Origin of the sequence: Sulfitobacter sp. CW3 (assembly GCF_019392245.1) — a bacterium.
Taxonomy (GTDB): domain Bacteria; phylum Pseudomonadota; class Alphaproteobacteria; order Rhodobacterales; family Rhodobacteraceae; genus Sulfitobacter.
On the sequence record NZ_JAHXRL010000003.1, the window covers coordinates 389,190 to 445,232 of the forward strand.

Annotated in this window: 59 protein-coding genes and 1 riboswitch (2 of these 60 running past the window's edge); of the genes, 34 read left to right on the plus strand and 25 right to left on the minus strand. The window is 58.6% G+C overall.

Annotation, left to right across the window (positions count from 1 at the left end; translation table 11 throughout):
* On the plus strand, positions 1-1,058 hold the final stretch of the coding sequence (locus tag KZZ06_RS08840) for a thiamine pyrophosphate-dependent enzyme (RefSeq protein WP_219579665.1). It extends 1,123 nt beyond the left edge of the window; only the last 1,058 of its 2,181 coding nucleotides appear in the window; its start codon lies beyond the left edge, outside the window; its stop codon occupies positions 1,056-1,058.
* 6 nt (positions 1,059-1,064) lie between these two features.
* Here the strand turns inward: KZZ06_RS08840 and KZZ06_RS08845 are convergent, their stop codons facing one another.
* From KZZ06_RS08845 to KZZ06_RS08885, 9 genes are all read right to left on the minus strand, one after another.
* Positions 1,065-1,634, minus strand: coding sequence for a CatB-related O-acetyltransferase (locus tag KZZ06_RS08845; protein WP_219579666.1), 570 nt, complete (start codon positions 1,632-1,634; stop codon positions 1,065-1,067).
* Positions 1,635-1,637: 3 nt separating this feature from the next.
* On the minus strand, positions 1,638-2,876 hold the full coding sequence (locus KZZ06_RS08850; protein WP_219579667.1) for a mandelate racemase/muconate lactonizing enzyme family protein: 1,239 nt from the start codon (positions 2,874-2,876) through the stop codon (positions 1,638-1,640).
* Between the two features lie 146 nt (positions 2,877-3,022).
* Complete coding sequence (locus KZZ06_RS08855; protein ID WP_219579909.1) at positions 3,023-4,237, minus strand: TCR/Tet family MFS transporter; 1,215 nt, start codon at positions 4,235-4,237, stop codon at positions 3,023-3,025.
* A gap of 4 nt (positions 4,238-4,241) precedes the next feature.
* Complete coding sequence (locus KZZ06_RS08860; RefSeq protein WP_219579668.1) at positions 4,242-5,567, minus strand: lyase family protein; 1,326 nt, start codon at positions 5,565-5,567, stop codon at positions 4,242-4,244.
* A 3-nt stretch (positions 5,568-5,570) separates the two neighbouring features.
* Positions 5,571-6,281, minus strand: a complete 711-nt coding sequence (locus tag KZZ06_RS08865) for an alpha/beta fold hydrolase (RefSeq protein WP_219579669.1) — start codon at positions 6,279-6,281, stop codon at positions 5,571-5,573.
* Positions 6,274-7,062: a 3-oxoadipate enol-lactonase gene (gene pcaD, locus KZZ06_RS08870; RefSeq protein WP_219579670.1), complete on the minus strand. Its 789-nt coding sequence runs from the start codon at positions 7,060-7,062 to the stop codon at positions 6,274-6,276. Before pcaD ends, KZZ06_RS08865 begins: the two co-directional genes overlap by 8 nt.
* A 21-nt stretch (positions 7,063-7,083) precedes the next feature.
* On the minus strand, positions 7,084-8,058 hold the full coding sequence (locus tag KZZ06_RS08875; protein WP_219579910.1) for a threonine/serine dehydratase: 975 nt from the start codon (positions 8,056-8,058) through the stop codon (positions 7,084-7,086).
* Positions 8,052-8,876, minus strand: coding sequence for an alpha/beta fold hydrolase (locus KZZ06_RS08880; RefSeq protein ID WP_219579671.1), 825 nt, complete (start codon positions 8,874-8,876; stop codon positions 8,052-8,054). The genes KZZ06_RS08875 and KZZ06_RS08880 overlap by 7 nt, the downstream gene beginning before the upstream one ends.
* Positions 8,876-9,562, minus strand: coding sequence for a haloacid dehalogenase type II (locus KZZ06_RS08885; protein ID WP_219579672.1), 687 nt, complete (start codon positions 9,560-9,562; stop codon positions 8,876-8,878). The genes KZZ06_RS08880 and KZZ06_RS08885 overlap by 1 nt, the downstream gene beginning before the upstream one ends.
* Before the next feature lie 184 nt (positions 9,563-9,746).
* Here KZZ06_RS08885 and KZZ06_RS08890 point away from each other — a divergent pair, with 184 nt between their 5' ends.
* Entirely contained in the window at positions 9,747-10,175 is a 429-nt protein-coding gene (locus KZZ06_RS08890; RefSeq protein ID WP_219579673.1) for a peptidylprolyl isomerase, read from the plus strand.
* A gap of 153 nt (positions 10,176-10,328) precedes the next feature.
* Entirely contained in the window at positions 10,329-11,441 is a 1,113-nt protein-coding gene (locus tag KZZ06_RS08895) for a class I SAM-dependent RNA methyltransferase (RefSeq protein ID WP_219579674.1), read from the plus strand.
* Between the two features lie 70 nt (positions 11,442-11,511).
* On the opposite strand, the gene KZZ06_RS08900 is transcribed toward KZZ06_RS08895, so the two are convergent.
* From KZZ06_RS08900 to fabA, 3 genes are all read right to left on the minus strand, one after another.
* Positions 11,512-12,303: an enoyl-ACP reductase gene (locus KZZ06_RS08900; RefSeq protein WP_219579675.1), complete on the minus strand. Its 792-nt coding sequence runs from the start codon at positions 12,301-12,303 to the stop codon at positions 11,512-11,514.
* 9 nt (positions 12,304-12,312) lie between these two features.
* A complete protein-coding gene (gene fabB / locus KZZ06_RS08905) occupies positions 12,313-13,542 on the minus strand; it encodes a beta-ketoacyl-ACP synthase I (protein WP_219579676.1) in 1,230 nt (409 codons plus the stop codon).
* A gap of 126 nt (positions 13,543-13,668) precedes the next feature.
* Complete coding sequence (gene fabA / locus KZZ06_RS08910; protein WP_093915627.1) at positions 13,669-14,178, minus strand: bifunctional 3-hydroxydecanoyl-ACP dehydratase/trans-2-decenoyl-ACP isomerase; 510 nt, start codon at positions 14,176-14,178, stop codon at positions 13,669-13,671.
* A 161-nt stretch (positions 14,179-14,339) separates the two neighbouring features.
* Here fabA and irr point away from each other — a divergent pair, with 161 nt between their 5' ends.
* Together irr and KZZ06_RS08920 are read left to right on the plus strand one after the other, a co-directional pair.
* Positions 14,340-14,759, plus strand: coding sequence for a Fur family transcriptional regulator Irr (irr, locus tag KZZ06_RS08915; protein ID WP_219579677.1), 420 nt, complete (start codon positions 14,340-14,342; stop codon positions 14,757-14,759).
* 61 nt (positions 14,760-14,820) lie between these two features.
* Positions 14,821-15,609 (plus strand): phytanoyl-CoA dioxygenase family protein, encoded by a 789-nt coding sequence (locus KZZ06_RS08920; protein ID WP_219579678.1) that lies wholly within the window; start codon positions 14,821-14,823, stop codon positions 15,607-15,609.
* 129 nt (positions 15,610-15,738) lie between these two features.
* On the opposite strand, the gene KZZ06_RS08925 is transcribed toward KZZ06_RS08920, so the two are convergent.
* Positions 15,739-16,680 carry a hypothetical protein gene (locus KZZ06_RS08925; RefSeq protein ID WP_219579679.1) on the minus strand — a complete coding sequence of 314 codons (942 nt, stop codon included), beginning with the start codon at positions 16,678-16,680 and terminating at the stop codon, positions 15,739-15,741.
* A gap of 277 nt (positions 16,681-16,957) precedes the next feature.
* A complete protein-coding gene (locus KZZ06_RS08930; protein WP_219579680.1) occupies positions 16,958-17,827 on the minus strand; it encodes a hypothetical protein in 870 nt (289 codons plus the stop codon).
* A 114-nt stretch (positions 17,828-17,941) separates the two neighbouring features.
* Here KZZ06_RS08930 and miaB point away from each other — a divergent pair, with 114 nt between their 5' ends.
* From miaB to KZZ06_RS09010, 16 genes are all read left to right on the plus strand, one after another.
* A complete protein-coding gene (gene miaB / locus KZZ06_RS08935) occupies positions 17,942-19,261 on the plus strand; it encodes a tRNA (N6-isopentenyl adenosine(37)-C2)-methylthiotransferase MiaB (RefSeq protein WP_219579681.1) in 1,320 nt (439 codons plus the stop codon).
* Between the two features lie 239 nt (positions 19,262-19,500).
* Positions 19,501-20,076, plus strand: coding sequence for an OmpA family protein (locus tag KZZ06_RS08940; protein WP_219579682.1), 576 nt, complete (start codon positions 19,501-19,503; stop codon positions 20,074-20,076).
* A gap of 21 nt (positions 20,077-20,097) precedes the next feature.
* On the plus strand, positions 20,098-20,406 hold the full coding sequence (locus KZZ06_RS08945; protein WP_257884266.1) for a hypothetical protein: 309 nt from the start codon (positions 20,098-20,100) through the stop codon (positions 20,404-20,406).
* Between the two features lie 144 nt (positions 20,407-20,550).
* A complete protein-coding gene (locus tag KZZ06_RS08950) occupies positions 20,551-21,543 on the plus strand; it encodes a PhoH family protein (RefSeq protein WP_219579911.1) in 993 nt (330 codons plus the stop codon).
* Positions 21,544-21,613: 70 nt separating this feature from the next.
* The gene (gene ybeY / locus KZZ06_RS08955; RefSeq protein WP_219579684.1) at positions 21,614-22,129 is read left to right on the plus strand and encodes an rRNA maturation RNase YbeY; all 516 of its coding nucleotides are present in this window, start codon (positions 21,614-21,616) and stop codon (positions 22,127-22,129) included.
* 29 nt (positions 22,130-22,158) lie between these two features.
* Positions 22,159-23,064: a hemolysin family protein gene (locus tag KZZ06_RS08960; RefSeq protein ID WP_219579685.1), complete on the plus strand. Its 906-nt coding sequence runs from the start codon at positions 22,159-22,161 to the stop codon at positions 23,062-23,064.
* Positions 23,064-24,581 (plus strand): apolipoprotein N-acyltransferase, encoded by a 1,518-nt coding sequence (lnt, locus tag KZZ06_RS08965; RefSeq protein WP_219579686.1) that lies wholly within the window; start codon positions 23,064-23,066, stop codon positions 24,579-24,581. The genes KZZ06_RS08960 and lnt overlap by 1 nt, the downstream gene beginning before the upstream one ends.
* 8 nt (positions 24,582-24,589) lie before the next feature.
* A riboswitch (SAM-SAH riboswitch) is annotated at positions 24,590-24,637 on the plus strand.
* A 4-nt stretch (positions 24,638-24,641) separates the two neighbouring features.
* A complete protein-coding gene (gene metK, locus KZZ06_RS08970; protein ID WP_219579687.1) occupies positions 24,642-25,826 on the plus strand; it encodes a methionine adenosyltransferase in 1,185 nt (394 codons plus the stop codon).
* A gap of 149 nt (positions 25,827-25,975) precedes the next feature.
* Positions 25,976-26,677, plus strand: a complete 702-nt coding sequence (gene trmB / locus KZZ06_RS08975) for a tRNA (guanosine(46)-N7)-methyltransferase TrmB (protein ID WP_219579688.1) — start codon at positions 25,976-25,978, stop codon at positions 26,675-26,677.
* Between the two features lie 136 nt (positions 26,678-26,813).
* A complete protein-coding gene (aroA, locus tag KZZ06_RS08980) occupies positions 26,814-28,166 on the plus strand; it encodes a 3-phosphoshikimate 1-carboxyvinyltransferase (RefSeq protein WP_219579689.1) in 1,353 nt (450 codons plus the stop codon).
* Positions 28,163-28,780, plus strand: a complete 618-nt coding sequence (gene cmk / locus KZZ06_RS08985) for a (d)CMP kinase (RefSeq protein WP_219579690.1) — start codon at positions 28,163-28,165, stop codon at positions 28,778-28,780. Before aroA ends, cmk begins: the two co-directional genes overlap by 4 nt.
* 122 nt (positions 28,781-28,902) lie before the next feature.
* Entirely contained in the window at positions 28,903-29,280 is a 378-nt protein-coding gene (locus KZZ06_RS08990; protein ID WP_219579691.1) for a rhodanese-like domain-containing protein, read from the plus strand.
* A 453-nt stretch (positions 29,281-29,733) separates the two neighbouring features.
* Complete coding sequence (rpsA, locus tag KZZ06_RS08995; RefSeq protein WP_257884268.1) at positions 29,734-31,410, plus strand: 30S ribosomal protein S1; 1,677 nt, start codon at positions 29,734-29,736, stop codon at positions 31,408-31,410.
* 271 nt (positions 31,411-31,681) lie between these two features.
* Positions 31,682-31,966 carry an integration host factor subunit beta gene (gene ihfB, locus KZZ06_RS09000; RefSeq protein WP_176249680.1) on the plus strand — a complete coding sequence of 95 codons (285 nt, stop codon included), beginning with the start codon at positions 31,682-31,684 and terminating at the stop codon, positions 31,964-31,966.
* Positions 31,967-32,317, plus strand: a complete 351-nt coding sequence (locus KZZ06_RS09005) for a LapA family protein (protein ID WP_219579692.1) — start codon at positions 31,967-31,969, stop codon at positions 32,315-32,317. It abuts the gene before it with no gap.
* Positions 32,318-32,352: 35 nt separating this feature from the next.
* Positions 32,353-33,009 carry a phosphoribosylanthranilate isomerase gene (locus KZZ06_RS09010; protein ID WP_219579693.1) on the plus strand — a complete coding sequence of 219 codons (657 nt, stop codon included), beginning with the start codon at positions 32,353-32,355 and terminating at the stop codon, positions 33,007-33,009.
* Here KZZ06_RS09010 and kdsA read toward each other — a convergent pair.
* The 5 genes from kdsA to KZZ06_RS09035 all read right to left on the minus strand — a co-directional run bounded on the left by kdsA (position 33,006) and on the right by KZZ06_RS09035 (position 37,706).
* On the minus strand, positions 33,006-33,839 hold the full coding sequence (gene kdsA, locus KZZ06_RS09015) for a 3-deoxy-8-phosphooctulonate synthase (RefSeq protein WP_219579694.1): 834 nt from the start codon (positions 33,837-33,839) through the stop codon (positions 33,006-33,008). The two genes, KZZ06_RS09010 and kdsA, sit on opposite strands and share 4 nt — an antisense overlap.
* The gene (locus tag KZZ06_RS09020; protein WP_219579695.1) at positions 33,836-35,581 is read right to left on the minus strand and encodes a capsule biosynthesis protein; all 1,746 of its coding nucleotides are present in this window, start codon (positions 35,579-35,581) and stop codon (positions 33,836-33,838) included. Before KZZ06_RS09020 ends, kdsA begins: the two co-directional genes overlap by 4 nt.
* Complete coding sequence (locus KZZ06_RS09025; RefSeq protein ID WP_219579696.1) at positions 35,559-36,218, minus strand: ABC transporter ATP-binding protein; 660 nt, start codon at positions 36,216-36,218, stop codon at positions 35,559-35,561. Before KZZ06_RS09025 ends, KZZ06_RS09020 begins: the two co-directional genes overlap by 23 nt.
* Positions 36,219-36,448: 230 nt before the next feature.
* Positions 36,449-37,351 carry a cation diffusion facilitator family transporter gene (locus KZZ06_RS09030; RefSeq protein WP_219579697.1) on the minus strand — a complete coding sequence of 301 codons (903 nt, stop codon included), beginning with the start codon at positions 37,349-37,351 and terminating at the stop codon, positions 36,449-36,451.
* 10 nt (positions 37,352-37,361) lie between these two features.
* Entirely contained in the window at positions 37,362-37,706 is a 345-nt protein-coding gene (locus tag KZZ06_RS09035; RefSeq protein WP_219579698.1) for a helix-turn-helix transcriptional regulator, read from the minus strand.
* A 110-nt stretch (positions 37,707-37,816) separates the two neighbouring features.
* Between KZZ06_RS09035 and KZZ06_RS09040 the strand changes: the two genes are divergently transcribed.
* The 5 genes from KZZ06_RS09040 to KZZ06_RS09060 all read left to right on the plus strand — a co-directional run bounded on the left by KZZ06_RS09040 (position 37,817) and on the right by KZZ06_RS09060 (position 42,126).
* Positions 37,817-38,404 (plus strand): uracil-DNA glycosylase family protein, encoded by a 588-nt coding sequence (locus tag KZZ06_RS09040; protein ID WP_219579699.1) that lies wholly within the window; start codon positions 37,817-37,819, stop codon positions 38,402-38,404.
* Positions 38,397-39,182, plus strand: coding sequence for an SseB family protein (locus KZZ06_RS09045; protein WP_219579700.1), 786 nt, complete (start codon positions 38,397-38,399; stop codon positions 39,180-39,182). The genes KZZ06_RS09040 and KZZ06_RS09045 overlap by 8 nt, the downstream gene beginning before the upstream one ends.
* 10 nt (positions 39,183-39,192) lie before the next feature.
* Positions 39,193-39,738 (plus strand): GNAT family N-acetyltransferase, encoded by a 546-nt coding sequence (locus tag KZZ06_RS09050; RefSeq protein WP_219579701.1) that lies wholly within the window; start codon positions 39,193-39,195, stop codon positions 39,736-39,738.
* 101 nt (positions 39,739-39,839) lie between these two features.
* Positions 39,840-40,664, plus strand: a complete 825-nt coding sequence (locus KZZ06_RS09055; RefSeq protein ID WP_219579702.1) for an MBL fold metallo-hydrolase — start codon at positions 39,840-39,842, stop codon at positions 40,662-40,664.
* Between the two features lie 40 nt (positions 40,665-40,704).
* A complete protein-coding gene (locus KZZ06_RS09060; protein WP_219579703.1) occupies positions 40,705-42,126 on the plus strand; it encodes an FAD-binding oxidoreductase in 1,422 nt (473 codons plus the stop codon).
* Between the two features lie 71 nt (positions 42,127-42,197).
* Here the strand turns inward: KZZ06_RS09060 and KZZ06_RS09065 are convergent, their stop codons facing one another.
* Together KZZ06_RS09065 and KZZ06_RS09070 are read right to left on the minus strand one after the other, a co-directional pair.
* On the minus strand, positions 42,198-42,728 hold the full coding sequence (locus tag KZZ06_RS09065) for an adenine phosphoribosyltransferase (protein WP_219579704.1): 531 nt from the start codon (positions 42,726-42,728) through the stop codon (positions 42,198-42,200).
* A gap of 106 nt (positions 42,729-42,834) precedes the next feature.
* Complete coding sequence (locus KZZ06_RS09070) at positions 42,835-43,707, minus strand: S-methyl-5'-thioadenosine phosphorylase (protein WP_219579705.1); 873 nt, start codon at positions 43,705-43,707, stop codon at positions 42,835-42,837.
* Between the two features lie 182 nt (positions 43,708-43,889).
* Here KZZ06_RS09070 and KZZ06_RS09075 point away from each other — a divergent pair, with 182 nt between their 5' ends.
* Positions 43,890-45,551 carry a SulP family inorganic anion transporter gene (locus KZZ06_RS09075; protein WP_219579706.1) on the plus strand — a complete coding sequence of 554 codons (1,662 nt, stop codon included), beginning with the start codon at positions 43,890-43,892 and terminating at the stop codon, positions 45,549-45,551.
* Between the two features lie 64 nt (positions 45,552-45,615).
* On the opposite strand, the gene KZZ06_RS09080 is transcribed toward KZZ06_RS09075, so the two are convergent.
* Positions 45,616-46,221: a flavin reductase family protein gene (locus tag KZZ06_RS09080; RefSeq protein ID WP_219579707.1), complete on the minus strand. Its 606-nt coding sequence runs from the start codon at positions 46,219-46,221 to the stop codon at positions 45,616-45,618.
* Positions 46,222-46,314: 93 nt separating this feature from the next.
* Here KZZ06_RS09080 and KZZ06_RS09085 point away from each other — a divergent pair, with 93 nt between their 5' ends.
* Both KZZ06_RS09085 and KZZ06_RS09090 read left to right on the plus strand, forming a co-directional pair.
* Positions 46,315-46,794: a GNAT family N-acetyltransferase gene (locus tag KZZ06_RS09085; RefSeq protein ID WP_219579708.1), complete on the plus strand. Its 480-nt coding sequence runs from the start codon at positions 46,315-46,317 to the stop codon at positions 46,792-46,794.
* 50 nt (positions 46,795-46,844) lie between these two features.
* A complete protein-coding gene (locus tag KZZ06_RS09090; protein WP_219579709.1) occupies positions 46,845-47,624 on the plus strand; it encodes an EcsC family protein in 780 nt (259 codons plus the stop codon).
* A gap of 12 nt (positions 47,625-47,636) precedes the next feature.
* On the opposite strand, the gene modC is transcribed toward KZZ06_RS09090, so the two are convergent.
* From modC to modA, 3 genes are read right to left on the minus strand one after another with little or no spacing between them, the layout of a single operon-like run.
* Entirely contained in the window at positions 47,637-48,725 is a 1,089-nt protein-coding gene (modC, locus tag KZZ06_RS09095; protein ID WP_219579710.1) for a molybdenum ABC transporter ATP-binding protein, read from the minus strand.
* Positions 48,722-49,411 carry a molybdate ABC transporter permease subunit gene (modB, locus tag KZZ06_RS09100; protein WP_219579711.1) on the minus strand — a complete coding sequence of 230 codons (690 nt, stop codon included), beginning with the start codon at positions 49,409-49,411 and terminating at the stop codon, positions 48,722-48,724. The genes modC and modB overlap by 4 nt, the downstream gene beginning before the upstream one ends.
* Positions 49,408-50,139 (minus strand): molybdate ABC transporter substrate-binding protein, encoded by a 732-nt coding sequence (gene modA, locus KZZ06_RS09105; protein ID WP_219579712.1) that lies wholly within the window; start codon positions 50,137-50,139, stop codon positions 49,408-49,410. Before modA ends, modB begins: the two co-directional genes overlap by 4 nt.
* A 107-nt stretch (positions 50,140-50,246) precedes the next feature.
* Between modA and KZZ06_RS09110 the strand changes: the two genes are divergently transcribed.
* From KZZ06_RS09110 to KZZ06_RS09130, 5 genes are all read left to right on the plus strand, one after another.
* Positions 50,247-50,717, plus strand: coding sequence for an NUDIX hydrolase (locus KZZ06_RS09110; protein ID WP_219579713.1), 471 nt, complete (start codon positions 50,247-50,249; stop codon positions 50,715-50,717).
* Between the two features lie 74 nt (positions 50,718-50,791).
* Positions 50,792-51,247: a DUF1178 family protein gene (locus KZZ06_RS09115; protein ID WP_219579714.1), complete on the plus strand. Its 456-nt coding sequence runs from the start codon at positions 50,792-50,794 to the stop codon at positions 51,245-51,247.
* A gap of 148 nt (positions 51,248-51,395) precedes the next feature.
* Positions 51,396-52,634 (plus strand): aspartate kinase, encoded by a 1,239-nt coding sequence (locus KZZ06_RS09120; RefSeq protein WP_219579715.1) that lies wholly within the window; start codon positions 51,396-51,398, stop codon positions 52,632-52,634.
* 161 nt (positions 52,635-52,795) lie between these two features.
* Positions 52,796-55,057 carry a phosphoenolpyruvate--protein phosphotransferase gene (gene ptsP / locus KZZ06_RS09125; protein WP_219579716.1) on the plus strand — a complete coding sequence of 754 codons (2,262 nt, stop codon included), beginning with the start codon at positions 52,796-52,798 and terminating at the stop codon, positions 55,055-55,057.
* A gap of 168 nt (positions 55,058-55,225) precedes the next feature.
* Positions 55,226-56,043, plus strand: partial view of an aromatic ring-hydroxylating dioxygenase subunit alpha gene (locus KZZ06_RS09130; protein WP_219579717.1) — the 5' portion only. It continues 223 nt past the right edge of the window; only the first 818 of its 1,041 coding nucleotides appear in the window; the start codon lies at positions 55,226-55,228; its stop codon lies beyond the right edge, outside the window.

Sequence of the window (56,043 nt, forward strand, 5' to 3'; positions counted from 1 at the left end):
CCGACGCGCGCCGAGCAGAGCTGTTTGGCGGCGAGTTGAACCAGATGATGGCCCCTCAGCCGCTGTCCAAGATCATCAATTGGGCGCTGCACGATCTGATGCTGGCCCATCCCGAAACCCTGATCATGGGCGAGGACGTGGGCCGTAAGGGTGGTGTTTATGGCGTCACGCAAAAGCTGCAGTCGCGTTTTGGCCCTGCACGCGTGGTTGATACGTTATTGGACGAGCAATCTATTTTGGGCTTTGCCATTGGCGCTGCGCATAATGGCTTTGTGTCGATGCCCGAAATCCAGTTTCTGGCCTATCTGCACAACGCAGAAGACCAGTTGCGCGGCGAGGCAGCGACCTTGCCATTTTTCAGCAACGGGCAATGGACGAACCCGATGGTGCTGCGCATCGCGGGGCTAGGCTATCAAAAAGGGTTCGGCGGGCATTTCCACAACGACAACTCCTTGGCCGTGTTGCGTGACATTCCCGGCATTATCATCGCCTGTCCTTCCACCGGCGCGGATGCTGCAATGATGCTGCGCGAAGCACACCGCCTTGCGCGTGAAGAACAGCGGGTTGTTGTGTTTGTCGAACCCATTGCGCTTTACCCGATGCGGGATCTGCTTGATGCAGGCGATGGCGATTGGATGACGTCTTACCCCGCGCCCGATCAACGGATTGGATTGCAAGACATCGGCGTGCATGGCGATGGCAGTGACTTGGCGATCGTGACCTATGGCAACGGCCATTACCTTAGCCGGCAGGCCCAAGCCGATCTGGCGGCGCAAGGCGTGCAAGCGCGGGTGATCGACATGCGCTGGATCGCGCCCTTGGCCGAAGATGCCATCATCAGCGCCATCGGTGACCGCCCCGTTCTGATCGTGGACGAATGTCGCCGGACAGGTGGGCAGGCCGAAGCCGTCATGGCCCTGATGCACGAACGCTGCGTCGCTCGTTTCGCGCGCCTGACAGCCGAGGATAGCTTTATCGCCACGGGGCCGGCCTATGCCGCGACGCTGCCATCACGCGAGGGCATCGTTGCCGCATCATTGGCGTTGCTGGGCAAATAAACCTGCCTAACTGCCCAATTCTGCGATGATCTTGGCCGCGTCCTCGCGGTCACGTAGCCACCATTCGCTGTTCGTGATCTGCTCTGCCCGGTCTGCGTCAAACCGCGTTTTAATCATGCGTGCCGGGCTGCCGGCCACCACCTCAAAGGGGGCGACGTCTCGGGTTACGACGGAATTCGCGCCAACGACGGCCCCATTGCCGATGGTCACACCGCGCAGGATCAGGCTTTGCGCGCCGATCCACACGTCGTGGCCGATGATGCAGGGGTCGCGGGTCAGGCTGTCAAATGCGTTGTTTTGAAACTCGGTCGAGGTTGAAACCTGATCCATGTCATGTTCGCCGGGGCCAATAATGACGCTGTCACCGATCGAACAATACCGGCCAATTACTGCGGCGGATACCGAACAGTTCTTGCCCAGATAGCTATAGCTGCCGATGCTCGAATGTTTGTCGACAAATGTGCCGCGCTGGATCTTGGTGCCTTTGCCAATCGCAGCACGCAAGGAAACCTCGGGGCTTTTGATCCGCGTGCTGTTTCTCCGGTTAAAGAGCTTGAGAGCGAGCAGTTTGATCATCGCTCATGTTCCTTTCTGGTCCACGGGTGCACCGCCCTGAAATGCGTTTCCGTTGGCATAATCGCAGGGGGCCTCTTGCATTTGCAAGTGCAGATCCGACGCCGAATAGGGATGCGCGCGCGCCAATGCTTCATCGACATCGATTCCCAAACCGGGGGCGGTCGGGGCCTCGATAAAGCCGTCGTTGACTCGAATGCCCCCCTTGATCAGCTGATCATGGAATGGCGTATCGATGCATTCGCACATCAGGATGTTGGGGATGGAAACCGCCAGATGTATGTTCGCGGCCCATTCCACGGGGCCCGCATAAAGATGCGGTGCAACCTGTGCGTTGTAAACTTCGGCCATGGCCGCGATCTTCTTGGTTTCCCAAATGCCACCTGCGCGGCCCAATGCGGGCTGCAAAATCGCGGCGGCTCCCGACCTTAGCACAGGCGCGAATTCTGCCTTCGTGGTTAGGCGCTCTCCGGTTGCGATAGGGATGCCAACGCTGCGGGCCACGGCGGCCATTTGCTCAACCGCGTCCGGTGGGATCGGCTCTTCGTACCACAGCGGGCCATAGGGGGCGATGGCCTGGCCCAAACGGATGGCACCTGCTGTGGTGAATTGCCCGTGGGTGCCGAACAACAGATCGGCCTTGTCGCCTACGGCCTCGCGGATGGCTTTGCAAAAAGCGACCGATTGGCTGATGTCGGTCATCGCAGGCATATGGCCACCGCGCAGGGTATAAGGACCAGCAGGATCAAACTTGATCGCGGTATAGCCCCGTGCAACGCAATCAAGGGCCGATTCCGCTGCCATCTCGGGGGATGTCCAGAACGCCGTGATGTCGTGGTGTGGCAGGGGATACAGATAGGTATAGGCGCGCACGCGGTCATTCATCCGCCCGCCAATCAGCGCATAAACAGGGCGGTCTCGGTCTTTGCCCAGGATGTCCCAGCAGGCGATCTCAAGACCGGAAAATGCCCCCATCACCGTCAAATCGGGCCGCTGCGTAAAGCCCGATGAATACACCCGGCGGAACATCAGCTCGATGTCTTCGGGGTTCTGGCCTTGCATATGCCGCTCGAACACATCAGCGATCACCGCGCGCATTGCCTCGGGCCCGACCGACGACGCGTAGCATTCGCCCCAACCCACGATGCCTGTATCGGTGGTCACCTTGACCAATATCCAATACCGCCCGCCCCAACCCGGGGCAGGCGGAGCCGTCACAATAACATCCAAATCCTGAAGCTTCATCTATGCGGCCTTATCTTCCAAATGGATTAAAATCCCGGGGGCATGGGGGCTGGCCCCCATTTATACAGCGTGTGGGGGCTGACCCCCGCTTGGGCCAAAAGTGGCGGGGCTTTGCCCGGGACGCAAGTATGAACCTGCCCGCGCCCTTATGTTTTCGAGCTGTCAGCAGAAGGGCTGCGCCAGCGTATAAAGACCGATATCGCGATCAACGTCAGTAGCAACGACAGCAAAAACGGCGCGCCCGGAAAATATAGGGCAGCGCCGGGGGCGGTAAATGCCGCGAATGTACCTGTCATTGCCAATGGCGCGATCACCATCGCCAAGGCCGAAGTGGAGGTCAGCACCCCATGCAATTCGCCCTGCGCATTTTGCGCCACTGCTTGTGACATGATCCCTTGCAAGGCGACAGGGATCACACCGGCAATCGCCGCCATTGGGGTCAGGATCAAAACTGCTGTGCCGGATGTCACCGTGGCGATCAGAAAAAACGTCACTACGCTAAAGACAAATCCGACAAAGACCGTTCCGCGTTCGTGCAGATGTTTCAGTACCGGGCGGATGACCCCCGCCTGCACGATGGCCATGGACAGCCCGAACAAGGCAAGCGATCCGCCGATCATCGACGGGGACCAATCGAATTGCGCCTTGCCAAAAAAGCTCCAGACCGACGGATAGACGGCAAAGGCAAGGTGATACAGAAAATAGACCATCAACAGACGTTTGATACCCGGCAATTCGCCCAGATGTTTGACCGCACCCAAAGGATTGGCACGGCGCCATGCGAGGGGCCGCGCATTTTCAGGGGCTATGGTTTCTTTCAGCACAAACCAGCCAAAGGCGACGTTGCTGGCGGCTAACATGGCTGCTGCCCAGAATGGCGCACGGGTGCCGAATTCAGCCAAAAACCCACCGGCGACCGGCCCCAATACAAACCCGGCACCAAAGCCTGCGCCGACCAGCCCGAAATTTGCAGCGCGGTCTTTGGGGGCCGAAATATCGGCCATGTAGGCACTGGCTGTGGCCGCCGTCGCCGCTGAAATACCGCCGATCACACGGCCCAAAAGCAACAGCCAAACCGACCCGGCAAGGGCCATCAACACATAATCCAAGGCCATCACAGTCAACGATATCAGCAAGATCGGTCGGCGGCCGAACCGGTCGGACAGGCTGCCGACCAAGGGGCTGAACAGAAACTGCATCAAGGCAAAGGTGGTAGCCAGTACCCCGCCCCACAGGGCTGCTTGCGATAGATCGGCAGCGCGGACTTCCTCGATGAGGTCGGGCATGACGGGAATGATCAGACCGATGCCCATGGCGTCGATCATGACCGTCGCAAGGATGAATAGAGCCGCCGGCCGCACCGCGTTATAGCGCTTTCGCGCGGGTGATAAACGCGTGGGCATCCGCGGCGGCGTGGCCCATCTGATGGGCGGGATCGAACAGGTCGGCTGAAAGCTGCGGATAATCCGCGCGGGCCAGATCGCCCAAGGGCACCTGTTTGTCCTGCGCTTCGCGACACAACCTTTTGGTCACGGCCTGCGCTTCGGGGCGGGGCATGGTTTCGGCCAGCGCGAAACTTAGCGCCTCGGCGTGGATCAGGCCCAGCCCGCCGGTCAACGCGCTGTGCATCCGTACCGGATGCGGGGCCACGCCATCAACCAAGGTTTTTGCATGATGCAGGCCGGACGCAAGGCAAAGCCCCAGCTGCGGCACCGCCAACCATTCGGCAAACCACGCCCCGCCATCGCGTTGGTGCTGATGGGATGCGGCGGCTTGCAATGTGGCGCGTTGGCCGGTGAATTGATGACCAAGGGCGATGATCGCCGACGGGCCAACGGGGTTTTGTTTCTGTGGCATGGTGGATGACGCACCCGACGCACCAAGGGCGATTTCCTCGATCCCGGTCATGGTCAACCCGACCATGGACTGCGCCATATGCGACAGTGCCGCCATCACCCGGCCCTGCCAGTCGGCGATGCGCAGGATCGGTGCGCGGTCGACGTGCCAGCTGCGTTTGGGGTCATTCAGGCCAAGCGCTTTGGCCAGTGCTGCACGGGTTTCGGCGGCTTTGGGGCCAAGCGCAGAGCTGGTCCCCGCAGCGCCGGACAGGGATACGTACAGGGATGTTTCGCGCAGGGCTTCAAGTTCCTCCAGCGCGTCAATCAACGGCATGCCCCATTCGGCCAGCACCGCGCCCCAGCTGGTGGGGGTGGCGTGTTGGCCATAGGTGCGCGCGGGCAGGGGCAGGGTCGAATTACCATCGGCCGCTGTGGCAAGCGACGCGATGATGCCGCGCAGATCAGCCTCGGCCAGCCCTAGGGCCTGACGCAGCCGTAGCATCAGCGCGGTGTCGATGATGTCCTGGCTGGTGGCCCCCCAATGCACGTGCTGTGCAAATTCGGGGGCCTGCATTTCAGCGCGGAACTGCGCCAGCAGACCCGGTACGCTGACCCCGTTTTCGCCCGTGGCCTTGGCAATGGCGCCGGGGTCGACCTGAATTTCCAGCGATGCACGGTGGATCGCCGCCGCGCTCATCTCGGGGATCACGCCAAGCGCGCCTTGGACCTTGGCCAGCGCCCCTTCGACCAGCAACATCGCGCGGATTGCAGCGGTGTCGGAAAACAAACGTCCTGCATCCCCCGTCGGGAAAAGTTGCGCATAAAGGGGGCTGTCGAAGACGCTGGCGGCCATGTGTTACCTCTTGAGGATCGTATCAATAATCTGCGCCAAACCCTTGGGGTCGGCAAAGAACGGCGAATGTCCGGTGGACATCTCATAGACATCCGCGCTTGGCCAGTCTTTGGTCATGGTCACCTGATAGGCGGGGGGAATGGTCCGGTCGTCCATGCAGCGGATATAGCTGCGCCGTTTCGCGTCGGCGCGGGCCGTGTCGGGCAGTGCGACCGTGGTGGGGGCAACCGCCTGAGCACACAACAACGGGTTGGCGAAAGCGGCAACACCTTCGGGGCAGTCGTTATAGAACAACCCTTCGGTCATGGTCGGATCAAGGGTAAAGCTTTTGCCATCCTCGCGCAGCCGCACCGCAGGCATCAGCGGCTGGCTGGGGGCCTGTTTGCGCATGTCCGCCAGTGTCAGGCCGGCGGCGGGAACATAGGCGCAAAGATAGATCAGTTGCGCCATGGCATCGGGGTTCTTTTGCGCCGCAGCGCCGATCGCAAAGCCGCCCATAGAATGCCCCAGCACAACCGTTTCAGGCGTCGAGGCGGCCAGCACCGCATCGGCATAGCTGTCGAGTGTGACGTCATTGACCGGCGTCTGATCCGCCCCGTGGCTGGGCAGATCAATGGCGCGGGGGCTGTGGCCTAATGCGGTTAACGCGGGGATCAGATCGCGCCAACACCATGCACCGTGGCACGAGCCGTGGACCAACAAAATATCAGACATGGCCAACACTTTTCAGGAAATCGGTCAGAACTTGCGCGTATTCGACAGGGTTCTCGACGCAGGGCAGGTGGCCGGTTTTGCGGATGATGTGGAATTTCGATCCCGGTATCAGGTCAACGGTTTCGCGCACCAGATCGGGCGGGGTTGATCCGTCTTCGGACCCGGCAATGCCCAGACATGGCAGACGCAAACCGGCGGTAGGTGTATAGAAATCAGTGCCAGAAATCGCGGCAGAGCATCCGGCATAACCGTCGTCTTCTTGGCGGGTGACCATGTTGCGCCACAGCTCGAGTTCGGGTGTGGCGCGGAAATCGGCGGCGAACCAGCGTTCCATAATCGCGTCGGCAAGGCTTTCGATGCCGTTTTCCTGCACGTCCTTGATCCGGCCGGCCCACATTTCAGGCGTGCCGATCTTGGCGGCGGTGTTGGACAGAACCATGGCGCGGATCAGGTCCATCCGTTTGGTTGCCAGCCCTTGGGCGATCATGCCGCCGATGGACAGGCCCACAAAAACGCAGCCCTTCACGCCCAAAAAATCCATCAGTTTTTCAGTGTCCGTGACCAGTGACCCCATCGAATATGGTGCAGGCGGGCAGGTGGACAGACCATGCCCGCGCTTGTCAAAACGGATGATCCGCAGGCCCTTGGGCAGCAGTGGCAGGATCGGATCCCACAGGCGCATGTCAGTGCCCAGCGAATTGGCGAACACCACGGGCGCGCCATCATCGGGGCCATCGACGCGGTAATGCAGGCGGACATCGCCGGTATCAAAAAGCTTCATGGGGCAGGGTCCTTTTTGAGGTCAATTGAGGGTGGCAAGGGCGCGGGCGAACATATCAGCATCCACGTTCCCGCCGGAAATCGTAACGATCACATCATCCCCTTCGATCTGGTCGCGCCGGAACAGCGCGGCAGCAAGGGCAATCGCACCACCGGGTTCGGCGACCACCTTGAGGCGGTTGAACGCTTGGGCAACGGCCTGCAGCGCCTCGTCATCGGTGGCAACAAGGCCGGGACCGCAAAGCCGTTTCATGATCGGAAAGGTCAGATCGCCCGGTTGCGGCGTGACGATTGCATCGCAAATTGATCCTGACAATGCGGGATTGCGCGCAATGCTGCCTTGGGCCAGTGACCGCGCAACATCATCGAATCCGGCCGGTTCGGCAGGGCGCGCCCGCAGGCCGGGGGCGTCAGCCTCAAGCGCCAGCGCGATCCCCGAGGTCAGTCCGCCGCCACCGCAACACACGATCACATCGGCAGAGGTGATGCCCAGTTCGGCGGCCTGCTGGGCGATCTCAAGGCCCGTGGTGCCTTGGCCCGCAATCACCTGCGCATCGTCGTAGGGTTTGATCAGGGTCAGCCCGCGTTCCGCTGCCAGACGGGCACCGATGGCATTACGGTCTTCATTCGCACGATCATACAGCACGACCTCGGCCCCAAGGGCGCGGGTGTTCTCGATTTTCAGACGCGGGGCGTCTGCTGGCATGATGATGACCGACGGCACCCCGTGTAGCTTGGCGGCCAAGGCCACGCCTTGGGCATGGTTGCCGCTGGAAAAGGCGATCACGCCCTTGGCGCGGGTGTCGGGATCCAGTGCCGACAGCGCCGACCAGCCGCCGCGAAATTTGAAGCTGCCCGTGTGCTGCAGGCATTCGGGTTTCACCCAAACACGGCGGCCCGCGATCTCGTCCAGAAAGGGCGAGCTTAACAATGGCGTGCGGCGTACGTGGCCTTGTAGACGCGCGGCGGCCGCGCGGATCATCTCGATGTTCATGATATTTCCTTGATCCATTTATGCAGGGCTGCAACCGCTTCAGGTTCGTCCAGAAACGGAATATGCCCGCGACCGGGCACACGGCCCACAATCATATCGGGACGGCGTTTTTCCATCTCGGCCAAGGTTTCTTCGCTGAGCAGGTTGGAATTCAGCCCGCGAATACAGGCAACTGGCAGCCCCGCAAGCGCATCAAAGAACGGCCACAGATCGGGCGACGGGGCGCTGAACGCCTTGGCCACCGCGTCGCGCAGGTGTTTGTCATAGGTGATCTTTAGGCCGGTGTCGGTCTGGGTGTAGTGCTTTACCGCTTCTTCCATCCAGCGGCTGTCTGGCACGCCCTCGAAATCGGGGAATAGGCCGGGCATGGCCGCCGCCAGTTCAGCGTGGGATTTGGCGGCAGGATTGCGACCGATAAATTGCATGATGTTATCCAGCCCCATCGTTTCAATATGCGGCCCCACATCATTGAACGCGACGCCCAGCAGGCGGTCTTTGGCCCCCATGGCCAGCCCCATCGCGTTCAGCCCCCCGCGCGAGGTGCCAAGGATCGCGACCTTGTCCAACCCCAGATGCGCCAGCAGTTCCAGCGCATCGCGGCATTCAACGGGCGGCGAATAATGCGACCAGTCGGGGTCGAAATCCGATTGCCCCCGCCCGCGATAATCCATCTTGATCAGACGATTGCCCGCCAGATGCGGCGTGACATAATCAAAATCAGCCGAGGTGCGCGTCAGCCCGGCAAGACACAAGATCGGCAGGCCCGCGCCTTCGTCCGTGTAATACAGGTTCAGCCCGTCCGAGGATGTGAAATGAGGCATCAGACACCGGCCAGCGCAGGGATTTCTGTCAGCTCTTTCAGGGTATGGGCAGGCGTCCATGGCAGTCGGTCCGTGGGTTCGCCGCTGCGGTTCACCCATGCAGTGGTAAAGCCATATCCGGTCGCGGCACCCGCATCCCAACCATTGGAGGACACGAACAGAACCTCGTCTTTCGCACAGCCAAAATGCTGCCCGACCAGATCGTAAACGCCCGCGTTCGGCTTGAAGATACCAACGCTTTCCACGGATAGCAGCGCATCCAGCACATCGCCAATACCCGCAGAATCGACCGCACCCTTCAGCATTTCTGGCGACCCGTTCGACAGGATTGCGGTGTTCAGTCCCGCGTCCTTCAGGCTGCGCAGCATGGCTGGCACCTCAGGGAACGCCTGAAGCTCCCAGTACAATGCCAACAGGCGCGCGCGCAGGGCAGGGTCGCCGTCGTGCCCGGTTTTTTCAAGCGTCCAGTCCAGTGCATTTTGCGTTACCTCCCAGAAATCCGCATGTGCGCCTGTGACGGCCCGAAGCCATGAATAGCCAAGCTGCTTTTGACGCCAATGGTCCGCGACCACTGGCCAGCTGTCCTTAAGGGCTGCAAAATCCGGCTCGCTGGCTGCTTGGCGTGCGGCAGCGGCAACGTCGAATAAAGTTCCGTATGCGTCAAAGACGCAGGTGGTGATTGGCATCGTCGCCTCCCTGGGGTGTTTTGCGTGAGATTGACACGGGCGGCTGCGACAGAAAAGGGCGAAAACTGGTCCATTAGGGGGTTTACGCGACCGCACAGTCTTGAAAGACTGCGCGCCGAACCCCAGAGCACCCGCGCAGACACGCGGCCTCTTGCATTTATACCCATCCAGATCGGAGATTTTTATGACGCAGGTTAAATCCGGCGATACCGTCGCTATTCACTATACCGGCACGCTGCTGGACGGCAGCACATTTGACAGTTCCGAAGGCCGCGAGCCGTTGGAATTCGTTGTGGGGTCGGGCCAGATCATTCCGGGCCTCGATGTTGCACTGCCCGGCATGGCGGTTGGCGACAAGAAAGTTGTGAAGATCGGCAGCGAAGATGCCTATGGCCCGCTGAACCCCGAAATGCGCCAGGCCGTGCCACGCGAAGGTATCCCCGCCGATATCCCGCTTGAGGTTGGCACGCAGTTGCAGATGCAAACACCCGACGGCCAAGCAATGCCGGTGATGGTCGTCGAAGTCGACGAAGCAACCGTGACACTGGATGCAAACCATCCGCTGGCGGGCAAAGACCTCCAGTTCGATATCGAGCTGATGAAAATCGCCTGATATTTCAATGCCAGCGCGGGACATCCCGCGCTGGCAACGGAAAATTCAAAATTTTCCGGACCGGAGTTTTCGAAAACTCCGGCACCAGCCGATAGCGGCACCGTTCAAAAGAATCCGCTCGAATAGCGCGGCGTTGCACAGTAAGCAGCGTCTATGAACTCAGATAACAGCTTTGATATATTCCTCGTTGCGACACCGGGCCTAGAAGACATGCTTCTGGCCGAAGTCGTCGAAAAAGGCTTTGCCAACGCGACCTTGTCACCCGGCGGCATCACGGTGCAGGGCGGCTGGCCCGAGGTCTGGCGCGCCAATCTGGAATTGCGCGGCGCATCCCGCGTGTTGGCGCGGATCGGATCGTTCATGGCGTTCCATCTGGCGCAGCTTGATAAACGCGCACGCAAATTCCCCTGGGGGGATGTGCTGCGCGCCGATGTGCCCCTGCGCGTTCAGGTCACAACCAAAGCGTCGAAAATCTACCATGCAGGTGCGGCCACCCAGCGGATTGAAACCGCCTTGCGCGAAAGCCTTGGCGCGACGATCTCACCCGAGGCGGCACTGGTTCTCAAGGTGCGCATCGATGACAACGTGGTGACAATCAGCCTCGATACGTCGGGTGAATCCCTGCACAAACGGGGCCACAAAGAAGCCGTCGGCAAAGCACCGATGCGCGAAACCCTCGCATCCTTGCTGCTGCGGCAAGCAGGCTACTCCGGCACGGAAACGGTCGTGGACCCCATGTGCGGTTCTGGCACCTTCGCGATCGAGGCAGCAGAGATCGCCATGGGCCTGAACCCGGGCCGCTCGCGCAGCTTTGCCTTTGAAAGCCTTGCCAGTTTTGACCCGCAGGCGTGGAATGAAATGCGCGCCAAACCTTCACAGGCAACCGACCTTCGTTTTTACGGATCTGACCGCGATGCGGGTGCCATCAGGATGAGCACCGCCAACGCCGAACGGGCAGGGGTGGCCGATATCACCCAATTTGAAAATCATGCCGCGGGCGAACTGACCCCGCCCGACGGGCCACCGGGCCTCGTGATCGTGAACCCTCCCTATGGTGGGCGCATCGGGAATAAAAAACTGCTCTATCCGCTTTATGGCACGCTGGGCCAAACGCTGTTGACCCGTTTCAAGGGCTGGCGCGTCGGCCTTGTCACCTCCGAGCCGCCATTGGCCAAAGCAACCGGCCTGCCATGGAAAGCCCAAGGCCCTGCGATTGCCCATGGTGGCATGAAGGTCTGGTTCTACCAAACCCCACCCCTGCGCTAAGCGCGGCATCATATTTCCAAATGGTCTAAAATCCCGGGGTCCGGGGCAGCGCCCCGGTCCACCAGTAACGTCAAAGATGCTCGGCTTGCGGCATCCCCAGCACGTGAAACCCGCCATCGACGCGAATGATCTCGCCGGTGGTGCAGGCCCCCGCATCCGACGCCAGATACACGGCCGTGCCACCCACTGCTTCCAAGGTTGCATTCGCACGCAATGGTGCATTCTGGTCGGTGTGCTTGTAGGTCTTGCGCGCCCCGCCAATTGCGGCACCGGCAAGGGTTTTCATCGGGCCGGGGCTGATCGCGTTAACGCGGATGCCTTCGGGGCCCAGATCATTGGCCAGATACCGCGTCGCCGATTCCAGCGCGGCCTTGGCCACGCCCATGACGTTGTAATTTGGAACAACGCGGTTTGACCCCTGATAGGTCAGCGTCATCAAGGTGCCGCCATTTTCCACCATCAACGGGTGGGCGCGGCGGGCGATCTCGATGAACGAATAGGCCGAGATATCCAGCGAATGTTTGAAATTCGCACGCGACGTGTTCAGGAAACGGCCCGTCAGCTCGGATTTGTCGGAAAACGCGATGGCGTGGACGACAAAATCAATTGTGGGCCAGCGTGCGCCAAGCTGTTCGAATGCGGCATCCAAGGACGCATCATCGGTCACATCCACGTCTACCATGAAATCCGACCCGACACTTTCGGCCAGCGGTTTCAGGCGCGTGCCAAAGGCATCGCCCTGATAGGTGAACGCCAGTTCGGCACCGGCTTCGGCCATTGCTTTTGCAATACCCCAAGCGATGGAGCGTTCGTTCGCGACACCCATGATCAGGCCGCGTTTTCCCTTAAGTAGATCTGACATGTGCTGTCCTTACTCTTTGAACTTGGAAAGGATCATCGACCCGTTGGTGCCGCCAAATCCGAATGAATTGGTCATCACGGAATCCAGCCCTGCATTGTCAACCCGCTCCAGCGCGATCTCGGAGGCGTCCAGTTTGGGGTCAAGATCGACCACATTGATGGATTTCGCGATAAAGTCATGCTTGAGCATCAGCAAACAGAACACCGCTTCAAGGGCACCGGCGGCACCTTGGGCGTGGCCCGTCATGGATTTGGTTGAACTGACAGGCGGTGTGCTGCCCTGGCCAAAGACGCGGCGGACCGCTTCGATCTCGCCCACATCGCCCACCGGTGTCGATGTGCCATGCGCGTTGATATAACCGACCTTGCGGCCTTCGGGCAGGGATTGCAGTGCCAGACGCATGGCGCGTTCGCCGCCTTCGCCAGAAGGTGCCACCATGTCGTGGCCGTCGGATGTGGCCGCGTATCCGGTCACTTCGGCATAGATCGTGGCACCGCGCGCCTTGGCGTGTTCCAATTCCTCAAGTACCAGCATGCCGCCGCCGCCCGAGATGACGAACCCGTCGCGGTTGGCGTCAAAGGCGCGGCTCGCGGTTTCGGGGGCGTCGTTATATTTGCTGCTCATCGCGCCCATGGCGTCGAACAGACAGGACAATGTCCAATCCAGTTCCTCGCCGCCGCCTGCGAACATCACGTCCTGCTTGCCCATCATGATCTGCTCGGCTGCGTTGCCGATGCAGTGCAGGGATGTGGAACAGGCGCTGGTGATGGAATAGTTGATGCCTTTGATCTTGAACGCCGTGCTCAGGTTGGCACTCACGGTCGAGGACATGCATTTCGGAACCGCGAATGGCCCGATCCGTTTGGTAGCACCAGTGTCACGCACCACGTTATGCGCGGTGAACAGCGCTGATGTCGATGGCCCGCCGGAACCAGCTACAAGCCCGGTACGCGGGTTGCTGATCTGGTCTTCGCTCAGGCCTGCGTCGGCGATCGCTTGGGCCATCGCGATATAGGCATAGGCCGCACCGCCGCCCATAAAGCGCAATGCGCGTTTGTCGATGTGGTCTGCCACGTCGATCTTAAGCGTGCCTGCAACACGGCTGCGAAACCCGTGTTCGGACATCTCGGGGCTTGCAACGATCCCGCTGGTCCCTGCCTTGAGCGATGCAAGCACCTCTTCAGCGTTGTTTCCGATGGATGAGACAATCCCCAACCCTGTGACGACGACGCGGCGCATGGCACACTCCCTTGATCTTACCGGGTTTTCAACCCTGTTTCAGCGGCCGCCGTGCAGATGGTAGAGCATGGCGGCTTTGTTTCCCGTTTGCCGCTAATGGGGCGACAAATCAAGCCATCTGTCCGATCAGCTTTCGGACAGTGCGACCTTCATGTCTTTGACCATATAGATCACTTCGCCATCTGCCTCGACGATACCATCGGCCACACCCATGGTCAGGCGGCGGGTCTGGATCGCTTTGGTGAAATCAATCTTGTAGGTCAGCATCTTGCGGTCGGGACGTACCATGCCGGTCAGTTTGACCTCGCCCACGCCCAAGGCATAGCCGCGTCCCTGCCAGCCGCGCCAGCCAAGGTTAAAGCCCGTCAACTGCCACAAGCCGTCAAGACCCAGACAGCCGGGCATGATCGGGTTGCCGGGAAAGTGACAATCGAAAAACCACAGATCTGGCGTGATGTCGAATTCAGCAGTGATATGGCCCTTGCCATGCGCGCCGCCATCGGCGGACACATCCGTGATCCGGTCCATCATCAGCATCGGCGGGGCAGGAAGTTGCGCGTTCCCGGGGCCAAAAAGTTCACCGCGGGCGCATTTCAGCAATGCCTCTTTGTCGAAGCTGGTGGGGTAATCGGCCATAATTCTGCGGCTCCTGCTGGCTATAATCAAAGTCGCGTTTGGTCTAGCATTGTGCCAGCTATGCCTGCAAGGGTTGTAGCAACATGGCCATTTCGGGTTTTTGTTTGAAAAGAGGGTGGTTTGCGCATTATATACATCCTTGAACAGACAATGAGTATGTAATGAACAAAGCGATGCAAGAGACCAGTTCGAAATGGCTCGCCACGGCGGGCCTGCGTCCGACCCGGCAGCGCATGACGTTGGCACAGTTGCTTGTGGGCGACGGTCATCATCGCCATGTCACAGCAGAAAGCCTGTTTGACGCGGCCAAAGGGCAGGGCGCTGCGGTGTCGCTGGCCACGGTATACAACACGTTGCGCGCGTTTTGCGAAGCGGGTTTGCTGCAAGAAGTCACCGTTGACGGATCGAAAAGCTATTTCGACACCAACACCCACGATCACCCCCATTTCTTTTGGGAGGACGAGGCGCGGCTGACCGATGCACCGTCTGACCAGTTGGTGATCGCGCAATTGCCTGACGCACCCGAAGGTGCCGAAATTGCTTCGGTCGATGTTGTGATCCGGTTGCGCCGCAAAGGCTAAACCGCTGGACGGTCGCTGCGGCTCTGCTTAGGCTTGGGCAAAACAGCAGCGGGGCGGGCAAATGCATCCTTTAGTTTCTCAAGACGATATCGACAGCTACCAGCGTGACGGCGTGGTTCTGATCAAGGGGCTGTTCGCAGATCATGTGGACGCCTTGCGCGCGGGCATCGCACGCAACATGGAGAACCCCGGCCCCTATGCATCGAACAACGACAAGGCGGGCGAAACCGGTCGCTTTTTCGACGATTACTGCAATTGGGAACGCATTCCAGAATTCGCGCAGGTCATTCGTGGGTCTGATGTGGCACAGGTGGCTGCCGATCTGATGCAAAGCAAAACGGTGCAGCTGTTTCACGATCATGTGCTGGTCAAGGAACCGGGTACCTCCATGGCAACCCCGTGGCATCAGGACGGGCCGTATTATTTCGTCGAAGGGCGGCAGAACGTCAGCTTCTGGTCGCCGCTTGATCCCGTGACAGACGCCACGTTGCGCTGCGTCGCCGGATCGCATCTGTGGGAAAAACCGGTGCTGCCAACGCGGTGGGTCAAGGGCGACGCGTTTTTTGACCCCGCGCCCTATATGCCTGTCCCTGATCCCGATGCCGAGGCAATGGATATCCGCGAATGGCAGATGGAGCCGGGGGACGCAGTGGCGTTCAACTTTGGCATCCTGCACGGCGCGCGCGGCAACCAGTCAACAACCCGCAGACGTGCCTTTTCGCTGCGGCTGCTGGGCGACGACGCAACCTATACCGAGCGCCCCGGCCCCACGTCGCCGCCCTTTCCGGGGCATGACATGGTGCAGGGCCAGCGGCTGAGGGAAGATTGGTTTCCGATGTTGATGGGGTGAAGGGGGGCGGGCTTACCGGCTGTTCGCTTCATACGTGTCAAATGGGTCTGTAGTGTCGATATCCGACCTTCGGGGCCAAAGCAGAAGAGCAGTACCTTCCGGTTAAGAAAGAGCGCAGGGCTGGCGAAGTTATATTCCATCGCTGCCATCATCGCGTGGCTGCGCTGCTCCAATCCTGAACGGAATGCCACTTGAGGAACAGATGACTCTAAGAGTTTCTAAATCTACCTTTTCATGAGGGTACTCAGCTGAAATTTGCGGGAAACCTTCTCCGAATTCGGCTCGGCAAGCCTGAACGAATTCCTCAAACACCATAGGAAGAAGCTCTAAGGTCTCGTCGACCTGTTCAACTACATCAGTTATTATAATGTTTAAGTTGGCTGCGCGGCGATTATAGCCATCTTCGAACTCTTTAGGAATGGCATCATTGGCGACGTCACCGTCTAGCTTACCTTCATGACCGGGAAGTTGATGGATCCATTCTTCAAAGGCGGTTCTTTCGTTAGAGTGAAAGGTCATTAAATGCGTCGCATTTAATGTTCTGCGATAAAGAAGCATGATCTGCCCCATTAAATCGAATTTTTGCTGTTCGATAAGAAAAGACATTTCCGACGGGTTAACAATTTCGGGCGTGAAGTCTTTACCTTGTGTAGGTCTAATTATTTGAAAAGGCTCACTTTCAAAGCCGTCAAGGGCAGCTTGTTTGAATTGTTTGGAAAGATGTCGTTCTAACCCGGCAAGCAGTTCACCGTAATTTAAAATTTTGAAAGCTACCGTCAGCGCCTTTCCTTGAGCCTGATCCCGTCTCTCGAGCCGGAGTCGCTCCATGTCGGTCTTGGCTGATTTCGACAACGTCCACCTTGCAACCAAAAAAGACAACGCAGCTGCCAACAGAGTCACAAGAAACTGCGTTAGTGCGGCAACCCAGCTAATAGAACTTTCGGGCGGAAGCGCGACTGGAAGGATGGTAAGGCAGTCAGACGCTCCTACCCAAAATCTGTCAAAACAGTTTGAAAAAATGTAGAAACCCTTCATTCTAAAATTACTATTATTAAATTGTGCCAGCCCCATTTCACATGCTTTAGGCACTATGTTTAGCCCTACGCAAGTGGATGAACAAGGTCGGGCACGAAACCCTGTAAATCATCCCCTCTATATCAATTCGCAGCGGGCAAAGTTGGAAACAATTACAATACTCCCGCTTAGCAAACTCAATTTTGGAGCAGAGCGCAGCGTTACAGTCCTTCAAGTCATTATGTACATAGTGCAGCATTGAACATGATGAGCTCGACCCAGACATTGGGTACTCTTACGTTTGACCTTCACCACCACCCCACACACTCCCCACTCAAAACCACTGCCCCGGTTCAATCAGCCCCAAGTCCAGCAACTGACGTGAATGCCATTCAAAGGCGGCGGAGTTGTGCCATTTGAAGGTTTGGATATCGAACGTGCTGCCGGGGTTCTTTTTCAGGGCTTTGGCTGTGCGGAACGAGCAGATGGCGGCGGTGATATTGTGGTGCCACGGGCAGGAATAGGTGTTGTATTCCTCGTCGTTAAAGGTGTGATCGGCGCGGATGCGCAGGCCGGGTTTGGCGCGGAATAGCGAAATGCGGTCGATCTTGCGGCGCGCGGGGGGCACGTGTTCCTCAAAGCGCCAGCGCAATCCGCCAAAGAAATCCAGTTGGCGATCTTTGGGGTGGTTCGACGGCGTGCCATCGGGGCGGGCCTGCGCGTAATAGCCCGACCGGTCCAGATGGGCGCAATCCAGCGACACGGCGTCGGGTTGGGCCGTCAGATCATCGGCATATAGGTCGATCACATAGGACAGCATCGCATCGCGGCGTTCTTCGCTGTGAAAGGCGAGCATCTCAATGATGTTGCGGGTCTCGCAAAACGGATAGAACAGGTATTCGGCGTTGTAGCAGTAATACAGCCATTGGCCGCTGGTGGCCTCAATCATGCGGTTGATCACCGTCTCCATCGCGTGGTCTTGGGCCATGGAATAATCCACCCTGATCACCAGCTCTTCGACGTCGCGGGCCAGTTCAAAGGCCGCGGGCATGAAAGCGATAACTGTGGCAAAACCCAATTGATGGTGGTGGCGCAGGGCGGTGTCGACCTCGACATCATCTTCGACCAGAACCATCGCAATCGGCCCGAGGGCCAGCGCGTCTTTGCCATCGGTCAGAAAATGATCAAGGCTGCGATAGTGCATGGGGACCTATTCGTTTATGCGACCCTCTTTAAATCAGCCAAATCGGCACGCATTGCAAGAGAACGCTGGCGCTGCTAGACCGCGATTTTGCACATCGTAACAACGGACCTTGCCATGACCGCGCCAAAAAAGCTGTTCATCAAAACCTATGGGTGCCAGATGAACGTTTACGACAGTGAACGCATGGCCGAGGCCTTGGGCGACAGCTATGTCGAGACCAAGACGGCGGATGACGCTGATATGATCTTGCTTAATACCTGCCACATCCGTGAAAAAGCCGCCGAAAAGGTGTATTCTGAACTTGGTCGTTTGAAGCCGCTTAAGGCGTTGAACCCCGATCTGAAAATCGGTGTTGCCGGCTGCGTCGCCCAGGCCGAAGGGGCCGAGATCATGCGCCGCCAGCCCGCCGTCGATCTGGTGGTCGGGCCGCAATCCTATCATCGGCTCCCCGCGATGGAGGCCCGCGTGCGCAGTGGTCAAACCGCGCTGGACACGGATTTCCCCGAGGAAGACAAATTCGAAAAGATGAAAGGCCGCGGCAAAGCAGTTCGTGCGCCTTCGGCATTTCTGACCGTGCAGGAAGGCTGCGATAAATTCTGCGCCTTTTGCGTTGTTCCCTATACCCGTGGTGCCGAAGTATCGCGCCCCGCCACCCGCGTGCTGACCGAAGCGCGCGAGCTGGTGGAAAACGGCGTGCGCGAGATCACCCTGCTGGGCCAGAACGTCAACGCCTATCACGGTGCCGGATCCGAGGGTGCGGATTACACGCTGGCCCGCCTGATCCGCGAGCTGGCCAAAGTCGACGGGTTGGAGCGTATCCGCTATACCACCAGCCACCCCAACGACATGGATGACGCGCTGATCGCCGCCCATGGCGAGGTCGACAAGCTGATGCCCTATCTACACCTGCCCGTGCAATCGGGGTCAGACCGCATTCTGAAACGGATGAACCGCAGCCACACCGCCGACAGCTATCTGCGTCTGATCGAACGTATCCGCGACGCGCGGCCAGATATTGTGATGTCGGGTGATTTCATCGTGGGCTTCCCCGAAGAAACCGATGCCGATTTCGAGGCGACGATGGATTTGGTCCGCGAGGTCAAATACGGCTATGCCTATTCGTTTAAATATTCGACCCGTCCAGGCACCCCTGCGGCAGAGCGCGAACTGGTGGACGCCGCCGTCGCGGATGAGCGTTTGCAGCGCCTGCAAGGGCTGATCACGGAACAGCAACGCAGCATTCAAAATTCAATGGTCGGGCGCGACCTGTCGGTTCTGGTCGAAAAATCCGGGCGCGAAGCAGGGCAGATGGTCGGCAAATCAGAGTATCTGCATTCGGTTCATATCGATGATGCCACTGCCAAAGTCGGCGAAGTGGCCCGTGTAAGAATCGTCGATGCAAAAACCAATTCCCTAACGGCGGTTGAGCGGTAGCTCTTGCGTATTGTCAGCAGTTTTGTGGTAAATCCTGCATATAAGATGGCATTGTAACGCTACAGCATGAAATTTGGCCAAACATGGCCCCAATATGGCACAGCTAGCGGTTTTCAGACTTCACAGGCTCAGTTTTACCTCCTATCCTCACCATATATTGCGAGGGGCCCTGCTGTGCTGCGCAGCGATGGTATTTTCGCCAAAGTATAAGTTGAAGAATAAGATAGGGAACGAGGGCTGTGTTAAACACAATTTCCAAAGCACTTCGGCTGTTCGCGGGGGCACTTGTTGCCGCGACATTCGTATTTCAGGCATCTGCTGCTGATGCACAAACAAGATCACAAATGGGCCGTGACAAGGGCCAGTATATCCCCGGAATTTGGGTCGATCCCGATGGCTGTGAACATTGGGCTATGGATGATGGTGCCGAAGGGTACATGACGCCCCACGTGACCCGTCAGGGCATTCCGGTTTGTCGCCGCGGAAACGTTTGCGGTGTCATGAACACCGATCAGTTTTTCGCGACCGACAGCTACCGCATCAACGCCCCGGGCAAGCAACGTCTGGCGCAGTTTTTCCAATCCACTGGTGCGATTTCCTATATCATCACGGGCCACACAGACAGCCGCGCTTCGGATGAATATAACATGCGTCTTTCGCTGAACCGGGCAAATGCCGTTGCAGCGGTCGCGACGCAATCGGGCGTGCGGATCGCAGATGTTCGTGGTTACGGCGAACGTATGCCTGCTGCATCGAACGGGTCCGCCGCAGGCATGGGCAAGAACCGCCGCGTCGAGATTATCTGCATTCGCTAAGAGGACATGAACGTGCTTAAAATGAAAATTATATTGGTCACCGCCTGTGCTCTTAGCCTGACAGCATGCGCTGATGCGGGGAATATCTTCGGTAAATCCGCCGACAAAAGCTATGATGGTGGCCCCGGCAGAAAAAGCCTGAGCCAGCTCAAGGCCGGTATCTGGGTTGATCCCGTGGGCTGTGATCATTGGATCATCGATGACGGCGTCGAAGGGTACCTGAGCCAACGTTTGGATAAATACGGCAAGCCGGTTTGTTCAGGCGTCGCAGAGCCGACCTTTACGGCTGGCGACTTTAGCAGTGGTGCTACGATCAGGGATCCGAACTGATTTTTTGTGCAAATACATCATTTCAGGCCGGGGCGTTCACGCTCCGGCCTTTTTTGTCTCAAACCGGGGTATTCAACCGGTCCATAAGCCCCATATAGATGAATATACACTTCAGAATAGGAACAGGCATTGACGTCCACTGATATCTCCCCCCCGTCGATCAACAGCGCGCGCTTGCTGGAATTCCAAGACAACCGTTTGCTGATTGATCTGTGCGGCGCATATGACGCGCATCTGGCTGCGATCGAAAAGTCACTCGGCGTGCAGATCGTGCGACGTGGCAATCAGCTTTCGCTCATCGGTGATGACGATACGACCGCGCGCGCCGAAACCGTGCTGAACGCGTTATATGCGCGCCTCGAAGGCGGGCGTACCGTTGAACCTGCAGATGTGGAAAGCATGCTGCGCATGGGGGATTCCGCCGCCGGCACAGGTGTGCGTGCGGGCGACCAGATCGAAATGCCGATCTTGGACGGGATCGAAATCCAGACCCGCAAGAAACGCGTCGAACCACGCACGGCTGCACAAAAGGACTATGTTCAATCTCTGTTCGATAATGAACTGGCCTTTGGCATCGGCCCTGCGGGCACCGGCAAAACCTATCTTGCCGTGGCTGTGGGCGTGTCGATGTTCATCGGTGGTCATGTCGACAAAATCATCCTGTCGCGTCCAGCGGTCGAAGCGGGCGAAAAACTGGGGTATCTGCCGGGCGACATGAAAGACAAGGTCGACCCCTACATGCAGCCGCTTTACGATGCGCTCAACGACTTCCTGCCCGGCAAACAGCTTGCCAAGCTGCTCGAGGACAAGAAAATCGAAATCGCGCCGCTTGCCTTTATGCGCGGCAGAACCCTTTCAAATGCCTTTGTGGTGTTGGACGAGGCGCAAAACGCCACCTCGATGCAGATGAAAATGTTCCTCACACGTCTGGGTGAAGGCTCGCGGATGGTGATCACCGGGGACCGCACGCAAATCGATTTGCCGCGCGGTGTCCCATCAGGCCTGCAAGATGCCGAACGGTTGCTGAAAACGATTCCCAAAATCAGCTTCAACTATTTCACCTCCAAAGACGTGGTGCGCCACCCCTTGGTGGCTGCAATCATCGAAGCCTACGAAGCAGATACCGGTCACAGCTAATGCCCGCTTTTACTTTCATTTTGCCAAATAAACTCCGGGGGTCCGGGGGCTGGCCCCCGGTCTACCCTCTATGAACACGCTCGACATCGCCGTGGAAGATCCCCGCTGGCACGATCTGGGCCTTGAAACCCTTGCCGCCCTCGCGATCACTGCGGCCCTGACGCATCTGGCCATTGATCCCGATCTGGCCGAGGTCTCCATTCTTGCCTGTGACGACGGTCGCATCGCAGACCTAAACGCCGATTTTCGCGGCAAACCGCAGCCGACAAATGTCCTCAGCTGGCCCTCCGACGAACGTGGTGCAGAGCACGACGGCGGCAATCCGCTGCCGGTTGAACCCGACTTTGACGGCGCGTTGGAACTGGGCGATATCGCGATTTCCTATGATACATGCGCGTCCGAGGCCGAAATTGCAGGGAAATCAATGGCGCACCATGTCTCGCATTTGACGGTTCACGGATTGCTTCACCTTTTGGGCTATGATCACGAGCGTGACGCGGATGCAACGCTCATGGAACGGATCGAAGTCGAAATACTTGGCAAATTGGGCATTGATGACCCATATAGAGATCACGCAAGCGCGTAGCTTGCCTTAACAAATAAAGACAGGACCCGATGGGCGATACAGACGGATCATCTGAGGCGGCGCAGAGCGCGCAGCTTGAGGACGAATTTGAGAGCATAGAAACCGTTGAAGAAGACGCACCAAAGTCAGGTGGTTTCTTTTCCCGCGTTATTGGCGCGCTCAGCGCACCCGAGGGCACCGAAGAGGACGATACCGTTTCTCCGCAGGCCGATAGGTTGTCGGCGCGCGGTATGATGAACCTGCGCCGCATGCGGGTGGATGACGTTGCCATCCCCAAGGCGGATATCACGGCGGTGCCTATCACCTCGACGATGGACGAACTTGTGGCGGTGTTCAAAGACAGCGGTCTGACACGTCTGCCGGTCTATGATGGCACGCTTGATACGCCGGTTGGCATGGCCCACCTGAAAGACCTTGCCTTGACCTACGGGTTTAATGCCAAGACGGATGACTTTGATTTGCGCTCCATGCTGCGCCCGCTGGTGTTTGTGCCGCCCTCGATGACGATTGGCGTCCTGCTGACCAAGATGCAGGCGGAACGGCGTCACATGGCGCTTGTCATTGATGAATATGGCGGTGTCGACGGGCTGGTCACCATCGAGGACCTGATCGAACAGGTCATCGGCGAGATCGAAGACGAACATGACGTTGACGAAGGCAAAAACTGGACGATTGAAAAGCCCGGTTGTTATATCGCTCTCGCCAAGACGCCTTTGACGGATTTCGAGGCCGAGATCGGTCATTCCCTGACCGACCATGACGATGTCGACGAAGAGGAAATCGACACGTTAGGTGGGCTTGTGTTTATGCTGTCGGGCCGTGTGCCGACCCGCGGCGAAATCGTTGTGCATCCGGACGGGCCTGAATTCGAAGTGATCGATGCCGATCCGCGCCGCATCAAGCGCCTTCGCGTGCGTGTCGCCGGGGCAGCTTAATGTCACCACAAGCGGCGGCTTGGCTGCGTTTTGCGGCAGCCGTTGGGGCAGGGACCGTGGCCGCATTGGGCCAAGCGCCCTATGACCTGCCGCTTTTGCTGTTGCTGGGATTGGTGGTCGCGATCAACCTGTTCCAGCACAGCGCGCGCCCATGGCAAGCCGCTGCAATCGGGTGGGGCTTTGCTTTCGGGTATTTCCTGCATGGCTGGTTGTGGCTGCTATCGCCATTTATGGTCGATCCTGAACGGTACGCGTGGATGGCCCCCTTTGCGCTGGTCGGCATGTGTGGCGGGCTGGCGCTGTTTTGGGCTGTGGCATTTGGCGTGTCCCGCCGCGTGTCTGACCGCGTTTGGCCGTTGATCTTTTTCCTATCCGCCGCCGAAATACTGCGGGGATATCTGTTTACCGGCTTCCCTTGGGGGATGTTCAGTCAAAGCTTGGTTGATGTCTGGCCGGGCCAAGGGCTGGCCCTTGTGGGCCCCTACGGCATGACGCTGGTGTTTGTTGCGACTGCGGCTGTATTTACGCATCCGGTAGGCGCTGCGTTCACAAATCGCTTTGCGATATGGGCTGTCCGCCTCATGGTTCTGGTGGCGCTTGTTGTGCCCTTCGGCGCAGGGCCATCCGCCCTAACGGAAAGCACCGTGCGACTGGTCCAACCCAACGCGGCCCAAAAGGACAAATGGGACCCTGTCAAAATAACAGAATTCTACGAGCGGCAATTGGAGTATACCAGCGCGCCGCCTGCGGTTGCCGGTGCCACGCCTGATCTGATCTTGTGGGCGGAAACCGCGATCCCGTGGCCCTTGGACATGGCCGATGGCGCGCTCAGCCAGATAAGCTTTGCCGCGGGCGGTGCCCCAGTGTTCTTAGGGGTGCAGCGCCGCGACGGGATGCAGTATTATAATTCGGCAGTGTTGCTGGGGCCATCGGGGGGCGTCATCCAGACCTATGACAAGCACCATCTGGTGCCGTTTGGCGAATATATCCCCTTTGGCAACGTCATGGCCAAACTCGGAATTCGCAGTTTTGCCGCGCAGCTTGGCAACGGGTATTCCTCGGGGCGCGGTCCGGCGCTGATCGATTTGGGCGCGCTTGGCCGTGCCTTGCCGCTGATTTGTTACGAGGCCGTGTTCGCGCGCGATGTAAACGGGGCCCCCGAACGCCCGGCATTTCTGATGCAACTTACAAATGACGCGTGGTTCGGCACCGGGCAGGGGCCGCTGCAACATCTGGCCCAGGCCAGAATGCGCGCCATTGAACAAGGGCTGCCAATGGCGCGGGTGGCCAACACAGGCGTGTCGGCGATGATTGATCCCAAGGGGCGGCTGACCGACAGCCTTGCCTTGAATACGGCGGGGTTTTTAGACGTCGCTTTGCCGCAACCCCTCGCGCCGACACTCTATAGCCGGTTTGGCGAATGGCCGTTTTTGTTGGTGTTGCTGATTGGCTTGGGCTGCGCGCTCTTGTTGCGCCGCCGAAAGTTACCATTTGACCCTCAGTACCGTCAAAGTTAAGTCCGATGCACCGGCCACAACGGCTTCCTGACGTGGCTATGAAATCTATTGGAGCACTACATGTCCCGGAAAAACTATATATTTACTTCGGAATCCGTGTCCGAAGGCCATCCTGACAAGGTTTGCGACCGTATTTCGGACGCCGTTTTGGATGCATTTCTGACCGAAGAACCCGAAGCGCGCGTTGCGGCTGAAACATTTGCCACCACCAACCGGGTCGTTATCGGCGGCGAAGTGGGCCTGTCGAATAAAGACAAGCTGAGCGAATACATGGGCAAGATCGAAGATATCGCCCGCGCCTGTATCAAAGACATCGGCTATGAGCAGGACAAGTTCCACCACGCGACATGCGAAGTGACCAACCTGCTGCACGAACAATCCGCCCATATCGCGCAGGGCGTCGATGCGTCCAGCGACAAGGAAGAAGGCGCTGGCGATCAGGGCATCATGTTTGGTTTCGCAACCACCGAAACGCCCGAGCTGATGCCAGCCCCGATCCATTATGCCCACGCGATCCTGCGCCGTTTGGCCGAAGTGCGCAAAGACGGCACCGAGCCGACGTTGCGCCCGGATGCGAAAAGCCAGCTGTCGGTCCGCTATGAAAATGGCAAACCGGTTGGTGTGTCTTCGATCGTTTTGTCGACACAGCACGCGGACGAAGCACAAACAAGCGCGGATATCCGCGATATCGTCGAGCCCTATATCACCGAAGTCCTGCCCGAAGGTTGGATTACCGCCGACACCGAATGGTGGGTGAACCCCACCGGTAAATTCGTTATTGGTGGCCCTGATGGCGACGCCGGCCTGACCGGACGCAAGATCATCGTCGACACCTATGGCGGCTCGGCCCCCCATGGCGGCGGTGCATTTTCGGGTAAAGACCCGACAAAGGTTGACCGTTCGGCAGCCTATGTCGCGCGCTATCTGGCCAAAAACGTCGTGGCGGCAGGATTGGCTGAAAAATGCACGATCCAGCTGAGCTATGCGATTGGTGTGTCCAAACCGCTGTCGATCTATTGCGATACATTTGGCGGTGACGCTGATGTGGCGGATGCTGCGATTGAGCGCGCCATCGGCAAGATTATTGACCTGACCCCACGCGGTATCCGCGAGCATCTGCAACTGAACAAACCGATCTACGAGCGCACAGCGGCCTATGGCCACTTTGGCCGTGCGCCCGAGGCTGATGGCGGTTTCAGCTGGGAAAAGACCGATCTGGTTGATGCGTTGAAGGCGGCCCTTTAACGGCGGATACGGCATATCTGGCCACTGTGGCCCAACACGACACGGACCGCTGATTGTATCAGTGGTCCGTTTCCATTCGGGGCATAATGTCCGGGCCCCTTTGTCGCGGGCCGTTGCGCTGACACAAGTGTCAGGCTAAAGGCAACCGCATGACAGATCCGATACGCCCCCGCCGAAATTTCTATGGTCGCCTAAAAGGCAAATCCCTCAAGCAAAGCCAAAAGGGCTATATTGAGGAAGACCTTGATGCATTGTCCCCCGGTCCTGTCGATTGGGAGGCGAACCCGTCACGCACGCCGCTTGACCTGCCCGCATTGTTCGATGGCAAGCCCGTCTGGCTTGAGGTCGGATTTGGCGGTGGCGAACACATGGTGCATCAAGCCGCGCAAAACCCCGACGTGGGCATTATCGGCTGTGAACCTTATATCAATGGCGTTGCGATGCTGTTGGGCAAAATCCGCCGTGCCGGGGTCGACAATGTTGCGATCCATCCCGGAGATGCCCGCGATATTTTTGATGTCCTGCCCGAAACGTCGATCGACCGCGCGTTTCTGCTGTACCCTGACCCGTGGCCCAAGACCCGCCATCACCGGCGCCGCTTTGTCACACCGGAGCATCTGGAGCCATTGGCGCGGGTGTTGAAACCCGGCGCGATCTTCCGCGTGGCGACAGATATCGAGGATTATGTGCGCCAGACGCTGGAGCAGGTGCCACGCCACGGATTTGAATGGCTGGCCGAACGTCCGGGCGATTGGAAAGAGCCGTGGGATGACTGGATTTCCACCCGATACGAGCAAAAAGCCCTGCGCGAAGGCCGCGTGCCGCATTATCTGACGTTCCGCAAACGCTGAACGTGGTGCAGCGGGGGCTGATTGCCCCCGGACCCCCATGGATATTTAAGAGCCAGAGAAGATAGGCCCCGCGGTTATGGACGGGACCTGCGGGCTGGTTTATGACGTCGGTCAGAATTCAGATTGAGGTTGCCCCATGTCCAGTCACGCCACGCCTATTCCTATGACCTCGTCTGCTTGCGGCCCCTTGAGCGGGGTGGCCGAGGTGCCGGGGGATAAATCAATCTCGCACCGGTCTTTGATCCTGGGTGCCATGTGTGTGGGCGAGACTACGATTAGCGGCTTGCTGGAAGGTGACGACGTGCTGGACACGGCCCGTGCGATGCGGGCGTTCGGGGCCGATGTCACGGATTTGGGCGGCGGCAACTGGTCGGTGCACGGGGTTGGTGTCGGCGGTTTTGCCGAGCCTGACGGTGTGATTGATTGCGGCAATTCCGGTACCGGTGTGCGTTTGATCATGGGCGCGATGGCGACATCCCCGATCACCGCGACCTTTACCGGTGATGCCAGCCTGAACGGCCGGCCCATGGCGCGGGTGACGGATCCGTTGGCGTTGTTTGGTACGCAAGCTGTCGGGCGCAAAGGCGGTCGGTTGCCGATGACCATCGTTGGCGCGGCAGAGCCTGTTCCGGTGCGCTATGTGGTGCCTGTCCCATCGGCGCAGGTGAAATCGGCGGTATTGTTGGCGGGGTTGAATGCACCGGGCAAGACCGTGGTGATCGAGGCCGAAGCGACGCGCGACCATACAGAGCGTATGTTGGCGGGCTTTGGGGCCGAGATCACTGTCGAGGATACGGATGAGGGGCGCGTTATTACCTTGACGGGCCAGCCCGAGTTGCAGGCCCAGCATGTGGACGTGCCGCGTGATCCGTCTTCGGCGGCGTTTCCGGTTTGTGCGGCGCTGATCGTGCCCGGGTCGGATGTGCTGGTGCCCGGTATCGGCCTGAACCCGACGCGGGCGGGGTTGTTTACAACATTGCGCGAGATGGGTGCCGATCTTACCTATGAAAACGAGCGCACCGAGGGCGGTGAGCCTGTCGCCGATCTGCGCGCCAAGTTCTCGCCTGATATGAAAGGCATCGAAGTGCCGCCCGCGCGGGCCGCTTCGATGATCGACGAATATCCGGTGTTGTCTGTGGTTGCGGCTTTTGCCCAAGGTCAGACCATGATGCGCGGCGTCAAGGAATTGCGGGTCAAGGAAAGCGACCGGATTGATGCGATGGCCAAGGGGCTGCGCGCCAATGGGGTCGAGGTTGAGGAAGGCCCTGACTGGTGGGCCGTCACCGGGCTGGGCCATGGCAATGTGCCCGGCGGGGCCACCTGTGCCAGCCAGTTGGATCACCGTATTGCGATGTCATTCATGATCATGGGGATGGCGGCGAATGCGCCTGTCAGCGTCGATGACGGTGCGCCGATCACCACGTCTTTCCCGATATTCGAGCCGCTGATGGCGCAGCTGGGTGCCAACGTTGCACGAGGCAAGGCATGATAGACGGCTTTACAGTCGCCATTGACGGGCCTGCCGCTGCTGGCAAGGGTACGGTATCGCGCGCCGTGGCGGATCATTTCGGCTTTGCGCATTTGGACACTGGGCTGTTGTACCGCGCCGTTGGTGCAAAGGTACTTGAAGGGATGTCGGCGGAAGAGGCGGCAGTGACCTTGGTTGCGGATGATCTGGAGAATGACCAGTTGCGCACCAATGCTGTGGCCGAGGCTGCCAGCAAAGCCGCTGCAATTCCGGAAGTGCGGGCTGCCTTGGTGGATTTTCAGCGCAGTTTTGCCATGCGCGCCGGTGGTGCGGTTCTGGACGGGCGCGACATCGGGACGGTGATTTGCCCTGACGCGCAGGTCAAACTGTTCGTTACCGCCACATCAAAGGTGCGTGCACAGCGCCGGTTCGCCGAACTGGCGGCAAAGGGGTTTAACGGCACCTTTGAAGAGGTGCTGGCCGATGTGGAAGCGCGCGATGCGCGTGACAGCACCCGCGCCGAGGCCCCGCTGAAGCCCGCTGAAGATGCCGTTGAGATGGACACATCGACCATGGATATCAGCACCGCCGTGGCCCGCGCGATTGAACTGATCGCTGCGCGCATCGCGGGATAGGGCGCGGGGCCAAAGTTATTCCGCGATAATGGAACGGTATGAGAACCCGGTGCGTTCTTACAATGAACGCCGCGATATCCCTAAACGCGGCAGTCCGCATTAATCATACAAGGACCATCCCAATGAAAACCGCACAAGATTACCTTGACGCTGCCAACGCAGTTGTCTCGAAAATGGATGCCAAAGATGCGATCGCCAAACACGCCGAAGGCAAAGGCGTGTTCATCGACGTTCGCGATTCCTCGGATATTGCGAACAGCGGCACCATCAAGGGCGCACACCGCATCCCCCGCGGCATGATCGAATTTCGTGCCGACCCAAAGGTCGAGACACTGTACAATCCGATTTTCCAAAAGGACGCCGAGATTTATTTGATCTGTGGTGCAGGCGGGCAGGCGGCTCTGTCCGGCAAGACCCTGCACGACATGGGTTATTCTAATGTGACCAACATCGGCGGCTTTGCCGGCTGGAAAGACGCGGGCGGCCCGACCGAGGCTTAAGCCAGTATCTCTGTGCCCATAGCTGGGCGCAGAGGTCTTCCTTTTTTACCAAAGTACTGCCCTTACGTGCCTCCAAGTTAATTCTGGAGGCTTTTTCGTTTTTCAGGGATGATAGGGTAATCGTCGGGGGCAAAATGAGACATCGGTCTTGCGCCGTGCCTTTTTTGTCATTTCAATGTAACGCTCCGATCTTGGTCAAGAGAGGTAAAAGGCTTCTCTCTCACGTGTGATCGTGACGCCTAACCACCCTTGCCATTCGCCTTAAACACGCCTATACGCGCGACTGTCTAAGGGGCGGATACACGTTTCGGGCGCAATATATCAGGCAGGGTCGGTTTTATCCGGCCCTCTTTGCTTTGCGTACGGAACCCATCGTGGACGACAATTTTAACCACAGACCGGCGGAGACAACCGCGCGGCCAGAAACCAAATGCTAAAGGAAAATCAAGCTACATGGCTATGAACTCAATGGAAGACTTCGAAGCACTTTTGGAAGAAAGCTTTGAAATGGACACGCCCGAAGAGGGCTCTGTTGTCAAAGGCAAGGTAATCGCGATTGAAGCGGGCCAAGCCATCATCGACGTAGGCTACAAAATGGAAGGCCGCGTCGAGCTGAAAGAATTTGCCGAGCCAGGCGAAGCTCCCAAAGTTGCGGTCGGCGACGAAGTCGAAGTGTTCCTTCGTCAGGTCGAAAACTCCCGTGGCGAAGCTGTTATCTCTCGCGAGATGGCGCGCCGTGAGGAAGCTTGGGACCGTCTTGAAAAAGCCTATGCTGCAGAAGAGCGCGTTGAAGGCGCAATCTTTGGCCGCGTTAAAGGTGGCTTTACTGTTGATCTGGGCGGCGCTGTTGCGTTCCTTCCCGGTTCGCAAGTTGACGTGCGCCCCGTGCGCGATGCCGGCCCATTGATGGGTCTGAAGCAGCCGTTCCAGGTTCTGAAAATGGACCGTCGCCGTGGTAACATCGTTGTATCGCGTCGTGCGATCCTCGAAGAATCCCGTGCCGAACAGCGTGCCGAAGTTATCGGCAACCTGACCGAAGGCCAGGAAGTTGACGGCGTGGTCAAGAACATCACCGAATACGGTGCGTTCGTTGATCTGGGCGGCGTTGACGGCTTGCTGCACGTCACAGACATGGCATGGCGCCGTGTGAACCACCCATCCGAGATCTTGACAATCGGCGAGACCATCAAGGTTCAAGTCATCAAGATCAACAAAGAGACGCACCGCATCTCCTTGGGCATGAAGCAATTGCAAGAAGATCCATGGGATCTGGTTGCTGGCAAGTACCCACTGGAATCGGTTCACACTGGCCGCGTGACCAACATCACCGATTACGGTGCATTTGTTGAGCTTGAGCCCGGCGTTGAAGGTCTGGTGCACGTGTCCGAGATGTCTTGGACCAAGAAAAACGTACACCCAGGCAAGATCGTGTCTACTTCGCAAGAAGTCGAAGTCATGGTTCTGGAAATCGATGGTGCCAAGCGCCGCGTTTCCCTTGGTCTCAAGCAGACCATGCGCAACCCATGGGAAGTGTTTGCAGAAACACACCCTGAAGGCACCGAAGTCGAAGGCGAAGTCAAAAACATCACCGAATTCGGTCTGTTTGTTGGCCTGCCAGGCGACATCGACGGCATGGTTCACCTGTCCGACCTGTCATGGGACGAACGTGGCGAAGACGCCATCCAGAACTATCGCAAGGGCGACATGGTTCAGGCCGTTGTGTCCGAAGTCGACGTTGAGAAAGAGCGCATCAGCCTCTCGATCAAAGGTGTTGGCGGCGACAAGTTTGCAGAAGCAGTGGGCGGCGTTAAGCGCGGTTCCGTTGTAACTGTGACTGTGACCTCCATCGAAGACGGTGGCATCGAAGTCGAATATGAAGGCATGAAAGCCTTCATCCGTCGCTCCGATCTGTCGCGTGACCGTGCCGAACAGCGCCCCGAGCGTTTCTCGGTTGGTGACAAGGTTGATGTTCGCATCACCAACGTCGACACCAAAGCGCACCGTTTGGGCGTTTCGATCAAGGCACGTGAAATCGCAGAAGAGAAAGAAGCAGTCGAGCAGTATGGCTCCTCTGACTCCGGCGCATCCTTGGGTGATATCCTTGGTGCCGCTCTTAAGGGCGACGAATAAGCCTAAGCGCTTAATTCACAAAATTATGGGGCCTCGCAATGCAGATTGCGGGGCCCTTTTTTATGCGAATCGGGTCAACCCTGTGTTGGTGGTCAGGTGGCCAAGGACGGGCTTTAGGCCTCTGGAGGGCGATTGTGGTGAAAAAATGACCATAAATCAGCGGGTTCGCGCCGTGAAATGCGCGAATGGTTGATTTGTGTGACTTCACGAATGCGTTTGAGTTGGTATAGTCAGAAGAATAACAAAAATGCACCACGGGGGAGAAGTTTACATGATCCGGTCGGAACTGATTCAGAAAATCGCAGATGACAATCCACATCTTTACCAACGTGATGTCGAAAGAATCGTGAATACCATTTTTGAAGAGATCACCGGTGCGATGGCCCAAGGGGATCGTGTTGAGCTGCGCGGATTTGGCGCGTTTTCTGTCAAGAAACGTGATGCCCGTGTTGGCCGAAACCCTCGCACAGGGGAAACAGTTCATGTAGAAGACAAGCACGTGCCGTTCTTCAAGACCGGCAAGTTGCTTCGTGATCGTCTGAACGGGAATTCCTAAATGCGTTATGTCCGCTACCTTTGCATTGCGATCTTTGCTTTGGCATTGATCGCTGTCGCCCTGGCCAACCGGTCGATGGTGTCGCTCAGGCTGTTGCCAACTGAGGTGTCGGGCTTTTTCGCGATAGACCCGGAATTGAACGTGCCGCTGTTCATTGTGATTTTGGGCAGCATCGTTGCAGGTCTGTTGGTTGGGTTCGTCTGGGAATGGATCCGCGAATACAACCAACGCGCCGAAGCCGCGCGTCAGGCCCGCGAAATGCGCCGTCTTGAGCGTGAGGTTGCGCGCCTTAAGGGCGAGAAATACGAAGGCCAAGACGACGTTCTGGCCTTGTTGGATCGCGCTAGCTGATTATCTGACGCTTACTGGCGGCCCAAGGAAATCCAATGTCGACAAAAGTGCATGTAAAGTTTTGCGGCCTGCGCAGCGCCGCAGATATTGCGGCGGCTGTGGCGGCGAATGCCCGCTATGTCGGGTTTGTCTTTTTCCCAAAATCCCCCCGCAACGTCAGCATTGAAGAAGCCACCGTACTTGCGCTTGAGGTGCCTGACGGCATTTGCAAGGTGGCGCTAACCGTGAATGCAGATGACGCTTTTCTGGATGCCCTGCTGGCCGTTGTGCCGATCGATATGTTGCAGCTGCATGGAACCGAGACACCGGCCCGCGTGCGCGAAGTCAAAGCGCGCTATGGCCTGCCGGTGATGAAGGCCGTGGGGGTCGCGGATGCGGATGATCTGGCGCAGCTGGATTTATATATGCCCGTGGCAGACCAGATTTTGGTTGATGCAAAGCCGCCCAAGGGGGCTGACCTGCCGGGCGGGAATGGTTTGGCGTTTGACTGGCGTTTGATCGCTGGGCGGAAATGGCCAAAGCCGTGGATGCTGGCAGGGGGCCTGACACCCGATAACGTGGCCGAGGCCGTGCGGATGACCGGCGCGCGTCAGGTTGATGTGTCATCGGGTGTGGAAACGGCACCGGGCGTCAAGGACGCGGCGTTGATCGCGGGCTTTGGCCAAGCGGCACAAAAGCCCGCGAAAGTTTAGATTTCTATCGGGTCGGCCTTGGCCAGCGCATCAAACTTCATCAGCGATGCGATCAGCGCGGGCATCTTATCCAGATAAATCATGTTCGGGCCGTCCGAGGGCGCATTATCCGGATCTTCGTGGGTTTCGATGAATACCGCACCCACACCAATCGCGACAGCCGCACGGGCCATGACGGGTGCAAACTGACGTTGCCCGCCGCTGGATCCGCCCATGCCACCGGGTTGTTGCACCGAATGGGTCGCGTCCATCACCACGGGGTATCCGGTCGCTGCCATCTGGGGCAGGCTGCGCATGTCCGCCACCAAAGTGTTATAGCCAAAAGACGTGCCACGTTCGGTCAGCATGATGCGTTTGTTGCCCGTCGATTCGATCTTGGTCACGATATTTGGCATTTCCCACGGGGCCAAAAACTGACCCTTCTTGACGTTCACGACCTTGCCGGTGTTGCCTGCGGCCAGCAGCATATCTGTCTGGCGGCACAAAAAGGCGGGGATTTGCAGGATGTCGACGGCTTCGGCGGCGATGGCGCATTGCGCTTCGGTGTGGACATCGGTCAGAACCGGTACGCCAATGGATTTGCCAACCGATTGCAGCACGCGCAACCCTTCTTCGATGCCCAGACCGCGTTTACCGCTTAGCGATGTACGGTTGGCCTTGTCATAGCTGGCCTTGAACACAAACTGCGCACCGGCTGCATCACAGGCTTCTTTCATCTGGCCAGCGATCATCTGGGCGTGCGTTTCGCTTTCCAACTGGCAGGGGCCGGCGATTACGGTCAACGGGCGATCATTCCCGATCACGACATTACCCACAGTGACTTGGATCATTTTGTTACCTGTTCCTTAAGGATCGACGCCGTCAGCGACAGCATGAGGTAGATGCCCGCAAAGATCAGGAATGTCAAAATTGTGTTCTCGAACTTGCGCGGATAAGAGGCCGATTGCGACGCGACAGGGCGCACGGCAATTGTCAGATAGCGGACCTGACGTTGTGCTTCGGTGCGGGCCTGTTCCATCTGCGTTTGCGACGATTGCAACGCCATATCCGCCGCAGCAAGGTCCGCCTGGGCCAGTTGCAAACTCACGGCTTGTTGCGCCAGTGAATTGGTGCCCTCGGTTGCATTGTTCATCCGCTCGTTCAGCCGCTCAAGCTGCACGCCAATACGGCGCACGTCGCCCTGAACACCGTCCACCTTGGCCCGATTGGGGCGCGGGTTGTCCATCAGGGCCGCCAGCTCAAGCTCTTTTTCCAGCAACAGCGTTTCATAGCTGCTGATCTGCCCGCGGATCGACGCGATCACCGCCTCGGGGTCCACGCCGTTTTCGACTTGTAGCTTGATCAGCGCCTCTTGCGCGGCGCGGCGCTGGTCGACGGTTTGCTCGTAGGCGGCGCGCGCATCGCGCATCCCGTCTTCGCGTTTTTGCTGGGACAGACCGTTCACGCGTTCTTCGGCGTAGGTCAGCAGATGCTCGGAATACACAGCCGCGACTTGGGGGTCGGCGGCGACCACTTCCATGCGGATCATGCCCTCGGTCGGATCATAGCCGATTTTGACGTTCTTTTTATAAAACTTATACGCCTCTTCGTTCGAGGCATCGGGGTCCATGCGTTGGATCGGGTCAATATTACCCTGCGAGAAATGCGACACAAACCCGACATCCTTGTCGAGGCGCAGCATCGCGTCCTTGGACTGCAGATAGCTTTGGGTGGCGATACTGTCGGCCGAGTTGGCAAATTGCGTGGGCAGCAAGCCACCCAAGGGGCCAAGCCCGCCGCCGCCTTCGTTCTGGATGATCAGGAACTGGCTTTCTGTGGCGTACATGGGGGTGGCGACGTTGTAGAAATAGTAACCGCCCATGATCGTGGGCAGGCCGACGAAAAACATCAGACGCACCACAAGCAGCATCATTTTACGGCGGCGGCGGCGGCTGATGTCGGCCTGAATGTCGGATATTTCACGCATCCGACGTTCCATCGGATTAACTTCGGTCGATGGCAGGTTGCCGCCGCCTGCGGGCACGGTTTGCGGCAACTGCACCCGGTCGTTGCCGGGGGCACCGCCCGCTTGCGGTACCACCAGTTCTAGCATGTTGGACCGTTGGAAGGGGTCAATACCAGCATCGCGCAGCAAGCGCACGGCGTCGAAATCAGAGGTCGGGGCCAGCCCGTGTTTCTGGGCAACGCGGCGCGCCATCCGCAATTGTCGGCCTGTCAGGCCTTCGCGGCGGATCGCGTCGATATCTTGCTCGCCTTTTACTTCGGTCGTGGAGGAAACCTCTCCGCTGCGTGGTGGGGTTTCTGGTGGCGTCGCGGGTGGCGTGGATGGCGGTGTGCCGGGCGGTGTCGCTGGCCGCCGCATGGCCTGACTAACGGCTTCAGGTGTGGCCGATGCCTGCTCTGGCGCGGGTTGTGGGCGGGCTGGTCGTTGGGCAGGTTCCGCCGCTGCGGGGCGACGGCGGTCAACTGGCGCGTCGGCGGCGTCACCTGAAGGCGCGGCTTTGCTGGGCGTTACAGCAGACGGAGTGCTACGCTTGATGCGAAATTTTCTAGCTTTGGGTTTCGTAGTCATAAACCTGCTTAGCCTCTTCCAGCGTGTCGAATAAGTGAAGCTTTCCGCCCAGTAACACGCCAGCGGAGCGCGCATATTGCTCAAGCGTCTCGGCCTGGTGTGATACGATAATAATGGTTGTCGTGCGCAACCGCTCTTTCAAGATTTCGCCTGCTTTGCGGTTAAACTCAACATCTGTTGTGCTCGGCATGCCTTCGTCGATCAGATAGATATCGAAATCCAGCGCCAGCAAAAGCGCAAAGGAAAACCGCCCGCGCATACCGGCGGAATATGTGCCAACCGGCTGATCGAAATATTCGCCTAACCCGCACAGCCAGCGGCAAAAGCTTTCGACATAATCAGGGTCCAGCCCGTACAGCCGCGCAATATAGCGGGCGTTCTCCATCGCGGAGACTTTGCTGACAACGCCGCCCATAAAGCCAAGCGGAAAGCTGATATTACAGCCGCGCCGGATCTCGCCTTCGTCGGCTTTTTCCAGCCCTGCCATCATGTTGATCAGGGTCGATTTGCCGGTGCCGTTTGGTGCCAGGATACCCAACGAATTACCCAATTCCACACGGAACGACACATGGTCCAGAATGACCTTGTGCTGTGTGCCCGTCCAAAAGGACTTGGATACATTGTCGAATTCCAGCATGACTGCTCCGGTTGCGCCATAATACGTTGGCTCCTCCTTTTGGGCCGGAGGTATAGCCGTCACCTATAGGATGATTTAGACCATATTATGTCGCATCCTGAAACAGATGTACAACCCAGACTGCCCCCATATGCGCCGCAGGTTTGGGTTCGCGGCGTTCACATTTCGGGCATGCGGTCGTGGTGTTCTTTGCGATGCCCCGCATTCGGGGCACCCCAGCTGATTTCGGATTAGTGGCCGATCGTTAATGGATCGATACACCGGTCGGTTTCGGTCTCAAGCTCTAGCGTTGTATGATGCAGATCGAACGCGTCCAGCACGTGCGATTTTATGGCCCGTCGCAACGCCCCCGCGTCGGTGCCAGCGGCTGCCACGATATGCGCGTCCAGCGCGTTGCCATGCTCTTGCATGATCCACAGGTGAACATGGTGCACATCAATGACGCCAGGCACCGCGCGCATCGCGGCAATGACATCTTCGGTTTCGATGCCTTCAGGGCGCGCGAGCATCAAAATCCGCGCTACTTTGGGCAGTTCCGTCGCAGACTGCCACAGAATGTAGCCCGCGATCATCAGGGTCACCAGCGGGTCAACCCATGTCCAGCCGAACAGCAGTACAAGCGTCCCCGCGATGATAACCGCGACAGACCCAAGCGCATCGGCCACATTATGCAAAAACGCAGCGCGGATGTTCACGCTGGATTTCGACGCGCGATAGGTCAGCGCCGCCGTACCCAGATCGACCAGCAGGGCAAACCCAGCCACAGCAACGATAATCCAGCCCGTAACCGGTTCAGGCGCGGCAAAGCGCATGACGGCCTCATAGGCCAGATACAGCCCGATCACGATCAATGTGGTATAGTTGATCAGGGCCGCCACTGCCTCGATCCGGCCATAGCCAAATGTCATATCGGCATTGGCCGGAAGGCGCGCGATCTTGCGGGCCCCAAAGGCAATGATCAGCGAGATGGCATCGCTAAAGTTATGCAAGGCATCGGCAATCAGGGACAGACTGCCCGAAACCAGACCCCCGACAATCTGCGCCAAGGTCAGGCCAAGGTTGATCGCAACCGCTGCGGCAATTTTGCCGTCGCCCGCATCGGGGTCAACGTGGTGATGATGAGCGTGGGACATAGGGCGCTTTCTAAAGGTGGGGATGGTCGGGGCAGGGTGCATCGGCGTCAGCGCAGCATTCGGTCAATAGAAACTGCGACATCTCGTTGATCGCCGCATGGGCGACAGCGGCACAGATGATATTGCGCCCCTGCTTTTGCTGGTGCACCAAACCGGCCGCGACCAGCAGTTTTACATGATGGGTAAGCGTTGATCCGGTGATGGCCGATCTTTCGCCAAGCGTGCCAATCGTCAGCCCCTTTGGTCCGGCGCGCACAAGGGTGCGCAGCACTTGCAAACGTTGCTCGGACCCAAGGGCCGCAAAACGTGCCGCGGCAAGGGTGAGGTCGGACAGCGGGGGTGGTAATACTTTCATGTTTCTAGAAATATCGAACTGGCGGCCCGCGTCAAGGTCGTTTCGACAAATCTCGAAATGAATCCGCCTCGCCTGATTGAAACCTGCGTTTGCGCTGTTATTTCGGGTGTATGACCGACATCAGACCAGATTTGCGCGCCTGTACCTTATGTGCCGACCGCTTTGCCCAGACGGCAACGGCGCATCGCCCCAATCCGGTGGTTTGGTTCCAGCCGGGTGCCCGTTTGCTGATCGCGTCGCAGGCCCCGGGGGTGCGCGTGCACGTCGCGAACACGCCGTTCTGGGATGCGTCAGGCAAACGCCTGCGCGACTGGTTGGGGCTGGACGAAGACGCATTTTACGACCGCAACCGCGTCGCGATCATTCCGATGGCATTCTGCTTTCCGGGGTATGACGCCAAAGGCAGCGATCTGCCGCCCCCGCCGATTTGTGCGAAAACATGGCGGGCAGGGGCCTTGGCAACGGTGCCTGACGTCCGGTTGACGGTGCTGATCGGCGGGCATGCCATGCGCTATCATCTGCCGGGGTTTACCACCGTGACCCAAGCTGTTGCCGATTGGCGCAGCCATCCGCCGGGCGTCTTTGCCTTGCCTCATCCGTCTTGGCGCAATACCGGTTGGCTCAAGAAAAATCCGTGGTTCGAGGAAGACGTGCTTCCTCGGCTGCGCAAAGCTGTAAGGGATGTGATGCATGACTGACCCAACACCACTGGACACCGCACATGCCGCCATGATGGCGGATGATGGAAACGATGCCGCGCGTTTGCGTTTCTATGAACGCATGGCCGATGTGGAACTGTTCATGCTGCTCGAGGATGAGCCCGCCGATGATCAGGTCAGCCCGGTGTTGCTGCAAGATGCCTATGTCCTGGTTTTTGATCGCATCGAACGGCTGGCCGCTTATGTGGGCCACGCGGCCCCTTATGTGGCGCTGTCGGGTCGGGCGATTGCGGGCATGCTGGACGGCCAGCCGCTTGGCATGGCCGTTAACATGAATGTCGCACCGTCGGCCATTTTGCTGCCCGACAGCGCAGTGGCGTGGCTGCGCGATACGCTGGCCCATACGCCCGGGCAGGTCGAGGCCAAGATCACGCGCGTCATCCCGCCCAAAGGTCTGCCCGAAACTCTGATCGCCGCGATCGATGCCAAGCTGGCCACCGCCACCGGTATGGCTGCGGGTGCGTGGCTGGTGGGCGTCGAATACGAGGGTGGAAGTCGCGGGCATTTGCTGGGGTTTGTGGGTGCGATCCCCCGCGCCCAAGACGCGCTGGTGCGTGCCGCCTCAGAGGCGCTGACCTTTTCGGGAATCGAAGCAGGTGCCATGGACGTCGGATTTTTCGAGGCATCTGACCCGACGGTTGATAAACTGTCCAAGGTCGGGTTGCGTTTCGATCTGCCCCAAATGGAACCCCTGCAAAACACCCCCCGGATGGAAGCACCGGGATCTGACCCCAGCAAGCCGCCGATCCTGCACTAGAGGTGATCAAATGAAGCCAGAGTTCACATCAGACTTTGCAGGCCGGGAAGCCGAGATAACGCGGCTTTGCACGGATAGTTTTACGGTGTCCGATAGTGTCGAGGAAGGCAGATTGGTGGGTCAACTCGCCCGCGACCTGATGCAGAGCACACCGCGCGATGACGTGATTATGTGGGCGGCGTTGGAGAATAGCAAAGTGATCGGCTGCGTGTTCTTTTCCCGCCTACGCTTTGATGAGGACGGGCGGGCGGTGTTCCTCATGGCACCGGTGGCCGTAAAAACCGAGCATCAAAATATCGGCATCGGGCAGAAATTGATAGCGCGGGGGCTGGAAAATTTGCGCCAAAGGGATGTTGATTTTGTCCTCACCTACGGCGATCCGAACTACTATATCAAAACCAGCTTTCAACCGATCAGCGCAGATATGGCAAGCCCCCCGATGGGGCTCAGCATGCCTTTCGGGTGGCTGGGGCAACCGCTGTCGCCCAAGAACAATTGGCCGTTGGTCGGCCCGTCAGTCTGTGTGGCAGCATTGCAAAAAGCGGAGCTCTGGTAGCCGTTGTGATCTGCCCCTACATCACCATAGCCCTGCACTATAATACCTAACGACAGACAGTATAATTGCGGTATCCTTTTTAGATCAAAGGAGGTCCGCCCATGTTGTTTCGTTTGATACTCGCCCTGTCGCTGCTGGCCCCCGTGGCCCAAGCGCAGATAGAAACCCGCACGCCCAGCCACTGCATCGCTTTGGCAGATGCGACCCCGGGGCTGGAATACCTGACCCTTGCCAGCATGCCCGATGTCGCGGCTGAAACGGTCCATCTGCATTACATCGCCCATGCCAGTTTCTTGATCCGCAGCCATGGCGGGCTGAACATGGTGACGGATTTCACCGGCTTCACAGGCACGCTGCCGATCATCCCTGACGTGGTCACCATGAACCGTGCCCATGAAAGCCATTTCACCCAATTCCCCGATCCTGCCATCCCGCATATCTTGCCCGGCTGGGGCGAATTTGGCCAAGGTGTCGATCACGCGTTGGATTTGGGAGAGGCCCTGATCCGCAATGTCTCAACCGATATCCGGTCGCAATTCGCAGGGGGCGAGGAAAACGGCAATTCGATCTTCATATTCGAGATGGCAGGCCTGTGTATCGGTCATCTTGGGCATTTGCATCATGAACCCGGCGCCGCGCAATATGCGGCCATCGGGCGGCTTGATGTCGTTATGGCCCCGGTGGATGGCGGCTATACCCTTGATCTGCCCACCATGATCCGCATCCTCAAACGTCTGAAATCGTCGATTGTGATCCCCATGCACTGGTTTTCCGATTTCGGCTTGGGTGACTTCCTGACCGCGATGTCCGACGACTTCACCGTGATCCACGTCGAGGGACCATCGTTACAAGTGTCGCGCGACCGGCTGCCGTCACGGCCCACGATCATGGTGCTGCGCCCGCAATATTTGCGCAGCGACAATTAAGCGGCTTGCAAGTTTTCCGCGGCGGCGCGATCAATGCACCATGAAACTGAACCCCGCCGATCCCGCTTTCGAGGCCGCCTTGCGTGCCGATCTTTCCTCCGATGTGTTTCGCCCCGTCGAACCACGGTATCTGGAAGAACCACGCGGGCTTTATGCCGGACAATCCGCGATCCTCGCGCTGCCCCGCAATGTGCAAGAGGTCTCTACCCTGATCCGCCATGCAAACGCCGCGCGTGTGGGCGTGATCCCCTATGGCGGCGGCACCGGGCTGGTCGGGGGGCAGGTCGCGGAAAACGGCCCGACCCCGCTGATCCTGTCGCTTGAGCGGATGAATAAAGTGCGCGCGGTCTACCCGGATGAAAACGTGCTGGTGGCCGAGGCGGGGGTGATCCTGTCCGATGTTCAGGATGCGGCGGAAAACGTGAACCGTCTGTTCCCCCTGTCGCTCGCGGCCCAAGGGTCGGCCCGCATCGGCGGTAACCTTGCCACGAATGCGGGGGGCACGGGGGTTCTGCGCTATGGCAATGCCCGCGATCTGTGTCTGGGCCTCGAAGCCGTCTTGCCCGACGGGCAAATCTGGAACGGTCTGACGCGGCTGCGTAAAAACAACACCGGCTATGACCTGCGCCACCTGCTGATCGGGGCCGAAGGCACGCTGGGCGTGATCACGGCTGCGGCCCTCAAGCTATTTGCGCGTCCGGCCAAATCAGGAACGGCGCTGCTGGTGGTGCAATCGCCCGCCGCTGCCCTGAAACTGCTGTCCATGGCCCGTGATCAACTGGGCGAAATGGTCAGCGCCTTTGAAATAGTGAACAAGATGGGCTTTGATTTCCTTGCCGAAACAATGCCCGAAGTGCGCCAGCCTTTCGATACGCCACCAGACTGGTGCGTGTTGATCGAACTCGGCCTTAGCGGTGATCTTGACCCGGCCACATCGCTCGAAACCCTGTTTGAGCGCGCGATGGAGGCCGATCTGGTCACAGACGGGCTGATCGCGCAAAGCCAGCAGCAATCGGATGACTTCTGGGCGATCCGCGAGATGATCCCCCACGCGAACCGCAAAGTGGGCTCGATCTCAAGCCATGATATTTCTGTGCCGCTGGGTGCCATCCCCGAGTTCATTATCAAAGCCGGTGAAAAAATCGCAGCCCTGGGTGATTTCCGCATCAACTGCTTCGGCCATGTCGGCGACGGAAACCTGCACTACAACATCTTCCCCGTGATCGAAAAATCCCGCACGGATCATGAAAACGAACGCGAAAAAATCAAAACGGCAATCCACGATCTGACCCATGAATTGGGCGGGTCGGTCAGCGCCGAACACGGTATCGGCAGGCTCAAGGTCAAAGACCTCGAACGCTACAGCGATCCGGCCAAACTATCCGCGATCCATGCAATAAAAGCAGCGCTCGATCCGAATGGCATCATGAACCCCGGCGCAATCGTCCCCGCACCAAGCTAACCCGCATTCTCTGGCTCTGAAATATCCCGGGGGAAGGCCCGAAGGGACGGGGGGCAGCGCCCCCAAACCTGCTACATACCGTCAAAAGCACAAAGCGCATGAACATCCATGCCCATCGCTTCCAGACGCTTGCGCCCGCCAAGCTCGGGCAGGTCAATGATAAACGCGCATGACACAATCTTGCCGCCCAGCTTTTCGATCAGCTTGATCCCGGCCTCGGCAGTGCCACCTGTGGCCAGCAGATCATCCACGATCAAAACCCGTTCGCCCGGCTGGATCGCATCGTCATGGATTTCAACCGTGGCCTCACCATATTCCAAAACATAGTCCTGCGAGATGGTCTTGCCTGGTAACTTGCCCGCCTTGCGGATCGGCACAAAACCGACCGACAACTGGTGCGCAATCGCGCCACCCAGGATAAACCCACGCGCCTCAAGGCCAACAACCTTATCAATTGCTATCCCTGCATAGGGGTGCAGCATCTGATCAATCGCCATGCGAAACCCGCGCGGATCGGCAAAAAGCGTGGTCACGTCGCGGAACATGATCCCCTCATGGGGGAAATCAACGATGGTGCGAATATAGTCCTGAACCTGTTTCATCTGGTTCTCCAAAACCCAAGGGGCGGCGCAAAGGGCTCCCCCCTTCGTCTTCACCCTTTTAAAAATACTCATAACCCGGTCCAGCCGGGCCTTGATCGTTTAATGCTTAAATCATCCGACCTGCAACCGCATCCAGCTTCGCCATCAACGTCGGGTCACGCATTTCGGGTTGGGTCAGGATGGCGTATTCCAGCGCACGGTCACAGCCATGCGAGCAGGCCTCCCGCTCGGTCCCCAAAAGTGCTGGCAAACGTGCCACCAATGCGCGGCCTTTGTCGGCATTGCCCATCAGGGTCCCGATGATCTTGGTCACGTCGACTTCGCCATGCTCGGGGTGCCAGCTGTCATAGTCGGTGATCATCGCAACGGATGCGTAACAAAGCTCGGCCTCGCGGGCCAATTTCGCTTCGGGCATGTTGGTCATCCCGATCACATCGGCACCCCAGCTGTTGCGGTACATGTTGGATTCGGCCAGCGTCGAAAACTGCGGCCCTTCCATCGCCAGATAGGTGCCGCCGCGGTGCACGTTGATGCCAGCGTCCCGCGCGGCGGTTTCGCAGGCATCGCTTAAGCGCGGGCAGGTCGGGTGCGCGACGCTGACATGGGCGACACAGCCGGTGCCAAAGAATGATTTTTCCCGTGCGAATGTCCGGTCAATAAACTGGTCCACGATCACGAAATCGCCCGGTGCCATTTCCTCGCGGAACGACCCGCAGGCCGAGACGCTGATCACATCCGTGCAGCCCAACCGTTTCAGCGCGTCGATATTGGCGCGGTAGGGCACGGTTGACGGTGAATGAACATGCCCGCGCCCGTGACGCGGTAGAAATGCCATTTCTACGCCACCCAGTGTCCCGGTTAGGATCGCATCGGATGGTGCGCCCCAGGGGCTTTCGACGGTCAGCCATTCAGCGCCTTCAAGCCCGTTAATGTCGTAGATACCCGATCCGCCAATGACGGCGATTTTTGTGTTTGTCATGGGAATGCCCTTGGATTGATCTGCGGGCAGAGTATCAAGGATCACCGTGATGGAAACCCCGAAACCTGCCCGCGCGGCCCCTATGCACGCGCCTTGCCTTTTCTTCTGCTGTGCTTTGCTCTAGTGAGCGCAAAATAGTCTATTACCCCTTACCCCGACCCCACAATATGAAGGATGCCCCCATGGCGCGTTCCACTTTCCGCAGTTTCACCAAGAACCTTGATGTGACCGATTTGCGCTGGATGCCCGGCGAGGGTCTGTCGCCGTCGCGTTTGCGTATTGAACTGCTGTCGGGGCTGACCGTTGCCTTGGCTCTGGTGCCCGAAGCGGTGGCTTTCGCCTTTGTGGCTGGGGTTCACCCGTTGGTCGGGCTTTATGCTGCGTTTTTGGTGGGGTTGATCACGGCGTTGATCGGCGGCCGTCCGGGGATGATTTCGGGGGCGACGGGGGCCTTGGCGGTTGTCATGGTGGCGTTGGTGTCACAACACGGTGTTGAATACCTGTTTGCCACAGTGGTTTTGATGGGCCTGATCCAGATTTTTGCCGGCGTTATGCAATGGGGCAAGTTTATCCGGTTGGTGCCGCATCCCGTTATGCTGGGCTTTGTGAACGGCCTTGCGATCGTTATTTTTCTGGCGCAATTGGGCCAGTTCAAGGTGCCCGGCACGATGGTTGATACGGGCCACGGCATGGGCGGGGGCGAATGGCTTTCGGGCCAGCCCTTGATGCTGATGCTGGCACTTGTGGCCGCGACCATGGCGATCATCTGGGTCATGCCGCGCATCACCAAACTGGTTCCCGCACCGCTGGCGGGCATTGGTATCGTGGCCGCTGTGGTGATTGCGTTCGGCATGGATGTGCCGCGCGTGGGTGATCTGGCCTCTATCCAAGGCGGATTTCCAACGTTCCACATGCCTTTCGGTGAAGGCATCGGGCTTTACGGCACAGCACTTGCGCCGTTCACCCTCGAGACATTTTACATCATCCTGCCCTATGCTGTGATCCTTGCAGCCATCGGGCTGATTGAATCGCTGCTGACCCTGAACTTGGTCAGCGACATGACCAACACCCGTGGCGGCGCCAGCCAGGAATGTATTGCCCAAGGTGTGGCGAATACAGTGACCGGATTTTTCGGTGGTATGGGCGGCTGTGCGATGATCGGTCAGTCGATGATCAACGTGAAATCAGGTGGCCGGACGCGCGTTGCGGGGATTGCGGCTGCGATATTCCTGCTGCTGTTCATCCTTGTCGGATCGTCTGTCATCGAACTGATCCCGCTGGCCGCATTGGTGGGCGTCATGTTCATGGTCGTAATCGGGACCTTCGCGTGGAACTCGCTTACTATCCTCCGCAAAGTGCCGTTGATGGATGCCTTTGTCATTCTGCTGGTGACGGTTGTGACCGTGTATGAAGACCTTGCCGTGGCTGTGGTCGTCGGGGTTATCGTGTCGGCACTGGCCTATGCGTGGAACAACGCACGGCGCATCCATGCCAAAACCTATACGACGCCCGAAGGGGCCAAGGTCTATCAGGTGCAAGGGCCGCTGTTCTTTGGGTCATCCGAAGGGTTCGCAGAGCTGTTCGACGTGCAACAAGACCCTTCCGAAGTGATCGTGGATTTTGCCGATAGCCGCGTTGCGGATCAATCCGCGCTTCAGGCGATCGAAACCATTGCTGCCAAATACGAAGCGGCAGGCAAACGCGTCCAGCTGCGTCACCTGAGCCGCGATTGCCACCGTTTGCTGACGAAAGCCGGACATCTGATGATCGATAGCGACGACGATCCCGATTATCAGGTCGCCGCCAACTATCAAGTGCGTACGGGTATTCTGGGCGGTCACTAGGCGACCGTTGCCGTTTTCTTTCAAAGAAAACGGACCGGAATTTTTGAAAAATTCCGCCCGGGCGTTAGTCGTCCGGGCGGATAATCTCGAACACGTCCGTCACGCGGGCGTAGTCGCGATAGCCCAGCCGTGACAGCGGTTGGTAGGTGGTCACGTCAAAACGGCCATCCTTGATGCAATCGTCGCGCATGTGCACGCCGATGACTTCGCCAAACACCACATAATTGCTTTCGCCTTCGATCTTGACCATCTGGGTCATGCGGCATTCAAGGCTGGCGGGGGCATTCGCGACGCGGGCGCAGGCGATTTCGCCGCACTCGGCCTTTTCGATGCCGGCGTGGCCAAATTCGTCGGCCCCATGTGGCAGCGTCGCCGAAGACGCGTTCATCGCATCGCGCATGGCATATTCTACAACATTCACACAAAATACGCCCGTTTCGCGGATATTGGCCATGCTGTCTTTGGTGCCGTCCACATCCGCTTTGGTCCCTGTGGACGCAAACATTACTTGCGGTGGTACATAGGCTACGCCATTGAAAAACGAATAGGGGGCCAGATTGTCACGCCCTTGGGCATCGCGGGTTGATATCCACCCGATCGGGCGCGGTGTCACGATGGCATTGAACGGATTGTGTGGCAGGGAATGGCCGTCTTTTGGGCGATAGAACATCAAACTCTCCTCAAGGTTTGCACCCATGGCTAGCGTCATGTTAGAGGCTTTGCTACCTCAAAACCGCCGACAGGGCCGCGACACGTGTACCAGATGAAACCAGAGACGGCGGCCGACCATTGGGAAGTCGAAGCACTTTATGACACATGTTTCGCCCCGGGCCGCGAGGCGTTGTCATCCTACCGGTTGCGCGACGGCATTCCTCCGGTTGCGGGGCTTAGCCATGTGGCGCGGGATGCCGACGGAATCCTTGCGGGTGCAATCCGGTATTGGCCCATTCACATCGGTGCGGCTGATGCTTTGTTGTTGGGGCCTGTGGCCGTGCACCCGACGCGTCAAGGCGAAGGATTGGGCGGTTTGCTGATCGAAGGCAGCCTGTCCCAAGCCGTTCCTTTGGGATGGTCGCGGGTGATGCTGGTGGGCGACGCGCCTTATTACGAACGCTTTGGTTTCACACTGCTGGATCAAGTCGTCATGCCCCCGCCGACCAACCCCGCCCGTGTCTTGGGGCGTGCATTGATTGAGGGCGCTTGGGATGGCATTGCCGGTGAAGTCACGCGTTGGACGCATTGAAACGGCACGCCAAGAGCACCACATCTAAAGCGAACAGCCGGAGAGACCCTATGCAAATCGAAAGCGACCTGCCCACGACTGTGGACGTTGACGCGCGGCTTGACCAGCTCGCGGCCCGTTATAAAGGCGCAGGCGGGGTGGGCATCAATGTGCTGAACCTGATTGGCGGTAGCGCCGAAGGGTTGATCGACAAACTGCCGGGGGCCGTGCGCCGCAATCTGGAAACCGCCACGATCAAGGCATTGGGGCAGGCGATGAAAGCCGCCACATCGACGCGGTCCATGGTGCCGGATCAGAAAAGCTGGCTGAACCAGGCGGTCAGTGCCGCGATGGGGGCTGCGGGCGGTGCGGGTGGTTTACCCACTGCGCTGGCCGAATTGCCGGTGACCACGACATTGTTGTTGCGGGTGATCCAAGGGGTTGCGGTGGAACATGGCTTTGATCCGTTGGCCGAAAACGTCCAGTTTGATTGTGTGCAGGTCTTTGCAGCGGCGGGGCCCTTGTCCGACGATGACGGTGCTGATCTGGGCTTTCTGTCGGCGCGTATCGCGCTTAGCGGTCGGGCCATGCAGGCGGTGATCGCCAAGGTCGCGCCAAAGTTGGCCGTGGTGTTGGGCCAAAAGCTGGCCGCGCAAGCGGTGCCGGTGCTGGGGGCCGTTGCGGGTGCCGCGACGAATTACGCCTATACCAGCTATTACGAAGACATGGCGCATGTGCATTTCGGCTTGCGCAAACTGGCGATTGACGCGGATGTTCCGCATGAAGACCTGATTGACCGTTTCCGCGAAAAGGTCGGGCGCAAGCGGCTGCCGCAACGCACCAAGGTCTAAATCCGCAAGAACCTAACGTCCGATGCTACCGGGGGCCACGGTCGTAGCCTTGAGGATGGCAAAGCACTGCGTTCCTTTTGAAAGTCCCAATTCGGCCACCGCCCGTGCGGTGACGCGTGCCAGCAGCCTGTCGGTTCCTGCGCGCAGCGCGATGGCTGCACCGGGGCCGTCACCGGGGTGGATATCCTCGATTTGCACGGGCAACACATTGACCGAGCTTAACCCCTCGGGGCGGGTCAGGGACAAGATCACATCCTGCGCCAGAACACGCAGCCGCACCCGCGCGCCGATGGGGGCCTGAACGCCCGGCAATTCGATCTCTCCGGCGCTGATCCGCAAGGTGGAAATACCGTCTGCGCCGTGGGCAATCACATCGGCCTCGATCACGGCACCGGCCTCGCGGACCCCCAGCAGGGGGACAGCAGCGGGGTTCGACATCACCTCGAACAGCGGACCTTGGGCCTGGATCTGACCGTTTTGGATCAACACCAACCGGTCGGCAAGGCGCGCAATCTCGTCCACGGCATGACTGACATAGAGGATGGGCAAGCCAAGCGGGCCGTCGCGCAGACGTTCGAGAAAGGGCAGGATCTCTTGCTTTCGGGGGCCATCAAGGCTGGCAAGAGGTTCATCCATCAACAACATGCGCGGATGGCTTAGCAGGGCACGGCCTAATGCCACCCGCTGTTTTTGACCACCCGACAGGGTTGCCGGCGCACGGGTTTGCAACCCCTCAAGGCCCAGCAATGATATAACATCGGACAGCGCGGGCCCTTCGCTGCCCTTGGGCGCGTAGCGCGCGCCGAACATCAGATTTTGCGCGACGTTAAGGTGGGGAAACAGGCGGGCATCTTGGAACACTGTGCCAAGGCGGCGTTTGTGGGGCGGGACGAATATGCCTCGCTTGGTGTCGACAAGCACGTCGCCGTCGACGGCAATCCTGCCTGCGTCTGGGCGCAACAGGCCACCAACCGCGTTGATGACCGTGGTTTTGCCTGCGCCTGACCGTCCGAACAATGCGGTGATGCCCGGCCCGGCCTCAAGCGTGATATCAAGGGCGAATTCAGCGAAACGGTGCGAAACGGACAGCGACAGGGTCATGTGCCCGCGATCCTTGCGGCAACACGGCGGGCCAGCATTTCCGACAACAGCACCGCAGATACGGCCACGGCGCTGGCCATCAGGACCATAACGACAGCCTGACCCTCACCGCCCGGTATTTGCAACGCAGACCAGATGGCGCTGGGCAGGGTTTGGGTCTGACCGGGAATGTTGGCGACAAAGGTGATCGTCGCCCCGAATTCGCCCATCGCCTTGGCAAAGCCCATGACGGTGCCAGCCAGAACGCCGGGCAGGATCAGGGGTAGGGTCACGCGGCCAAAGACGGATTGCCGCGATGCCCCCAAGGATGCGGCGGCTTCTTCAAGCTTGGGATCAACTGCTTCGATGGCAAGGCGCATGGCGCGCACCATCAGCGGAAAACCCATGATCATGGCCGCCAGCACCGCGCCAGACCAGTGAAAGGCCAATTGCAGGCCGATGGACTCGAGCGCGCGGCCAAGCGGTGCGTTGCGCCCGAATGCCATCAGCAGCAGATAGCCGGTGACGACAGGGGGCAGGACCAGCGGCAAATGCACGGCAGCGTTCAGCAGCGATTTACCCCAAAAATCGCGCCGCGCGAGCAGCCAAGCGACCCACAGCGCCAGCGGTATGGCCAGAACGGTCGCCCAGACGGCCACCCAAAGCGACAGGCGCAACGCGTCCCATGCGGCGGCATCAGGCGTCATGGGGCGCGGGCCGGGGTGAAACCATAGCTGGCAAAAACAGCGCGGCTTTCGGGGGTTTGCAGATGGGCCAGAAAGGCGGTGCCTGCGTGGGTCAGTGCGGCTGCGGGATAGGTGATGGGGCTGTGCAGATCGGTGGGGACGTCATAGACGACACGGACGTCAGGTTCGGCCAACGCATCGGTGCGGTACACAATACCCAACGGCGCATCACCGCGCGCGACCAGCGCCAAAGCGCTGCGGACATTATCGGTTTCGGCCAGACGGGCCTGCAGGCCATCCCACTGGCCGATGCCCTTTAACCATTCAGCGGCGTAGATTCCGGCGGGCACGGCATCGCGTTGACCCATTGCCAGACGGCCATCACCCAAGAACGCCGCTATGTTCGCGGGATCGGGCACTGTTGATGTGCCTTTTGGCGCGATCAGAACCAGACTGTTGCCCAGTAGATCGATCGGGGTGTCCTGGATCACGGGGCCGTTTTCGACCAGCCAGCCCATCCAGAGGGGATTGGCAAGCATAACCACATCGGCGGGGGCACCGGCTGCGATCTGGCGCGCCATTGTGCCGGACCCGCCAAAAGACAGCGCGACCGGCGCACCAAAGTCAGCGGCCACCTGATCCAATGCGCCGCGCAGGCTGGCGGCGGCAAATACGGTCACCTGTGCAGGCTGCGCTTGCGCTGCAATTGGCCCTAAAAGCGCCAGAACGATGAGCAGTTTCTTTATCATTGCAACACTATCCGCGAAGCCTATTACACACGCAAGGGGATCACTGGTCATAGGCGGCGCAAGACGCTAGATAACTGGGGACAAACCGCGCCTTATTCGGAACCGAGATGATTAGACAATTGCCAATTTCGCTGCAAGGTGCCCGCAAAGGCGAAGCCCGCTCGCAATTCGCAGCGCTTTGCTATCGAATCCGACAGGGCAAACTGCAATTTTTGCTTATTACATCGCGGAAATCCAAACGCTGGATCGTGCCCAAAGGTTGGCCGATGCACGCCAAGACCCCCGAGGCCGCAGCATTGCAGGAGGCTTGGGAAGAGGCGGGCGTACGTGGGCGCGTTACAGGCGGCTGTCTGGGCGTCTATTCCTATGCCAAAGAAATGGGCGATGACACGTTGTTGCCAGTTCTCGCGATGTTGTATCCTGTCGAGGTACAGGTGAAAGCTAAGCAATACCCAGAAGCCGGCCAGCGGCGGCGAATGTGGGTGTCTCGCAAGAAGGCGATGAAAATGGTGCGAGAACCGGAACTGCGCCGCATGATCCGCGATTTCGATCCGCGCCCCGGCCTGCCTGACGCTTGAACCTGGTGGCGATCGCACCATTTTATATAAGTGTTCGTTGTTAATAATGATCAAAAAGGGCAAGCTGCGGGACGATGATCCAATTTACCTTGAAATGCGACCAAGACCACCGCTTTGACAGTTGGTTCAAATCGGCCGCAGCATTTGATGCGCTGGCGCAAGCCGGGCATATCAGCTGCGCCGTTTGCGGGTCGTCGCAGGTTACCAAGGGGATGATGGCACCGCGGGTATCAACCGGAAAAACATCGCTCGAGGTCGCGCCAGAGGCCAAGGACAACGCGCCGGTTCCAATGTTGTCGGAACCCGATGGCGAGATCGAAAAAGCCATCAAAGCGTTGCGCAAGAAGGTCGAGGCGTCATCAGATTATGTTGGCGCTGATTTCGTCAAGGAAGCCCGCGCCATGCATACGGGCGAGAAACCGGAACGGTCGATCTATGGCGAGGCGCGGTTGGATCAGGCGAAAGAGCTGGCCGAAGAAGGCGTGCAATTGATGGCGCTGCCGTTTCGGCCGAAGCGGTCGACGCAGTAGATTTCAGCCGCCGCGCCGGGGCTTTGCCCCGGACCCCAGGATATTTATAAGCCAGAGAAGAAGCGGCATGCACAGCATCGGCCTGCGCGGGCTTGCTAAGGCAGACGCTTGCGCGTAAACCGCGCCGGAGTTTTGCAACGGGGGACCTATGCCTGTTCTGGTGATGAAATTTGGTGGCACATCTGTGGCCACATTGGACCGTATCCGCCGCGCCGCTAAGCGCGTAGGCGTTGAGGTATCCAAGGGCTATGATGTGATTGTGATCGTATCGGCCATGTCGGGTAAGACGAACGAGCTGGTCGGCTGGGTGAACGAGACATCACCGCTATATGACGCGCGCGAATATGACGCGGTCGTGTCGAGTGGTGAGAATGTTACTGCCGGCCTGATGGCCTTGACGTTGCAAGAGATGGATATCCCTGCGCGCAGTTGGCAGGGCTGGCAGGTGCCGGTCAAGACGACTGCGGCGCATTCATCGGCCCGCATCGAAGAAATCCCGCCTGCCAACATCATGTCAAAGTTCGGCGAGGGCATGAAGGTCGCGGTTGTAGCCGGTTTTCAGGGTGTCAGCCCCGAGGGGCGGATTACGACGCTGGGGCGTGGCGGGTCTGATACGACCGCTGTTGCCTTTGCTGCGGCGTTCGAGGCCGAGCGTTGTGACATTTATACTGATGTCGACGGGGTTTACACCACTGATCCGCGGGTCAGCGCCAAGGCCCGCAAACTGGACAAAATCGCATTTGAAGAGATGCTGGAGCTGGCATCACTTGGGGCGAAGGTGTTGCAGACACGGTCGGTCGAGCTGGCAATGCGCTACAAGGTCAAGCTGCGCGTGCTGAGCAGTTTTGAGGAACAGTCAGACGAAGCTGGGACGCTGGTCTGCGATGAGGAGGAAATCATGGAAAGCAATGTCGTTTCAGGGATCGCGTTCTCGCGTGACGAAGCCAAGATGACCCTTGTGTCTGTGGCGGACCGTCCGGGTATCGCCGCTGCGATCTTTACCGCGCTCAGCGAGGGTGGGGTGAACGTTGACATGATCGTTCAGAACATCTCGGAAGAAGGGCGCACCGATATGACCTGGTCCTGCCCCGTTGATCAGACCAAGCGCGCTGAAAAAGCAATGGACGAGGCCAAGGCTGCGGGCACCATCAATTTCAACGAATTGATTGCCGACACCGATGTGGCCAAGGTTTCCGTGGTCGGCATTGGCATGCGCAGCCATACAGGTGTTGCGGCCAAGATGTTTCAGGTGCTGTCCAACGAGGGCATCAACATCAAGGTTATCACCACGTCCGAGATCAAGATTTCCGTGCTGATCGACCGCAAATACATGGAATTGGCCGTTCAGGCGCTGCATGATGCGTTCGAGCTGGACAAAGCTGCCTAAAAACTATGCACCCTTGTGGTCGGTGGCGGGGGACTGGCGGCTTTTATGGCTGCCAGGCCTTTTCGTGACGTAAGCGCTGGAAGACAAGCGTTTATGACAACAGGCGTTTCATTTCGTGGAGGCCTGTGGTCTAAGCTGGCCTTGCGGAGGAGAAACTTACCATGGCCGATGGGTTTGAAACAGAGAGTCGCAAGCTGCTGGGGCGGTTGCGCGATGCGATGGCCAGCGACGAAGCGGGTCAGGCGCGGCTGGACAGGATCACGCATCTGATTGCGACGTCCATGGGATGCGAAGTGTGTTCGATATATCTGTTTCGCGATCAGGATACGCTTGAGCTGTGTGCTACAGAAGGTCTGAAGGCCGACGCGGTACATGAAACGCGGATGAAGCTGGGCGAAGGTCTGGTCGGGCGCGTGGCGAAACGCAAGCAGATCGTGAACACCCCCAACGCACCGCAAGCCCCCGGTTTCCGGTTCATGCCTGAAACAGGCGAAGAAATTTATTCGAGCTTTCTGGGTATCCCGGTACAGCGCATTGGAGAAATGCTGGGCGTTCTGGTCGTTCAATCCAAAGTCGCACGGGAATTTTCCGCTGACGAAGTATACGGGCTTGAGGTCGTTGCCATGGTGTTGGCTGAGATGACCGAACTGGGCGCGTTTGTCGGCGAAGGTGCGGCAATGTCCGCGCGTCACAGTCAACCGGTTCTGGTGCGCGGCACGGTCGGCCAAGAGGGCGTTGCAGACGGCCATGTCTGGCTGCACGAACCACGTGTGGTGGTATCGAACCCTGTTGCCGATGACCCCGTACGCGAGAAAGAACGTTTGACCGAGGCGGTTGATCAACTGCGTGTCAGCGTCGATCAGATGTTGACGATGGCGGGCGGTGACAAGGACCAGCGGCAGGTGCTGGAAGCGTACCGGATGTTTGCCAATTCCAAAGGCTGGATGCGCCGAATGGAAGAAGACATAGATCGCGGTCTGTCTGCCGAAGCTGCTGTTGAAAAAGAACAATCTCTGGCGCGTTCGCGGATGGGGCAGGCAAGCGATGCCTATCTGCGCGAACGGCTGTCGGATCTGGACGATCTTAGCAACAGATTGCTGCGTATTTTGACCGGACAAGGGGCGAATACGGGGGCGGAAATGCCCTCGGACCCGATATTGGTTGCCCGCAATATTGGCCCCGCCGAGTTGCTGGAATATGGGCGGTCTTTGCGCGGTATCGTGCTGGAGGGCGGATCAGTTGGCAGCCACGCGGCGATTGTGGCGCGGGCTTTGGCTATTCCGTTGATCGTACATGCATCGCATATCACCAATGATGCGCTGAACGGCGACCGGATTATGGTGGATGGCGAACAGGGTATCGTGCATTTGCGGCCAGACGAAACTGTGGCTTCGGCGTTTCGCGATAAAATCGCGATGCAGGCGGCTGCACAGGAACGCTATGCCTCGATCCGCGATAAACGCGCCGAGACACGATGCGGGACTATCATAGGCTTGCAGATGAACGCGGGTCTGATGGCGGATCTGCCATCGCTGGACGGGTCGGGTGCCGAAGGCGTTGGCCTGTTCCGGACCGAGTTGCAGTTTCTTGTTCGCAGCAAGATGCCGAAAAGATCCGAATTATCAGCGCTTTATGCGCGTGTCTTAGATGCTGCCAAAGGCAAACGCGTCGTGTTTCGCACCCTTGATATCGGGTCGGACAAGGTTTTGCCCTATATGAAAGCCAACGACGAGCCGAACCCCGCTTTGGGGTGGCGCGCCATTCGGGTGGGGCTGGATAAACCCGGTATCATGCGCATGCAATTGCAGGCGTTGATCCGTGCGGCAAACGGGCGGCCCTTGTCGGTGATGTTTCCCTTTGTGGCGCAATTCGAAGAATACCGGGCGGCGCGTGCCGAGATGGACAAAACACTGGCCCGCGAGGCGCGGCTGGGCCACAAACTGCCGTCGCATCTTGAAGTCGGCGCAATGCTCGAGACACCTTCGCTGGCTTTTGCGCCCAAGAAGTTTTTCGAGGAAGTCGAGTTTTTGTCCATTGGTGGCAACGATTTGAAGCAGTTCTTTTTCGCGGCCGACCGTGAAAATGAATTGGTGCGCCGGCGGTATGATACATTGAACGTCAGCTTTCTGACGTTCCTTGAAGGCATCGTTGCGCGGTGTCGCGAAACCGACACGCCGCTGTCATTTTGTGGCGAAGACGCAGGCCGCCCGGTCGAGGCGCTTTGCTTTGCGGCGATCGGGATTACCAACCTGTCGATGCGCCCCGCGTCTATTGGCCCTGTCAAAAACCTGTTGCGCCGGTCCAATCTGGAGGACGTGCGTCAGGTTATCTATGAGGCGCGCGATCGCGGCGACCAATCGGTGCGCGCTGCCGTCATGGACTATTTGCGCCATCAGACATCCGAGGCGCGCAAGCTGCCATAGCGTTAGCGCGTTAACCAAGATCGTTAATTCTCATCCATCGCATCAGCATCACCTGCGATGGCGTTGGATTCACTGTGGTTTCATTCTAGGCGGCATGGGCGTGTTTGCGCCCTCTTGACGACGGGGCGTTGAAAAGGGTCTGCTGCCCCAAGCTTTAGGGAGTGCGACATGTTTTTAAATAACGCTTGGTATGTTGCAGCTTGGGATCATGAGGTCGATCATGCCCTGTCACAGGTCACCGTGCTTGAGAAAAAGATTTGCATGTATCGTACGTTACACGGCGACGTTGTTGCGTTGGATGACGCGTGTCCTCATCGCAAATTGCCGCTGTCTATGGGCCGGTTGCAGGGTGATACCGTTGAATGTGGCTATCACGGGCTGACATTTGATTGCGTGGGCCAATGCGTTTGGGCCCCCGGTGGGCGTATCCCGTCCGAGGCGCGGGTACATGCCTATCCGACCCATGAAAAATACGGGCTGGTCTGGATATGGATGGGCAATCCGGTGCTGGCGGACCCCGAAGAGATTTTCGAGATCGAGAACTTTGACAACCCTGACTGGGGCATGAACCGCGGTGCGGCGATGGAGCTGGACTGCAACTATCTGTTGATGTGCGATAATCTGCTGGACCCGACCCATGTGGCATGGGTGCATGGCGGAAGCTTTGGGCAGGCCGCAACAAAGGACACGCCGCTGCGGGTCAAAAAGACCGACAATGGCGTGATCGTGCACCGTTGGATGATGGATGTCGAACCCGCGCCATTCTACAAAAAGGTGATTGGTTTCAAAGGTAACTGTGACAGGCTGCAACATTACGAGGTCCGCTATCCGTCGCATGCACTGATCCGCGCGGTGTTTACCCCGGCCGGAACAGGCGGGCCCGATGGGCCGCTGCATCCGGATACGTTTATCATGGACAGCATGAACTTTATGACGCCCACCACTGCTGGTAAAACACGGTACTACTGGTTCCAACTGCGCAATAT

Coding starts and splice junctions, on each gene's coding strand:
- KZZ06_RS08845 (WP_219579666.1), bottom strand. CDS start 1,634: ATGATCAAACTGCTCGCTCTCAAGCTCTTTAACCGGAGAAACAGCACG.
- KZZ06_RS08850 (WP_219579667.1), bottom strand. CDS start 2,876: ATGAAGCTTCAGGATTTGGATGTTATTGTGACGGCTCCGCCTGCCCCG.
- KZZ06_RS08860 (WP_219579668.1), bottom strand. CDS start 5,567: ATGGCCGCCAGCGTCTTCGACAGCCCCCTTTATGCGCAACTTTTCCCG.
- KZZ06_RS08865 (WP_219579669.1), bottom strand. CDS start 6,281: ATGTCTGATATTTTGTTGGTCCACGGCTCGTGCCACGGTGCATGGTGT.
- pcaD (WP_219579670.1), bottom strand. CDS start 7,062: ATGAAGCTTTTTGATACCGGCGATGTCCGCCTGCATTACCGCGTCGAT.
- KZZ06_RS08880 (WP_219579671.1), bottom strand. CDS start 8,876: ATGCCTCATTTCACATCCTCGGACGGGCTGAACCTGTATTACACGGAC.
- KZZ06_RS08885 (WP_219579672.1), bottom strand. CDS start 9,562: ATGCCAATCACCACCTGCGTCTTTGACGCATACGGAACTTTATTCGAC.
- KZZ06_RS08890 (WP_219579673.1), top strand. CDS start 9,747: ATGACGCAGGTTAAATCCGGCGATACCGTCGCTATTCACTATACCGGC.
- KZZ06_RS08895 (WP_219579674.1), top strand. CDS start 10,329: ATGAACTCAGATAACAGCTTTGATATATTCCTCGTTGCGACACCGGGC.
- KZZ06_RS08900 (WP_219579675.1), bottom strand. CDS start 12,303: ATGTCAGATCTACTTAAGGGAAAACGCGGCCTGATCATGGGTGTCGCG.
- fabB (WP_219579676.1), bottom strand. CDS start 13,542: ATGCGCCGCGTCGTCGTCACAGGGTTGGGGATTGTCTCATCCATCGGA.
- fabA (WP_093915627.1), bottom strand. CDS start 14,178: ATGGCCGATTACCCCACCAGCTTCGACAAAGAGGCATTGCTGAAATGC.
- irr (WP_219579677.1), top strand. CDS start 14,340: ATGAACAAAGCGATGCAAGAGACCAGTTCGAAATGGCTCGCCACGGCG.
- KZZ06_RS08920 (WP_219579678.1), top strand. CDS start 14,821: ATGCATCCTTTAGTTTCTCAAGACGATATCGACAGCTACCAGCGTGAC.
- KZZ06_RS08925 (WP_219579679.1), bottom strand. CDS start 16,680: ATGGGGCTGGCACAATTTAATAATAGTAATTTTAGAATGAAGGGTTTC.
- KZZ06_RS08930 (WP_219579680.1), bottom strand. CDS start 17,827: ATGCACTATCGCAGCCTTGATCATTTTCTGACCGATGGCAAAGACGCG.
- miaB (WP_219579681.1), top strand. CDS start 17,942: ATGACCGCGCCAAAAAAGCTGTTCATCAAAACCTATGGGTGCCAGATG.
- KZZ06_RS08945 (WP_257884266.1), top strand. CDS start 20,098: ATGAAAATTATATTGGTCACCGCCTGTGCTCTTAGCCTGACAGCATGC.
- ybeY (WP_219579684.1), top strand. CDS start 21,614: ATGAACACGCTCGACATCGCCGTGGAAGATCCCCGCTGGCACGATCTG.
- KZZ06_RS08960 (WP_219579685.1), top strand. CDS start 22,159: ATGGGCGATACAGACGGATCATCTGAGGCGGCGCAGAGCGCGCAGCTT.
- lnt (WP_219579686.1), top strand. CDS start 23,064: ATGTCACCACAAGCGGCGGCTTGGCTGCGTTTTGCGGCAGCCGTTGGG.
- metK (WP_219579687.1), top strand. CDS start 24,642: ATGTCCCGGAAAAACTATATATTTACTTCGGAATCCGTGTCCGAAGGC.
- trmB (WP_219579688.1), top strand. CDS start 25,976: ATGACAGATCCGATACGCCCCCGCCGAAATTTCTATGGTCGCCTAAAA.
- aroA (WP_219579689.1), top strand. CDS start 26,814: ATGTCCAGTCACGCCACGCCTATTCCTATGACCTCGTCTGCTTGCGGC.
- cmk (WP_219579690.1), top strand. CDS start 28,163: ATGATAGACGGCTTTACAGTCGCCATTGACGGGCCTGCCGCTGCTGGC.
- KZZ06_RS08990 (WP_219579691.1), top strand. CDS start 28,903: ATGAAAACCGCACAAGATTACCTTGACGCTGCCAACGCAGTTGTCTCG.
- rpsA (WP_257884268.1), top strand. CDS start 29,734: ATGGCTATGAACTCAATGGAAGACTTCGAAGCACTTTTGGAAGAAAGC.
- ihfB (WP_176249680.1), top strand. CDS start 31,682: ATGATCCGGTCGGAACTGATTCAGAAAATCGCAGATGACAATCCACAT.
- KZZ06_RS09005 (WP_219579692.1), top strand. CDS start 31,967: ATGCGTTATGTCCGCTACCTTTGCATTGCGATCTTTGCTTTGGCATTG.
- KZZ06_RS09010 (WP_219579693.1), top strand. CDS start 32,353: ATGTCGACAAAAGTGCATGTAAAGTTTTGCGGCCTGCGCAGCGCCGCA.
- kdsA (WP_219579694.1), bottom strand. CDS start 33,839: ATGATCCAAGTCACTGTGGGTAATGTCGTGATCGGGAATGATCGCCCG.
- KZZ06_RS09020 (WP_219579695.1), bottom strand. CDS start 35,581: ATGACTACGAAACCCAAAGCTAGAAAATTTCGCATCAAGCGTAGCACT.
- KZZ06_RS09025 (WP_219579696.1), bottom strand. CDS start 36,218: ATGCTGGAATTCGACAATGTATCCAAGTCCTTTTGGACGGGCACACAG.
- KZZ06_RS09030 (WP_219579697.1), bottom strand. CDS start 37,351: ATGTCCCACGCTCATCATCACCACGTTGACCCCGATGCGGGCGACGGC.
- KZZ06_RS09035 (WP_219579698.1), bottom strand. CDS start 37,706: ATGAAAGTATTACCACCCCCGCTGTCCGACCTCACCCTTGCCGCGGCA.
- KZZ06_RS09040 (WP_219579699.1), top strand. CDS start 37,817: ATGACCGACATCAGACCAGATTTGCGCGCCTGTACCTTATGTGCCGAC.
- KZZ06_RS09045 (WP_219579700.1), top strand. CDS start 38,397: ATGACTGACCCAACACCACTGGACACCGCACATGCCGCCATGATGGCG.
- KZZ06_RS09050 (WP_219579701.1), top strand. CDS start 39,193: ATGAAGCCAGAGTTCACATCAGACTTTGCAGGCCGGGAAGCCGAGATA.
- KZZ06_RS09055 (WP_219579702.1), top strand. CDS start 39,840: ATGTTGTTTCGTTTGATACTCGCCCTGTCGCTGCTGGCCCCCGTGGCC.
- KZZ06_RS09060 (WP_219579703.1), top strand. CDS start 40,705: ATGAAACTGAACCCCGCCGATCCCGCTTTCGAGGCCGCCTTGCGTGCC.
- KZZ06_RS09065 (WP_219579704.1), bottom strand. CDS start 42,728: ATGAAACAGGTTCAGGACTATATTCGCACCATCGTTGATTTCCCCCAT.
- KZZ06_RS09070 (WP_219579705.1), bottom strand. CDS start 43,707: ATGACAAACACAAAAATCGCCGTCATTGGCGGATCGGGTATCTACGAC.
- KZZ06_RS09075 (WP_219579706.1), top strand. CDS start 43,890: ATGGCGCGTTCCACTTTCCGCAGTTTCACCAAGAACCTTGATGTGACC.
- KZZ06_RS09080 (WP_219579707.1), bottom strand. CDS start 46,221: ATGTTCTATCGCCCAAAAGACGGCCATTCCCTGCCACACAATCCGTTC.
- KZZ06_RS09085 (WP_219579708.1), top strand. CDS start 46,315: ATGAAACCAGAGACGGCGGCCGACCATTGGGAAGTCGAAGCACTTTAT.
- KZZ06_RS09090 (WP_219579709.1), top strand. CDS start 46,845: ATGCAAATCGAAAGCGACCTGCCCACGACTGTGGACGTTGACGCGCGG.
- modC (WP_219579710.1), bottom strand. CDS start 48,725: ATGACCCTGTCGCTGTCCGTTTCGCACCGTTTCGCTGAATTCGCCCTT.
- modB (WP_219579711.1), bottom strand. CDS start 49,411: ATGACGCCTGATGCCGCCGCATGGGACGCGTTGCGCCTGTCGCTTTGG.
- modA (WP_219579712.1), bottom strand. CDS start 50,139: ATGATAAAGAAACTGCTCATCGTTCTGGCGCTTTTAGGGCCAATTGCA.
- KZZ06_RS09110 (WP_219579713.1), top strand. CDS start 50,247: ATGATTAGACAATTGCCAATTTCGCTGCAAGGTGCCCGCAAAGGCGAA.
- KZZ06_RS09115 (WP_219579714.1), top strand. CDS start 50,792: ATGATCCAATTTACCTTGAAATGCGACCAAGACCACCGCTTTGACAGT.
- KZZ06_RS09120 (WP_219579715.1), top strand. CDS start 51,396: ATGCCTGTTCTGGTGATGAAATTTGGTGGCACATCTGTGGCCACATTG.
- ptsP (WP_219579716.1), top strand. CDS start 52,796: ATGGCCGATGGGTTTGAAACAGAGAGTCGCAAGCTGCTGGGGCGGTTG.